Below are 56,226 nucleotides of genomic sequence, written 5' to 3' on the forward strand. Positions count from 1 at the left end.
GCGAGGCGATCCAGACGGAGACCCGGGCGCGCGTCGCACTCGACGCGAACGCCGCGCTCGTCCCCGTCGGCGAGACGGAGTACGGCACGCTGTGGCGATTCGCGGGGGCCGAGGCGGATGCCGCGGCGGCGCGCATCCCGGCTGACGCGGGGGGCTGGCCGGCCGGCCTCATCACCGCGGTGCAGCTCATCGTCATCGGCGGCACCCTCCTGCTCTCCATCCCGACGGGTGCCGGTCGCGAGGCGGATCGGCGGCCGGTGCGTCGTCGTCCGGCCCGGCGCCGACCCCCGAAGTCCGGCGCTGCGGCGACCGCCGTGGCAACGGACGAGGCGCCCGCCGACGAGGCGCCCGCCGACGAGGCGGCCGCCGATGCGGCAGCCCCCGACCAGGCAGCCGCAGATCAGCAGTTCGAACGCGAGGCGGATGACGGGGTCGGGGTCGACGACGTCGAAGGACGAGCGCCTGACGTGATGTCTCCCGATCTCGCCGATGCATCCGGCGCGCCGACGGATACCGACCGCACCCCTCGAGGAGCCGACGATGCGTCTTGACCGCAAGCAGGCCCTGAACCTCGGAGGACGCGCGCTCGCCTTCCTCGGAGCGGCCGCGCTCGCCGTCGGTGCCGTCGGCGCTGCAGCGCTCCTTCCGTGGCCCGACCATCGCATCGCCCCCCCGGCCGTGCTCGTCCAGCCGGCGGAGAGTCGTCAGCAGCGCGTCTGTCCCGGCCCGCTCCTCGCGCTCGGCGAGGATGCCGCGGCCGCGACCACCGCCTCGTCGATCGGCTCGGCCGACATCGTGACCGCAGCAGAGCCGTCCGACGCCGTGCTCGAGGAGACGCCCCTCGCGGCGCCCGAGAATCCCTTCGCGGCCGACGACGGGACGCCCGTCGCGATCGCGGCCGAGCCGGGCACCGTGGATGCCGGCATGCTGGCGGGTGCCCAGTCGCAGGCGGTCGCAACCGAGACCGCGGGCGGCTTCGCGGCCACCGCATGCGGCGAGGCCGTCTCGGACGCCTGGCTGGTCGCCGGCGCCACGACGCTCGGCCGGAGCGGCCTCGTGCTGCTGTCGAATCCGACCGCCGTCGCCGCCACGGTCGACGTGCGCGTGTTCGGGGAGACGGGCCCGGTCGAGGCGCCCTCCGCGCTCGGCGTGATCGTGCTGGCGAGCAGCCAGCGCGTGCTCTCGCTCGCCGGACTCGCCCCCAACGTGGCCTCGCCCGTCGTGCACGTCACGAGCGCCGGGGGAGCGATCGCCGCGAGCCTCGAGCACTCCGTCGTGGTCGGACTGGCTCCGGCGGGCCTCGAGCTCACCGGTCCGACGGCGGCGCCCGCGACCAGCCAGGTGATCCCCGGGTTCGTGGTGCCGCAGACCGGCGGCGTCGAGGCATCCGAGGACCATGCCGACGGCGACGATCATCCGGCGGTGCGGCTGTACGCGCCGGGCGGCGAGGCGGCCGAGGTCTCGATCGCGCTCGTCCCGGAGTCGGGTTCGGGCGGCACGACGATCGAGGCCACGATGGAGGCCGGGCGCGTGCTCGACGTGCCGCTCGGCGTGCTCGACCAGGGCGTGTACACCGTGCGCGTGGAGTCCGACGCCCCGGTCGTCGCGGCGGCCAGGGCGACCGTCGGCGGCACCCAGGGCCAGACGGATGCCGCTGCGCCCTCCGACCTCGCCTGGACCGTCGCGACGGCGCCGCTCCTCGACTCCGCAGTGGTCGCGGTGCCCGACGGGCCGTCGCCCACGCTCTGGCTGGTGAATCCCGAAGCCGAGTCGGTGGACGTGACCGTCACCCTCGACGGCGCCGAGCGCACCGTGTCGGTACCCGGTGCGGGCGGGGCATCCGTGCCGCTCGACGGGGCGACCGCTGCGGTGCTCGACGGCAGCTCCGGCCTGCATGCCACGGTCGCCTTCTCGGGCGACGACGAGCTGGCCTCGTTCGGCGTGCAGCCGCCCGGACCGCTGGACTCACCACTGGAGGTCTACCCGCAGTGAGCCGACCGGCCCGCCCCGCTCAGAGGTGGCGGTACCGGCCAGGCGCGAGCTCCCACGGGTCCTTGTCGAGCAGTTCGGCGACCGCGCGGAAGACGCAGCTCTCGATGAGGAGCTTCTCCTCGCGGTCCTCGCCCTCCTGCAGGCGCAGGAACCGCACGATCGGCAACCGGTAGAAGGTGATGCGCCGTTCGTCGTGCGCGACCTTCCACCGGTCGACGTGATCGCCGTGGATCGCCTCGGCCGGGCCCTGCGCCACCTCGAAGACGACGCCCTCGAGTTCGGGCCAGAGGCCCCGCAGGTACGCGGCCGTCGTCGCGATCGTGAAGTCGAACTCGTCGAGCCGCGTGCGGATGGGCTCCAAGTGCGGTCCGGTGACGGCCGAGCGCATGCCGCGGCCGTGTCGATCCCGGGCGAGCCGCCTGGGGGAGCGAGGCGTGGCGACACGACGGGAACGGGGCATACCTCCATCGTAATGTCCGCGCGGCTCGCTACTCTGGTGGAGCCATGAGACGTTGTTCGCGCACCGCATGCGCCGCCGAGGCGGTCGCGACGCTGACGTTCGACTACGCCGACTCCATGGCGGTGCTCGGCCCGCTGGCCTTCGCGCCCGAGCCGCACGGCTACGACCTGTGCCGCCGGCACGCCGAGCGCACGTCGGCCCCGGTGGGCTGGCAGGTCGTGCGGCACGTGTCACTCGGTGAGGTAGGTTTCAAGGCATGAACCCGGCAGCACCATCCGACGCTCGAGCGCGCCTCGAAGCCATCGTCAAGGCCTACGACGTCCGCGGCATCGTGGGCGAAGGCCTCACGGAGCAGAGCGTCGAGGCGCTCGGTGCCGGCTTCGTCGACGAGGTCGGGGCCGCCGGGGGCCGCATCGTCGTCGGCCACGACATGCGCGACTCGTCGCCGGGGTTCGCGGCGGCGTTCGCCCGCGGCGCGACGCGACGCGGGGCTGACGTCGTCGCCCTCGGGCTGTGCTCCACCGACGAGACCTACTTCGCCTCCGGCTCCATGAACGCGCCCGCCGCCATGTTCACGGCCAGCCACAACCCCGCCGCGTACAACGGCATCAAGTTCTCGCGCGCCGGCGCACAGGGCATCTCCCTCGACACAGGGCTCGCCGCCATCCGCGACCGCGCCGGCGACTACCTCGACGAGGGCATCACGGATGCCGCGACGCCCGGCTCGATCGAGCAGGTCGACGTGCTCGCGGACTACGCCGCCTACCTCCGCTCGCTCGTCGACCTCACGGGCATCCGCCCCCTGAAGGTCGTCGTCGACGCGGGCAACGGCATGGGCGGACTCACGGTGCCCGCAGTCCTCGGCGAGGCGGCAGGGCTCCCGGCGCTCCCGCTCGAGATCGTCCCGCTCTACTTCGAGCTCGACGGCACGTTCCCCAACCACGAGGCCAACCCGCTCGAGCCCGCGAACCTCGTCGACCTGCAGCGGGCGGTCGTCGAGCACGGCGCCGACCTCGGACTCGCGTTCGACGGCGACGCCGATCGCTGCTTCGTCGTCGACGAGCAGGGCGGAGCCGTCGGGCCGTCGGCCGTCGCCGCGATCGTGGCCCTGCGGGAGATCGCCCGCGTCCGCGCGGCCGGCGAAGACGACATCACGGTGCTGCACAACCTCATCACGTCGCGGTTCGTGCCCGAGGCCATCGAGGAGGCGGGGGCCACGGCCGTCCGCACGCGCGTCGGCCACTCGCTCATCAAGGACCGCATGAAGGAGACCGGCGCCGTGTTCGGCGGCGAGCACTCCGCGCACTACTACTTCCGCGACTTCTGGGGCGCCGACAACGGCATGCTCGCGGCGATGCACGTGCTCGCCGAGTTCGGATCGCAGGACGCGCCGCTCTCCCAGCTGGGTGCGCGCTACATGCCGTACGCCCTCTCGGGCGAGATCAACTCCACCGTCGACGACGTCCCGGCCGCCTACACCCGCATCGTCGAGGCGTTCACGGGCCGGGCCGAGTTCGACGAGCTCGACGGTCTCACGGTCGACGGCATCACGCCCGAGAGCGAGCCGTTCTGGTGGTTCAACGTGCGCCCGTCGAACACCGAGCCGCTCCTGCGTCTCAACGTCGAGGGCGGCGACGTGGCGACCATGACGGCCATCCGCGACGAGGTGCTCGCGCTCATCCGCGGCTGACGCCACGGTCGGCTGAGCCTGCGACAATGGTGGGCATGACGACGTCGCCTGTCACCACTGCCCTCCCGTTCAAGGTCGCCGACCTCTCACTGGCCGAAGCCGGCCGACACCAGCTGCGGCTCGCCGAGAACGAGATGCCGGGGCTCATGGCCCTCCGCGACGAGTTCGGAGCCTCCAAGCCCCTCGCCGGCGCGCGTATCGCGGGCAGCCTGCACATGACGGTGCAGACGGCCGTGCTCATCGAGACCCTCGTCGCGCTCGGTGCCCAGGTGCGCTGGGCGAGCTGCAACATCTTCTCCACCCAAGACGAGGCCGCGGCCGCCGTCGTGGTCGGCCCCGACGGCACCGTCGACGACCCCAAGGGCGTCCCCGTGTTCGCGTGGAAGGGCGAGACGCTCGAGGAGTACTGGTGGTGCACCGACCGCATCTTCGACTGGACTGCCGAGGCCGCGGCATCCGGTGCCGACTGGATCGGCCCGAACATGATCCTCGACGACGGGGGTGACGCGACGCTGCTCGTGCACCAGGGCCGTGAGTTCGAGGCGGCCGGCGAAGTGCCCGCGGCGACGGATGACGCGAGCCATGAGTTCCGCGTCGTGCTGGACACGTTGCGCCGCAACCTCGAGGTGAGCGCCGACCGCTGGACCCGCATCGCCGACGAACTCAAGGGCGTCACCGAGGAGACCACGACCGGCGTGCACCGCCTCTACGAGCTGCACGCCAGGGGCGAGCTCCTCTTCCCGGCCATCAACGTCAACGACTCGGTCACGAAGTCGAAGTTCGACAACAAGTACGGCATCCGGCACTCGCTGCCCGACGGCCTGAACCGCGCCACCGACGTGCTCATGGGCGGCAAGGTGGCGTTCGTCGCCGGCTACGGCGACGTGGGCAAGGGGGCTGCCGAGGCGCTCCGCGGTCAGGGCGCCCGCGTCATCGTGAGCGAGATCGACCCGATCAACGCGCTGCAGGCCGCCATGGACGGCTACCAGGTGTCGCGGCTCGAGTCCGTCATCGGCGAGATCGACATCCTCGTGACGGGCACCGGCAACAAGGACGTCGTGCGCCTCGAGCACCTCCTCGGGCTGAAGCACCTCGCGGTGGTCGCGAACGTCGGCCACTTCGACAACGAGATCGACATGGCGGGGCTCGAGTCCCTCGAGGGTGCGGAGCGCATCGAGATCAAGCCGCAGGTGCACGAGTGGCGCCTGCCCACCGGGCGCAGCGTGCTCGTGCTGAGCGAGGGGCGGCTCATGAACCTCGGCAACGCCACGGGGCATCCGTCGTTCGTGATGTCGAACTCGTTCACGAACCAGGTGCTCGCGCAGATCGAGCTCTGGACCCGTCCCGACGCGTACCCCGTGGGTGTCTACGTGCTCCCGAAGCACCTCGATGAGAAGGTCGCCCGCCTGCACCTCGACGCCCTCGGCGTCGAGCTCACCGAGCTCACGCCCGAGCAGGCCGCCTACATCGGCGTTCCGGTCGAAGGGCCCTACAAGGTCGACCACTACCGGTACTGATCACCGAGCGGATGTCGCGAGCGCGCGGCATCCGCTCGCCCGGCGCCCGTGGCGCATCATCGCTCGGGGAACCCGACCCGGGTCGCCGTGAGGGTGGGGGCGAGAGCCGCGAGCCGCGCGTCGGCGAGCTTCAGCGCCGCCAGCTCGCGTTCCCGCCGGAGCGCCACGACCGCAGCCAGGAATCGCTCGGGAGCGGCATCGGGGAGCGGTGACACGAAGGCCGACACCTGCTGCGCGAGCATCGTCGCGACGCGCGCGCGGCTCTCTGGCATGAGGTGGTCGACGTTGGCGAAGAACGACGCCACCCGTCGCGCGAGCGGATCGGGCAGCCGTGCCACATCGGCGGTCGCCGACCAGCCCACCAGCTCGGGCGGCACGCCGAAGGCTGCAGACGGCAGCTTGGGCACCCGCTCGACCTGGGAGTGCGTGCCCGCGAGGATGTCGCCCAGCCGCTTCGACGAGGGGTCGAGGAACCCGACGAGCACCGCGAGCCCGCCGAACGTCAGGTAGATCTCGATCACCCCGGTGAGCGCGCGGATGAACGCATGGCGCAGCCCGATCGCGCCGCCGTCGTCGCGCACCACCCGGAGGCCGAGCGCCACCTTGCCGAGGGAGCGTCCGCGGGTGGCGGTCTCGACGGCGGTGGGGAGCACGACGATGCACACCACGATCGTGGCGATGAGGATCGCGCGGAACGCGGCCTGGTCGAGGGAGAGGCCGGCGAGAGCGAGCAGCACGAGGAGGATGAGGACCACCGAGAGCAGCACGTCGATCGCCGCCCCGCCCGCCCGGATGAGCGCGCTCGCCGGCCTGACGTCGAGGGCGACCGCCTCGCCGGTGACCAGCGCCTCATCGTCGAACCGGGCCGCCCGGATGCGGGAGTCCGTCGCGGAGGCCATGGGTAGTATTCAAGCAGATGGACCTCGACGCGCTCGCCTCCGCCCGCCACGACGACTGGGAGCGGCTCGACGCGCTCTCGCGGTCGTCACGGCTCGACGGTCGAGGCGCCGACGAGCTCATCGAGCGGTACCAGCATGCGGCATCCGATCTCTCGCTCGTGCAGACGACGGCCGGCTCGACGGCCCTCGGAGACCGGCTCTCGGTGATCCTGGCGCGGGCTCGACTCCGATTCACCGGCACCCCGGAGAACCCCCTTCGCCAGTTCACGCGGTTCGCGACGCTCAGCCTGCCCGCTGCCCTGTACCGGCTGCGGTGGATCACCCTCGCGGTCGCGGTGGTCACGTTCGTCGTCGCCGCCCTGTACGCCTGGTGGATCGGCGGCGATCCGCGGGTGCTCGCGACGATCGGCACCGAGGCCGAGCTGCGCCAGGTCGCCGAGGAGGGATTCGTCTCGTACTACTCCGAGAACCCCGCCGCGTCCTTCGCGGGCTCCGTCTGGACGAACAACGCCTGGATCGCGGCGCAATGCGTCGCCTTCGGCATCCTCGGCGTGTGGGTGCCGTGGGTCATCCTGCAGAACGCGCAGAACCTCGGCATCACGGCCGCCGTGATGTTCGCCTACGACGAGGCCGACACCTTCTTCCTGTACATCGCGCCGCACGGGCTGCTCGAGCTCACGTGCGTCTTCGTCGCCGCGGCGGCCGGTCTCCGCATCTTCTGGGCCTGGGTGGCGCCCGGACCGCGGCCGCGCGGGGTGGCGCTCGCCGAGGACGCCCGCTCGCTGTTCACCGTCGCGATCGGCCTCGTGTTCTTCCTCTTCGTGTCCGGGCTCATCGAGGGGTTCGTGACGCCGGCGCCGTGGCCCTGGCCGGTGAAGATCGGCATCGGCGTGCTCGCGCTCGCGGGCTTCCTCGCCTACATGCTCGTGCTCGGCGGTCGCGCCCGGCACGCGGGGGAGACCGGCGACCTCGTCGAGTTCGACGCGGGCGCCAGCCGCATCCTGGCGGGCTGAACGGGGTCAGAGCCGACCGGCGGCCTTCAGCTCGAGGTAGGTGTCGGCGAGGGCCGGCGGCAGTTCCTGCGGGGGAGCGGAGACCGTGATCGCGCCCAGTCGTCGCATCGCGGCGGCGACACGATCGGCATCGAGCCGGGCGCGCTCGGCGGCCGCGGCGACGTACACCTCGTCGAGCGATCCCCGCTCGCGCGCCGCCGCCACGGCCGAGGGGTCGGCCACGGACGCCACGACGACCGTGTGCCGTGCCGTGAGCTGGGGCAGCACGGTGAGCAGCCCGCGTGAGCTGCCCGGGGCATCCGCCGACGTGAGCAGCACGACGAGTGCCCGCTGGCTCGTGACCTGCCGCACGTGGCCTGGGACGGATGCCCAGTCGGCCTCGATCAGCTCCGCCTCGATGCCGGCCATGGTGTCGACCATGCGGGCGAGGAGCGCCGGGCCGGTCGCGCCGTGCACCCGGCCGCGCACTCGCCGGTCCCAGGCCAGGAAGTCGACGCGGTCGCCGGCGTGCGACGCCAGTGCCGCCAGCAGCAACGACGCCTCCCATGCCGTGTCGAGGCGCGGCTCGTCGGCGATGCGGGCGGCCGCCGTGCGCGAGGTGTCGGCCACGATCACGATCCGCCGGTCGCGTTCGGGGCGCCACGTGCGGACCATGAGCCGCATGCCGCCGGGCACCTCGGGGTCGGCATGCCGGGCCGTGGCACGCCAGTCGATCGAGCGCACGTCGTCCCCGCGCACGTACTCGCGGATCGAGTCGAACTCGGTGCCCTGGCCGCGGATGAGGAGCGGCGTGCGGCCGTCGAGCTCGCGCAGGCGCGTCAGCCGCGAGGGCAGGTGGGCGCGCGAGTGGAAGGGCGGCAGCACCCGGATCCGGCCGGGCGAGGCGAGGGTGGCCTGACGGGCCCACAGCCCCAAGGGGCCGGCAGCGCGGATCGTGACCTGCTCGGTGCGTCGGTCGCCGCGACGCCACGGCGTGAGCTGCAGCGACATCCGCCGTCGCTCACCGGGCGGGATGCGCAGCCGCGTGCGGTTGGCGCCCGCGACCCCGGCGGAGGGTTCCCAGCCGTCGCGGACCACGGCACGGAGGAGCCGCGGCCCGACGTGCTGCACCGCGAGCTCCGCCGTGACGGTCTCGCCGAGCCGGACCCGGTCGGGAAGCACCCGGGTCAGGACCACGCGGCGCGGCGAGGCTGCGAGCGACAGGTCGACGAGGCCCGCGCCGAGCGAGACGGCGAGCCAGGCGATGAGCGCCAGCCACGCGGCATCCGCCCCCTGCGTTCCCGCCACCACGACGGGCACGACGCCGAAGGCGACGAGGATGGCGAACCGTCCGGTGACCGCCATGTCAGAGCGGCACCTGCACCTGCTGGACGACCCCGCGGAGGACGGCGTCGACCGAGACGCCCTCGAGTTCCGCCTCGGGCCGCAGCTGCACGCGGTGTCGCCACACGGGGAGCAGCATCGCCTGCACGTGATCGGGAGTGAGCGAGTCGTAGCCGGTGAGCCACGCCCAGGCCTTGGCGGCGGCGAGCAGCGCGGTCGTCGCCCTCGGGCTCACGCCCAGCCGCATCGACGGGCTGCGGCGGGTCGCGCGCGCGAGGTCGACGACGTAGGCGAGCACGTCGTCGGACACCCGAACCCGCGCGGCCGCCGACCGCGCCGCGGCGAGCTCGGCGGCGCCCAGCACGGCCGTCACGCCGGCCGCGCCCAGGTCGTGGGGGTCGAATCCGTCGGCGTGGCGTCGCAGCAGCGACACCTCGGCGTCGCGCTCGGGCACGTCGAGCACGAGCTTCATGAGGAACCGGTCGAGCTGGGCCTCGGGGAGCGCGTAGGTGCCCTCGTACTCGATGGGGTTCTGCGTCGCGGCGACCATGAACGGGTCGGGGAGCGGACGCGTCACCCCGTCGGCCGACACCTGGCGTTCCTCCATCGCCTCGAGTAGCGCCGACTGTGTCTTCGGCGGCGTGCGGTTGATCTCGTCGGCGAGGAGGATGTTCGTGAACACCGGCCCCTCGCGGAAGGCGAAGTCGCCGGTGCGCGGGTCGTAGGCGAGCGATCCGGTGACGTCGCCCGGCATGAGGTCGGGGGTGAACTGCAGCCGGCGCGTGTCGAGGCGCAGGGTGCGGCTCAGGGTGCGCACGAGCAGCGTCTTCGCCACGCCGGGCACGCCCTCGAGCAGCACGTGCCCCCGGGTGAGCAGGGCGATGATGAGGCCGGTGACGGCGCCGTCCTGGCCGACGACGGCCTTGCCGACCTCGGTTCGGACGTCGTTCAGCGCCGCCCGCAACTCCTCGTCGGTGGTCGCGATCGCGTCGGTCATGGTCGCCTTCCTGTCGGGTGGTCGGGGTCATGGTTCGGGTCGGGGTCTGGGTCGTGGTGGTCGCGCGGGCGGTCCTCGACGTGCTGGTGGTCCCGGTGGTGCGGCCGCACCGAGGCGGCCACCTCGTCCTCGAGTCGCGAGAGCTCGGCGGCGAGGTCGACGAGTTCGCGGTCGCCTGACGGCTGCGCGCCGACGAGCAGGCGGGCGACGGATGCCGCGTCGCGGCCGGTCGCGGCAGCGGCGGCATCCGACACCGCATCGGCGGCGGCCGCACGCGGCAGGCGCAGCGTCGTCGCGATGCGCCCGATCGCGGCGAGACGCAGCTGGTCGAGCGCGTGCCCTCGTGCCGCACTCCTGGCGTACAGCCGTGCTCGTCCCTCGCTCGTCTCGCCGGCGCGGACCGTGACGGGCAGGCGCTCGGCCACCAAGGGTCCGAAGCGGCGGCCCTGCCAGACGCCCGCCGCGATCACCACGAGGATCGAGAGCACCAGCACCGGGCTGACCCAGCCGGGCGTGAGCTCGGCCATCGTGGGCGCCTGCGACGGATCGGCGTCGGCGGGTCCCGGCAGGTACCAGGCCACTTCGTCGGTGGCCCCGAGCAGGCCGATCGCGAGGGCGGCGTTGCCGGCCTCGGAGATGTGCTCGTTCGTGAACACCGTCGTGGCGCCGACGAGGGCGATCTCGCCCCCCGACGGGCCCGGCCCCGTCGCCACCGCGAAGCCGTGCTCCGCGTCGCGGAAGCAGCCCGTCCACCCGGCAGAGGTCGCGTCGGCGTCGACGGTGAGCAAGCGCTGCCCATCGGAGAGCTCGCCGGCCTGTCCGGCGGCACGCAGGTCGCAGGCCACGTCATCGACCGTCCCGCTCGCGGCTCCGGCGAGCCGGACGCCCGGCGCGAGCGTCTCGAGGGATCGGAAGGAGGGCTCCGCCACGACCAGGCGATCCGCCGCAGCGGCGAGGCCGTCGAGTCGATCCTCGTCGAGCACGTCGAACTCGTCGTAGAGGAGCACGGTCGCGCCGCTGCGCGCGGCGTCGACGGCCTCGTCGACCGAGTGGGCCTCGGTCACGGTGACGCCGTGCTGTCGGAGCACCTCGACCAGGGCCTTGGAGCCGGCCGGCGCGGCGTTGGCGGCGCCCAACGCGGGCCCCGGCGCGCGGAAGCCGCCCTGGGCGACGAGCATGACGACGGCACCCACCACGAGCACCGCACCGATGACGATCCACGCGCGCCGCCGGCGCAGCGCCTCGCGGAGGGTCGGGGTGACCGCACTCGTCGGCGTGATCGTGGGAGGCGCGACGCTCATCGAGGAGCCGCCATTGCCGCACGGCCGGCATCCGCCGGGGTGGCGGCCGCGAGCGCGAGGTCGAGCTGCACCAGCTCCTCGTACCGTGCCCGGGATCCGGATCGCCCGAGGTAGCGGACCGAGTCGAACTCCGAGGCGGCGGACCGCAGCGACTCCGCGTGGTCGGGGAACGGGGTCGACGCTGCGACGGCCACGCCCCGCGCGGTGGTTCCGGGATGCACGTGCACGAGGTCGCGGTCGACGGCGCCGCGCACGATCGCTCGGTACCGCTCCTCGATGGCGAGTGGCCAGTCGTCCGACTCGGCCGCCGCAGCGGCAGCCGCCCGCAACGCGGTCAGGTCGCGGCGATCGTCGTCGTCGAAGAGCGGCGCGGGCGGCCGCTGCCGTCGGCGGAGGCGCGGCAGGCCGAACACGAGCAGGCCGACCACCACGACGAGCACCACCGCGATGACGAGGAGCAGCACGAGGAGGGGTGCGGGAATGCCGGCTGCGCCTTCGAAGAGGCTCACGAACCAGTCGCGGACCTGCTGCATGGCGAGGTCGAACGGCGTCGGCTGGGCGCTCCGGTACTCGGGTTTCGCGAGCTCGTCCTCGAGCCACCGGCGCGCCTCGGGCGCGTCGGGATCGAGTGGCTCGAACAGGAGGGTCAGGACCACGCGGCCGGAGGTTCGCTTCCACGCGGCGCCGACTCGACCGGCACCCGATACGGGTCTTCGGCCGCCTGCCCCGCCTCGCGAAGCTCGACGTACCGTTCGAGTTCGAGGTCGAGGCCCTCGCGCCGCATCCTGAGGTCGATGTAGATCACGGCGACGAGTGCCGCCTGCACCACCGCCGTGATGGCTCCGATGAGGAGTGAGAGGACGAGCGTGACGATCGTCGTGACCACCGTCACGGCCAGGGCGGCGCCGGTGCCCGACGGATCGATGAGCACGGCCAGGATCGTGCCGACGATCGAGACCGGCTGCACGACGACCTGCGCCGCCACGTTGAGGATGGCGGCCACGAGCACCAGCACGCCGAACGTGCGCCAGTACGCGCCGTCGGTGAGTCGCCACGACCGAGCGACGGCGGCTCGGATGCCGACCTGCTCGAGCACGATGATACTCGGCACGATCGCGAGCTTCACCCCGATCCAGAAGGCCACCACGAGGAGGCCGAGGCCGAGGAGGAGGCCCACGACGATGCCGATCACGAGCCCGACCGGCGACGAGGTCGAGACGGCGGCCAGGACGACCACGCCGGCCACCACGCCGAAGGCGACCAGGAGCGCCGCGGCGACCAGGAGGGTCCACCCGATCAGCGGCCAGATGCGCGCGGCCGCCCGGCGCCACAGCGCACCGAACCCGAGGCGGTCGCCGACCGTGCCCGTTGCCACGTCGACGACCATGACGCCCTGCAGGAATGCGCTCGCGACGATCGAGAGGAGCACGGGCACGAGCGACAGGAGCAGGAAGCCACCGACCGCGCCCGAGAGGATGGCGTCGGCATCGGCGCCGGTCGCGCCCTCGAGCCTCGAGAAGGTCAGCCCGAAGAACGGCACGATCACGGCGGCCGCCGCCGCCGCGGAGACGAGCTGCACGATCAGTCCGCTGCCGAACGTCGGCGCGGGGTTGCGCCGGAGCGTGCGGAACGGCGCCCACATCAGGGTGCCGAACCCGAGCGGTCGCAGGGGCAGGAGCCCGGACTTGGGCGGGGGCACCCATCCGGCTGCCTGCTGCGGCGCGTACCCGGGCGGCGGGGCCGCATACCCGGGCGGAGGGGCCGCGTATCCGGGCGGTGGCCCGTAGCCCTGCTGCGGCGGCGCAGACGGGGGCAGCAGGGGCGCGGACGGGGGCAGCGGAGGAGGAGTCGGCACGCCGGTCGGCGTGGGCGATGGGGCATCCGCACCGGGCCCGTGGACGGGTGCTGCGCCGGGCGCCTGCCAGTCGTGATCGGACACCTGCGTGCGCTCCTTCCGGGGGTGTGCACCATGCTCGCACACTTCGTGCAGGCCGTGGCGGGCCTGGGGATCCCCGCGGGTTCGAGGGCGCGGAGGCCCCTCAGGCGTTCAGCCGCCGTGCAGGCCGCTTCCGGACGACGCACGGGTTCCAGCGACTACAGTGGTTCCACTGCCATCGGTCCGTCCGCGGACCCCGACGGAAACAAACGGATGACCCCACGCGTACTCGTCGTCGACGACGACACGGCCCTCGCGGAGATGATCGGCATCGTGCTGCGCACCGAGGGCTTCGACCCGGTGTTCTGCGCCGACGGCACCGGTGCGCTCGCCGCCTTCCGGGAGACGAAGCCCGACCTCGTCCTGCTCGACCTGATGCTCCCCGGCATGGACGGCATCGAGGTGTGCGGCCGCATCAGGGCGGAGTCGGGCACGCCGATCATCATGCTCACGGCGAAGACCGACACCGCCGACGTCGTCAAGGGCCTCGAGTCGGGGGCGGACGACTACATGGTCAAGCCCTTCAACCCGAAGGAGCTCGTCGCCCGCATCCGCACCCGCCTGCGTCCGGCGCCCGACCCCGTCGTGGAGACGCTGGGCGTGGGCGACCTCACGATCGACGCCGCGGGCCACGAGGTACGGCGAGGCGACCAGCGCATCAACCTCACGCCCCTCGAGTTCGACCTGCTGCTCACGCTCGCCTCGAAGCCCCAGCAGGTGTTCACCCGCGAGATGCTGCTCGAGCAGGTCTGGGGCTACCACTACAAGGCCGACACGCGGCTGGTGAACGTGCACGTGCAGCGGTTGCGCGCGAAGGTCGAGCACGACCCCGACAATCCGCGCATCGTCATGACCGTGCGCGGGGTCGGCTATCGCGCCGGCGCGACCACCTAGGAGCCGCATGGCCGCGGCCGACGCCCAGTCCCCACGCGCCGCCCTCTCGTGGCGCGATGTGCCGCGCCGCCTCTCGGTGCTGTGGCGCCGATCGCTGCAGTTCCGCACCGTCATCATCACGCTCGGACTGTCGGGCCTCGCGATCCTCGTGATCGGCCTGTACATCTCCTTCAGCGTCGCCTCGAACCTGTTCCAGGCGAATCGCGATGCCGTGCTGGAGGCATCGAACAACGCGACCGGCGCGGCCCAGAGCCTGCTGAGCGCGTCGGATGCCTCGGACCGGGCGTCCATGCAGAAATTGGTGGCCGACGCCATCAGCACCGTCTCGAGCGTCTCGGGCAGCAACGACCTCGGCCTCTTCCGGGCTCCCGGTCAGGACGCCGTGACCTTCGCCCCGTCGGACCGGCTGAGCCCGGGGCTCTCCGGGGTCATCACGCCCGAGCTCCGTTCGCAGGTGCAGGATCACCCCGACAGCCAGTACTGGCAGTCGGTCGCCCTGCCCGACGACGAGGGCGGCACGCATCCCGGCATCGTCGTCGGGAGCGACCTCGAGTTGCCGTCCGACGCCGGGCGCTACGAGCTGTACATCGGGTACGACCTCGCCGAGGCGGAGCAGACGCTCGCGTTCATGCAGATCACCGGCATGGTGGGCGCGGCCGCCCTGCTCGCCCTCCTCAGCGCGATCACCCTCGTGGTCGTGCGCGGCGTCATCGAGCCCATCCGGGCGACCGCGGCCACCAGCCGACGGCTCGCCGCCGGCGACCTCGGCGTGCGCATGCCCGAGAGCGGCGAGGACGAGCTCTCGACGCTCGCGGCATCCTTCAACGGCATGGCCGACAGCCTGCAGGCGCGCATCAAGGAACTGGCCGAGCTCTCCGTCATGCAGCAGCGGTTCGTCTCCGACGTGTCGCACGAGCTGCGCACGCCGCTGACGACCATCCGGCTCGCCGGCGACGTGCTCTACGGGCAGCGCGAGGACTTCCCCGGCCCCACCTCGCGCACGGTGGAGCTGTTGCACACCCAGACCGATCGGTTCGAGCGGCTGCTGGCCGATCTCCTCGAGATCAGCCGGTACGACGCCGGATCCGTCACGCTCGCGACCGAGCCGACCAACCTCGTGCACCTCGCGGGCGACGCGATCGAGTCGATGCACCAGCTCGCCCTCGAGCACGGCACCGAGCTCCGCCTCGAGGCACCCGGCGGGCACCTCGACGCCGAGGTCGACCCGCGACGCATCCGACGGATCGTGCGGAACCTGCTCGGCAACGCGATCGAGCACGGCGAGGGTCGCCCCATCGTGGTCGCGGTGGACAGCAACGAGACCGCGATCGCGCTCTCCGTGCGCGACTACGGCATGGGCATGACGGAGGAGGAGGCCGAGCGGGTGTTCGACCGGTTCTGGCGTGCCGATCCCAGCCGCATGAGGACGATCGGCGGCACCGGCCTCGGCCTCGCGATCTCGTTGGAGGACGCGGTCGCCCACGGCGGAACCCTCGACGTGTGGTCGAAGCCCGGCGCGGGCACGGTCTTCCGGCTGACGCTGCCACGGGTGCCGGGTGCCGAGGTGGTCTCGCCGTTGCCGCTCGAACCCGTCGATGCCGGCGCCGCGGGTCCCGCTCCGACCGGGGCCGTGGGCGCCGTGCCGACGCTCGAGACCGGGTCCAGGGAGGTGCACGGTGCGTAACAGGCTCCTCGCGGCGGCATCCGCTGCGCTCATGGCGGCGCTCGCACTCGCCGGCTGCGCCTCCATCCCGAGTTCGGGTCCCGTCCAGCCGGGCGATCCCGTCGTCGCCGAAACCCCGAACGACTTCGACATCCTCGCCGATCCGCCCGCCAAGGGAGCGAGCCAGGCGCAGATCCTCGACGGGTTCCTCAACGCGGCGCAGAGCCCCCGGGAGAACTACCAGATCGCGCGGGAGTACCTCACCGACGCGTTCGCCGACGAGTGGGAACCGGGCGCGGGTGCGACCGTCGACGTGCTCGCCGAACGGGAGGTCGGCGTGGTCGACCCGACGGCGATGCGCGTCGAGGCCACCCCGGCCGCGCTGCTGCGCGACAACGGGCAGTACGAGGAGCCGGCGTCGCGGACGCCCATCCCGTTCGACTACCGGTTCGAGCAGGTCGAGGGGGAGTGGCGCATCTCGAGTGCGCCCCAGGGCATCCTCATCGACCAGGGCGAGTTCACGCAGGTCTTCCGCGACTACACGCTGTACTTCCTCGACCCGACCGGGCGCTACCTGGTGCCCGACGTGCGGTGGTATGCCGGGCGAGACTCGGCGCAGACGACCATCGTGCAGGGACTGCTGGCCGGAGCAGCCGACTGGCTGGCTCCCGGGGTCGTCTCGGCGTTCCCCGAGGGTGTGCAGCTCGAGCCGGCCTCCGTCCCCGTCGACGGCGGCGTGGCGAGCGTGTCGCTCGCGGGCGCGGCGTTCGACGACCTCGGCACCGTGCAGCGCATGCAGGCGCAGCTCGATGCCAGCCTGATCGGCGTGCGCAACATCACGAGGGTCGACCTCACGCTGAACGGCGTCGACCCCGATGTGCCCGAGCCGGCTCGCCGACCGTCGAAGTCGCCGCGCGTCGACCCGCGCACCGTCGTCTTCGACGGCGAGACGTTCGGCTACCTCGCGGCGTCGGGGGAGTCCGTAGAGGCCATCCCCGGCATCTCGGATGCGGTGGCCGCCCTGCTGCCCACCGGCGCCTCCGTGGGGATCGGCGCCGAGTCCGCGGCGGTGCGGTCGGCGGAGGGCGTCTTCCTGGTGCGCGCCGGCGAGGAGACGCAGTTGCTCGACCCTCGCGCGAACCTCGTCGTGCCTGCCATCGACGGCCAGGGCGTGGTGTGGTCGGTGCCCGCGGATCACCCCGACCAGCTCGTGTGGTTCGCGCCAGACGGCACGACCGGCCAGGTCGCCGTGCCCTGGAGCGGCTCGTCGATCGCATCCATCGAGGTGTCGCGCGACTCCACGCGACTCCTGGCGATCCTCGCCGACGGCGGCCGGACCCGGTTCGTCGTCGCGGCCATCGAACGCGGCGACGACGGCCTGCCCTCCGAGCAGGGGCTCGGGCAGCTCGTGCTGAACCTGGCCGATGTGACGGGCGCACCGCTCGACGTGGCGTGGCTCGACTCGAGCACCGTCAGCTCGGTCACCGGCCTCAGCGACGGCGCCACCCGACTGGTGATCCAGGAGCTCGGCGGCATCTCGCGCGAGCGCGGCGGGCCCGAGGCCGGCATCCAGGTCGACGGCGGCAACGCCGATCTCCGAGTCCTCACGGCCGCGGGCGACCTCGACGTGCAGGTCGGCGTCGGCTGGCAGGCGCGCGCGGTCGGCATCCGCTTCGTCGCGTCGCAGCTGCCCTGACCGTCTCGTCCTCCCGAGGGCGCTGGGACCGGCGGCCGTCGTGCGCGGCGCCGACTGGTGACACCGCGCCGCCGGTGGCGTCGATGCTGAGGGCGTGGCCGCCGACTCGCTCCGCCGCGTGCAGGTGCTCGCCCGCGACGCGCTGCTCGACGCGATCGCCCTCCTCGTGCCGGTGTCGTGCGCCGGATGCGGCGCCCTCGACCGCTCGGTCTGCGCAGACTGCGTCGATGCGCTCCGGCCGAGCCCTAAGGTCGTGACCCGCGACGGCATCTCGGCGTGGGCGGCGCTCGACTACGGCGGCGTGGTGGCGCGGGTGGTCACCGCCTACAAGGACTCCTCCCGAACGGATGCCGCAGCGCCGCTCGCCCGCGCGCTGCACGCTGCCCTCGCCGAGGGCGTCGCGGCTCGGCCCGCGGGCGGCACCCTCGAGGTGTGCACCGTGCCCTCCACAGCGGCCGCCATGCGCGCCCGCGGGTATGCGCCCGTCGACGCGCTGCTCGCCCGCTGCGGCATCCGCCCGTCGCCCGTGCTCCGCCTCGCGCGCGATCGCCGCGACCAGGCCGGCCTCGACGCCGAGGCGCGCCGGGCCAACGCCCACGGGGCCCTCGAGGCCCGGCGTCGCCTCGATGAACGCCGGTTCGTACTGGTCGACGATGTGCTCACCACGGGCGCGACGATCGCCGAAGCCGCCCGTGCCGTGAACGTCGCAGGCGGCGCGATCGACGCCGTGGTCGTGCTCGCGCAGACCCCGCTGCGCAGATCCGGGCTTGGTTCCGAATCTCGGCAAGCTCTCCGTGACATCGGGAGCCCGGACGACTACGGTGGCAGGACAGGCGTGGTCGATCCACCCTTCAGATCCGGGTGACACGCCGGTGAATGGAGGTCGTCATGGAACTGAACATCGTTGGACGAAACCTGGGGGTCACCGATCGGTTCCGCGCCTACGCGGCCGAGAAATCGGAGAAGGTCACCCATCTCGCCGAACGAGCCATCTCCCTCGACGTGAAGCTGAGCCGTCACAATGAGAAGAACGGCAACACCGGACCGGATCGCGTCGAGCTCACCCTCGTTGGCAAGGGACCTGTGGTGCGGGCCGAAGCAGACGGTTCGGACAAGTACGCCGCGTTCGACGTCGCCCTCGGGCGATTGCTCGAGCGCATCCGCCGCGCCAAGGACCGCCGCAAGGTCCATCGCGGCCAGCGCAGGCCGACCTCGCTTCGCGAGGCGACCGACGTCGGGTTCGCCGAGGTCGGCGTGCAGGCCGCCGCGCCCGAGGTGCTCGAACAGGTGCGCACGGGCAGCATCCCGGTCATCGACGACGGCCAGGCGGCATCGTCGATCGAGGAGGACGAGGTCTACTGCCCGGTGGTCATCCGCCGCAAGGTCTTCGCCTCCACGCCGATGACCGTCGACGACGCGCTCTACTTCATGGAGCTCGTCGGACATGACTTCTACCTCTTCGTCGACGCCGAGTCGGGACGGCCCAGCGTGGTCTACCGTCGCAAGGGCTGGGACTACGGTCTCATCGGCCTCGACGGGGCGGATGCACCGGTCGACGAATCCGCGCCGGAGCTGCAGCGCGTCACGGTCTGACGCCACGACGATCCACGCACCCGCGCCGGGTGCGGGCCCACCAGCCCGCACCCGGCCCGCTTGCCGCCGTCGCCCAGCCTGCTGGCCGCTAGCATGGCTATGATGGCCGTCTGCACGGCGGCATCGGGCGTGCCCGGGCGTTCCACTCGAGAACATGCCATCCAAGGGACGTGGCGCCCGACGACTACAGGAGAACATTCGTGGCTTCGATTCTGGAAAAGGTCCTCCGCGTCGGCGAGGGCCGAACCCTCAGGCGGCTGGAGAACTACGCTGCGGCGATCAACTCCCTCGAAGACGACTTCCAGGCCCTCAGCGACGAGGAACTGAAGCACGAGACGGTGGAGCTGCGCGAGCGCTATGCGAACGGCGAGTCGCTCGACGACCTGCTGCCCGAGGCCTTCGCCGCCGTCCGCGAGGCGAGCCGTCGCACGCTCGGCCTCCGGCACTTCGACGTGCAGCTCATGGGAGGCGCCGCCCTCCACCTCGGCAACATCGCCGAGATGAAGACCGGTGAGGGCAAGACCCTCGTCGCCACCACGGCCGCCTACCTCAACGCGCTCACGAGCCGGGGCGTGCACGTCATCACCGTCAACGACTTCCTCGCGAGCTACCAGTCCGAGCTCATGGGGCGCGTCTTCCGCGCCCTCGGCATGACGACCGGATGCATCGTGGCCGGCCAGACCCCCGCGGTGCGCCGTGAGCAGTACGCGGCCGACATCACGTACGGCACGAACAACGAGTTCGGGTTCGACTACCTGCGCGACAACATGGCGTGGCAGTCGAGCGACATGGTGCAGCGGGGCCACTACTTCGCCATCGTCGACGAGGTGGACTCGATCCTCATCGACGAGGCGCGCACGCCGCTCATCATCTCCGGCCCGGCATCGGGCGAGGCGAACCGCTGGTTCAACGAGTTCGCGAACCTCGCCAAGCGGCTCGTGCCCGACGAGGACTACGAGGTCGACGAGAAGAAGCGCACCGTCGGCGTGCTCGAGCCCGGCATCGAGAAGGTCGAGGACTACCTCGGCATCGACAACCTCTACGAATCCGCGAACACCCCGCTCATCTCCTTCCTGAACAACTCGATCAAGGCGAAGGCCCTCTTCAAGCGCGACAAGGACTACGTCGTCATGAACGGCGAGGTGCTCATCGTCGACGAGCACACCGGCCGCATCCTCGTGGGCCGTCGCTACAACGAGGGCATCCACCAGGCGATCGAGGCCAAGGAGGGCGTGCAGGTCAAGGCCGAGAACCAGACCCTCGCGACCGTCACGCTGCAGAACTACTTCCGCCTCTACACGAAGCTCTCGGGCATGACCGGCACCGCCGAGACCGAGGCCGCCGAGTTCATGTCGACCTACAAGCTCGGCGTCGTGCCCATCCCCACGAACAAGCCGATGGTTCGCATCGATCAGCCCGACCTCGTCTACAAGAACGAGGAGGCGAAGTTCGCGCAGGTCGTCGAGGACATCGTCGAGCGCCACGGCAAGGGCCAGCCCGTGCTGGTCGGCACCACGAGCGTCGAGAAGAGCGAGTACCTCTCGAGGCTGCTGGCCAAGAAGGGCGTTCGCCACGAGGTGCTGAATGCCAAGAACCACGCCCGTGAGGCGGCGATCGTCGCGCAGGCGGGCCGGCACGGCGCGGTCACGGTCGCGACGAACATGGCCGGTCGAGGCACCGACGTCATGCTCGGCGGCAATGCCGAGTTCCTGGCCGTGCAGCAGATGCACGAGCGCGGGCTCAGCCCCGTCGAGACGCCCGAGGAGTACGAGGCTGCATGGGACGAGGTGTTCCAGAAGGTCAAGGCCGAGGTCGCGATCGAGGCCGAGAAGGTGCTCGCCGCGGGCGGGCTCTACGTCCTCGGCACCGAGCGCCACGAGTCACGGCGCATCGACAACCAGCTCCGCGGTCGCTCCGGCCGTCAGGGCGACCCCGGCGAGAGCCGCTTCTACCTGTCGCTGACCGACGACCTGATGCGGCTCTTCAACGCGGGTGCCGCCGAGAGCCTCATGTCGCGCGGCGTCCCCGACGACGTCGCCATCGAGTCGAAGGTCGTCAGCCGCGCCATCCGCTCGGCACAGTCGCAGGTCGAGGCGCGCAACGCCGAGATCCGCAAGAACGTGCTCAAGTACGACGATGTGCTGAATCGCCAGCGTGAGGCGATCTACAGCGACCGCCGCCACATCCTCGAGGGCGACGACCTGCACGAGCGCACCCAGACGTTCCTCGAGAACGTGATCGACGAGGTGCTCGACGCCCACACCGCAGAGGGCAACCCCGACGAGTGGGACTTCGACGCGCTGTGGACCGAGCTGAAGACCCTCTACCCGATCGGCATCACGATCGACGAGGTCGTGGCCGAGGCGGGCGAGAAGGGCCGCGTCAACCGGGACTTCATCCGACGCGAGATCCTCTCCGACGCGAAGCTCGCCTACCAGCGCCGTGAAGAGCAGCTGGGCAGCCCGGCGATGCGGGAGCTCGAGCGTCGCGTGGTGCTCTCCGTGATCGACCGTCGCTGGCGCGACCACCTCTACGAGATGGATTACCTCAAGGACGGCATCGGCCTGCGCGCGATGGCCCAGCGCGACCCGCTCGTCGAGTACCAGCGCGAGGGCTACGCGATGTTCCAGCAGATGATGGGATCCATCCGCGAGGAGACCGTCGGCTTCCTCTTCAACCTCGAGGTCGAGGTGGCGCCCCAGCCCGGCGTCGGCGGGGCGACGATCGAGGCCAAGGGCCTCGGGCGCCAGGGCGCGTCCGACGACAAGCTGAGCTACTCCGCGCCGAGCGACTCGGGCGGCGTCGAGGTGCGCAACCAGCGCGGTCAGGTGCAGCAGGCGGCGACCCAGCGCGCGCGCCGTGCCGTGGCGCAGGCACAGGCGCCCGCCGCGGAGGTGGAAGCGTCGCGAGGCGCGTTCGGCCAGCGCACCGGCGGCGCAGACGCCGAACCGCAGAACCGCTCGGAGCGTCGCGCCCAGGAGCGAAAGGGACGCTGAGGCACGAGAACGAGCGGGATCCGTTGGGCCGTTCGGCCGATCGGGTCCCGCTCGTTCGTGCGGCTGATTCCGCGTCGCTCGTCAGAGCACGCTGATGGCGCTCGCGCGCCAGCGCTGGTCCATGCCCTCGAGTCGGATGGCGACCGCTCGCGCCCTGGCCTTCTGGTGCACCATGACCACGGCCTCGAGCACGCCGTCTGCGGGCTCGCAGAGGTGCACCGTTCCCACCGTGAACGCCGGCCGCTGGGGAGCCTGCCCCTTGACGCGTCGTGCGCGCGCGGCGAGCACGACGCGCTTCGAGAGGTTGCGGTAGACGTCGTCGGTCACCCAGCGGGCGAGCTGGTCGAGGTCGCGCGCGCCGGCGAGCACCTCGATGACGCAATGGGTCAGGCTGCGCAGCAGCGGCTCGGGATCGGGGAGTTCACTGCGACGTGCCGGCTGACGACCGAAGAACTCGTCGTCATCGAGGAACTGCGGGGCAGAACCTCGCATCGGTGCGTGGCCGGCGGCAGGGCGTGCGGTCATCTCGGCTCCATTGAGGGGATGGCGGCGACCTTCGGCCACCGGTTGGATCACCCCCGATCGGGGGACGTCGGGGAATCCTAGAGTGAACCGTATGCATCCGCGCCGACACGTGTCAAGCATTTCGGGCGCCTGTGGAGAACGATCCGATCACGGTGTGCCGGAGGGTAGCGTGCCTGCATGCGATGGGACCTGCTGTTCGACGACCTCGAGTCGCAGCTCGACCATGAGCAGCGCGAGGAGGAACGCGCCCTCGCACTCGAGGAGGAACGGCTGCGCCTCGGGAGGCTGACGCTTCGCGATCGACTCGCCGCGATGGCGAAGGAGGCCGGAGACGACCCCTCCGCGTGCATCAGGGTCGAACTCCGCGGCGGTGAGGTGCACGATCTCCGCCCGCTCGCGTTCGGGCGGGACTGGATGAGTGCAGGCCTGCACGGCCCTGCACTCGCGGGGCGCCAGTGCATCGTGCCCCTCGGCGCGATCGCGGCCGTCCTGCCCGGCCGGACACAGGTCGAGGCCAGTCTTCGCCCCGTCCCAGAGTCGGCCGCGCGCCTGGCCGAGCGGATCGGGCTCCCGTTCGTCCTTCGCGACCTGTGCCGCAGGCGGCTGCCGGTGCAGCTTGCGACCGACGACGGCCGCGTGCACGGCACCGTCGACCGCGTGGCGCGGGATCACCTCGATCTCGCGGTGCACGAGCCGGGAACCGTGCGACGGGAGCGGGAGGTGCGGGGCATCCGGATCGTCCCGTTGGACCGGATCGTCCTCGTCTCGTTCGGCTGACCATCCGGCCGGGTCGGTCGACCGGGCGGGTCAGCCGACCTGGCAGATCTGTCGACCTGGCAGGTCTGTCGACCGGCGGTTCAGTCGACCGGGCGGAGGCGGGCGGTCCGCGCGCCCGAGAGCTCGGTCACGTTCGCGAACTCGCCCTGGTTCCAGAGGGAGTGCCGGCGCGTCGCCTCGTACTGGTCGTCGATCCACAGCTCGAGTTGCGTGCGCTCTACCCGCCATGGCCCCGACGTGCCGACCCGGATGGCCGGCAACTCGCCCGAGCGGATGAGTTCGTCGACCGTCGCGACATCGACCGCCAGCAGCTCAGCCGCGTCGGCGACCGTCAGGAAGCGGCCGATCTCGTCGCCTGAACCGGGTGTGGTCATGAGACCAGTATCGACCTGTCGTCGGATGCGATGGGCAGGTGTGGATAACTTCGCAGGGTCCTCCCGGGTTCGGGTGACGATGGATGCCGGCGTTCGCGCCGACCGCTCTGCACCCACACCCCTGGAAGGACGCCGATGGCTCGTCGACCCGCCCGCTCGGAGCGCGGCGCCCTCCGCCTCGACCCGCGCCTCGTCATCGGGATCGTGCTCGTCGCGGCCTCCACGACGGGCGTGTGGGCACTCGTGAACGGCCTCGACGACGCCATCGAGGTCTACTCCGTTCGCGACACGGTCACCGCGGGCACGCGTCTGGACGCCGATGACCTCGTCGTCGAATCGGTGCGGCTCGGTTCGACAGCCGACCGGTACCTCGCGCCCGACGCGGTCGGCGACGGCGGGCTCGTGGCCACTCGCACGATCGAAGCCGGCGAGCTGGTGCCGCGTTCCGCCGTCGACGAGGTCGACCGCACCGGCCTCGCGACGGTCGTGGTCCCGAGTCGCGGCACGCTCCCGAGCGAGCTCCGCGTCGGTTCCACCGTCGACGTCTGGTCGGCACGCGAGATCGAACGCGGCGCGTACGAACCCCCGGCCGTGCTCGTCGCGGGCGCCGAGGTCGCCGGAATCCAGGAGGCTGGCGGCATGGTGGATTCAGGCGCCGCCTCGGTCGAGCTCGTGATCCCGCGGGAGAAGGTCGCGGCGCTGCTCGAGGCGCTCGCCGCCGAGGATGCGATCGACCTCGTACCGGCGCGGGTGAGCGAGCCCCGATGACCAGGCTGGCGCTCGCGCTCGACCCGGCGACCGAAGACCGCCTCCTCGCCGACGTGGTGGAGCACGGCCACACCGTCGTGGCACGGCTGGTCGGGTGGCGAGACGTGGTCGACAGCCTCGACGTGCTGGCGCCGGACGTGGTGCTCGTCGGCGCCGGCCGGGTCACGCTCAGCGCCGAGCTGCTCGACGCGTGCGACGAACGGGGCATCCGCGTCATCGCACTCGCCGGCGGCGACGGCGAGCGATCGAATGCCACGCAGCTCGGCCTGCACGAGGTGGTCGATCGGTCGGCGACGTGGAGCGAGATCGAGATTCTCGTCCGAGGCGGCGTTCCCGTGCCGTCGCGCGTCGGCGAGGCGGCGAGCGGCGCGGCCCGCCGATCGGCAGAGGTCATCGCCGTCTGGGGTCCGGCAGGCGCGCCGGGTCGAACCACGCTCGCCGTGAACGTGGCCGCCGAGATCGCCGCCGCCGGCCACACGGTCGCACTCGTCGACGCCGATCCCTACGGCGGCGCCGTCGCACCATCGCTGGGCCTGCTCGACGAGGCGCCCGGGTTCGCCTCGGCGTGCCGCCTGGCGGGCGGGGACGCGCTCGACCGCGCAGAGCTCGAGCGCATCGTGCAGCGATACTCGGCGCCGCGTGCCTCGTTCGACGTGTTCACCGGCCTCGTGGGGCCGAGTCGCTGGCCCGAGCTCGCACACGATCGCGTGACGGCGGCGATCCAGGCCATTGCCGCGCAGGTCGAATACGTCGTCATCGACACCGGATTCAGCCTCGAGCGCGACGAGGAGCTCACGAGCGACCAGTTCGCGCCGCGCCGCAATGCCGCGACCTTCGCATGCCTGGCGGCCGCCGACCGGGTCATCGCGGTCGGGCTCGCCGACCCGGTCGGGCTGTCGAGGCTGCTGCGCGGCCACGGCGAGCTCGTCGAGCTCGTCGACGCCGACCGAGTCGACGTCGTCGTGAACCGCGTGCGGGCCGCGGCGCTGGGCATCGACGCGCACGCCCAGGTGCGGCAGACGCTCCGGCGGTTCGCCGCCATCGCGGAGGCGACGCTCCTTCCGCACGACGGCCGTTCGACGGATGCCGCCATCCTCACGGCGCGCACGCTGCGCGATGCCGCACCACGCAGCCCGTTGCGCGCCGCGCTGCGCGAGTACGTGCTCGATCACGTCCTCCCCGTGCCCGAGCCCGTCCGGCGGCGCGGCTTCGCGCTCGCTCCGATGCGCCGTACCGCGGCCGGCTGACGTCGAGCCGCAGCCGGCGGACGTCTCGCGGCGGCATCCTGAACCGCGCACTACGCTGGGTCTGTGTCGACCCTCAGTGAACTCGTCCTCGCCCAGGGCCGCAGCAGTCAGGCCGATGTCGACTGGCTGCACATGCTCGTCGGCGACCTCCAGCTGCTCGCCGACCTCGCCTTCGCCGACATCGTGCTCTGGGTGCCGTCGGGCGACGACGACTTCGTCGCGGTGGCCCACGCCCGCCCATCGAGCGCCGCGACGCTCTTCTACCGCGACTTCGTCGGCCAGCAGATCAAGCCGCAGTGGCGAGAGCTCGTGACGGGCGCGTTCGAGTCGGGACGGATCACCGATTCCTCCGCACCCGACTGGTACGAGGAGATGCCCACACGGGTGCGTGCCGTGCCGGTCATGCGGCGGCTCTCGGCAACCGGCACCCACCTGGCGCCCGAGCCGGTCGCAGTGATCACGCGACACACGAACCTCGGAGCCACGCGGGCGGCCAGCCGGCAGGAACTCACGTTCAACGAGTGCGCCGAGGAGCTCTTCCAGATGATCGCGTCGGGCGACTTCCCCGACCTCGGTGCCCCGACGGGGCCACGTCGCGGCGCTCCCCGGGCGTCGGACGGACTCATCCGCCTCGACCTCGACGGCGTGACGACCTTCGCGAGTCCCAATGCCCTGTCGGCCTTCAACCGCATGGGCTTCGAGGACGAGCTCGAGGGCGAGTCGCTCGCCGAGGTCACGACGCGCCTGCTGAGCGGAAAGCTCGTGGTCGACGAGTCCCTTCCCCTGGTGGTCACCGGCCGGGCGCCGTGGCGCACCGACGTGGAGTCGCGGGGCGTGACCGTGTCGCTGCGGGCCATCCCGATCCGGCATCGGGGTGAGCGCATCGGGGCGATCGTGCTGAGTCGCGACGTGACCGAGCTGCGCCACCAGGAGCAGGAGCTCATCACCAAGGACGCGACCATCCGCGAGATCCACCACCGCGTCAAGAACAACCTGCAGACCGTCGCGTCGCTGCTGCGCATCCAGGCTCGTCGCACGCACTCGGACGAGGCGCGCGACGCGCTGACGCAGGCAATGCGTCGAGTGGGGGCGATCGCCGTCGTGCACGACACCCTCTCCGAGGGCCTCACGCAGAACGTGAACTTCGACGAGGTGTTCGACCGGGCGCTGCTGCTCGTCGCCGAGGTCGCCTCCGCGCACAACACCACGGCGCACCCCAAGCGCTCGGGGTCGTTCGGCGTGCTGCCGAGCGAGTACGCCACGCCGCTCGCGCTGGCCCTCACGGAGCTGGTCACGAACGCCGTGGAGCACGGACTCGCCGGTCAGGAGGGTGACGTCGAGATCACCGCCGACCGTTCGCCGACGACGCTCACCGTCCAGGTGCGCGACACGGGCTCGGGACTCCCCGAGGGGAAGGTCGGCGAGGGTCTCGGCACCCAGATCGTGCGCACCCTGATCCAGGGCGAGCTCGGCGGGACCATCGACTGGCACACGGTGATGGGTCGCGGCACCGAGGTCACGATCGACGTGCCGTTGCGCTGGATCACGCCGGCATAGCGGTCGAGCCGCGGCCGGGTGGCGACGGCGCGCCCCGGTGGGGCGCTGCCCTCAGGAGGCGCGGCGGGCGCGCGCGGCGCGGCGCTTGAGGGCGCGGCGCTCGTCTTCGCTGAGACCGCCCCAGACGCCCGAGTCCTGGCCGGTCTCGAGGGCGTACTGCAGGCAGATCTCGGTGACGGTGCAGCGGCCGCAGACGGCCTTCGCCTTCTCGATCTGGTCGACGGCGGGACCGGTGTTGCCGACCGGGAAAAAGAGTTCCGGGTCTGCGGTGAGGCAGGCGGCCTTGTCGCGCCAATCCATGGAGATGCTCCTTGCGTGTACTTCGATCGCAGACGCGCACGATTGCGCCAGCCGTGTTCGGCTTTGTGCTGCAGGGGGAAAGCCGAATATCGGGAAGTAGGATCATGACTGATCGGCTCACGTCCCTGTGAGCATCAATTCGGCCTCATAAATGGTCGCATAGCGGAGAGATCGAATCAATAGCCGTGTTTGGGATAACGCTGTGAATCAGGACGGCCCCGAGCCGAACATGCCGCGCGAGGCATCCGGCTCCGGAGGAGTGCGAGCGGCGCTCGTCACCGTCACGGGACTGCTCTTCCTGGAGGCGGCCGCGCTCGTCGCCGTGGTGGTCTGGCTCGTGGTCGACCTGCTGGCGCTCGAACCGTCGTCGTACGCCACGGCCATCGCGCTCATCGTGCTCGTGGTGATCGGCGCGATCTGGGTCACCGCGGTGGCGGTGGCCTCCATCCGGCGGGCGCCCTGGTCGCGTGCCGCTGCGATCGTGTGGCAGGTGCTGCAGGTGTCGATCGCCGTCGGCGCGTTCCAGGGGCTCTTCGCGCGACCGGATGTCGGTTGGCTGCTGCTCGTGCCCGCGATCACGGTGATCGGGCTCCTGTTGTGGGCGCCGGTGCGGATCGCGTACACGCGTCCGGGCGACGTGGACCGGGCGCCCGACGGCGCCTGACGCTCAGCCGTCGAGGCCGAGCTCGCGACGCACGCGGGCGACGTGCCCGGTGGCCTTGACGTTGTACCAGGCGCGCTCGATGCGTCCGTCCTCGCCGATCACGAAGGTCGACCGGATGGACCCCACCACGGTCTTGCCGTAGAGGAGCTTCTCGCCCCACACGCCGTAGGCCTGCTGCACCGCGAGATCCTCGTCGGAGAGCAGGGTGTAGTTCAGCCCGTCCCGTTCGGCGAACCGCTTGAGCTTCGCGACATCGTCCTTCGAGACGCCGACCACGCGCACGCCGGCGCCCTTGAAGGAGTTGAGGTTGTCGCGGAAGTCGCAGGCCTCGGTGGTGCAACCGGGCGTCATGGCCTCGGGGTAGAAGTACAGGAGCACCCGGGAGCCGCGCAGCGACGAGAGCGTCACGGGCGAGCCGTCCTGGTCGTCGAGGGTGAAGTCTGGAGCGAGGTCGCCGGGGGCGAGACGTGCGTCGGTCATCCGTCCATCGTAGGCACGTCGGCCGGCGCGACGCTCAGGCGAAGGTCGTGAGCAGCCGCTGCAGCGAGTCGACCCGGGCTCGGCCCGTCTCGCCGAGCTCGCCCGCCTCGACGGCCTCGTTGATGGCGCAGTCGGGCGCATCGGGCAGGTGCGTGCACCCGCGAGGGCAGTTCTCGGCGATGCGCGCGAGATCGGTGAAGGCGCCCAGGATGTTGGCGGGGTTCACGTGCCCGAGGCCGAAGGAGCGCACGCCGGGGGTGTCGATCGCCCACCCGGTGCCGGCCTCGCCCTCGATCCGCAGCGACACCGTCGACGACGAGGTGTGGCGTCCGCGTCCGGTGACCTCGTTCACCCGACCGATCGCGCGGTGGGCACTGGGAACCAGCGCGTTCACGAGGGTCGACTTGCCCACGCCCGAATGGCCCACGAACACCGTGCGATGCCCGACGAGTGCGCGGGTGATCTCGTCGAGCGGCATCCGGTCGGTGCTCGAGCGGAAGACGGGGAGGTCGAGCCCCGCGAAGTTCTCGAGGAACTCCGAGGGGTCGGCGAGGTCGGTCTTGGTGATGACGAGCAGCGGCTGGATGCCGGCGTCGAACGCGGCCACGAGGTAGCGGTCGACGAGGCGGATGCGCGGCTCGGGATTGGCCGCGGCCACGACGATGAGCATCTGGTCGGCGTTCGCGACGATGATCCGCTCGACCTCGTCGGTGTCGTCGGCACTGCGCCTGAGCAGCGTGGAGCGCTCGCCGATCCGGACGATGCGGGCGAGCGTGCCCTCCTCGCCGGTGGTGTCGCCGACGAGGTCGACGTGGTCGCCGGTGACGACGGACTTGCGGCGGAGTTCGCTCGCGCGCGCGGCGGTGATCTCGCGCTCGTCGGGTCCGCCCTCGTCGATGAGGACGGCGTAGCGGCCACGGTCGACGCCGAGCACGACGCCCGGGACGGCGTTCGCGTGCTCCGGCCGGTTCTTGCTCCTGGGCCGGCTGCCGCGGCGGTTGGGCCGCACCCGCACGTCGGACTCGTCGAACTCGGGCTCGTCCTCGTCTGCGTCGTCGGCGTCCCACCAGGTCATGCGAGCATCTGCTCCCACAGCGCGGTGAACTGGGGCAGGGTCTTCGAGGTCGAGCCGATGTCGTCGACCACGACGCCCGGCACGGCGAGGCCCACGATGGCGCCGGTGGTGGCCATGCGGTGGTCGGCGTAGGCGCGCCAGGGCCCGCCGGTGAGGGGCGCCGGCTCGATGCGCAGTCCGTCGTCGAGTTCGGTCACCGCACCGCCGAGGCCGTTGAGCTCTGCGGTCAGCGCGGCGAGCCGATCCGTCTCGTGGTGGCGGATGTGCCCGATGCCGGTGAAGGTGCTCGGGCCGTCGGCGAACGCCGCGAGGGCCACGAGGTTCGGCACGAGCTCGCCGGCCTCAGAGAGGTCGAGGTCGACGCCACGGATGCCGCGGCCTCCGTCGGCTCCGGGTTCGGGTGCGCGCACGGTGAGGCGATCGGCGTCGAGCGCGATCCGGGCACCGAACCGGGGCAGCAGCTGCGCGAGCTGTGCCCCGACCTGGGTCGTCTCCGCCGGCCATCCGGTGATGGTCACGTGCCCGCCCGCGACGAGCGCCGCGATGAGGAACGGCGCCGCGTTGGAGAGGTCGGGCTCGATGGCCACGTCGATGGCGCGGATCGGCCCCGGCTCCACCAGCCATCGGCCCGGTTCGGGGCTCGTGACCTCGACGCCGCGCGCCCGCAGGGTGTCGATGGTCATCTCGATGTGGGGGAGGCTCGGCAGGCGCTCGCCGACATGGCGCAGGTCGAGGCCCTCGTCGAAGCGGGCCGCGGCGAGCAGGAGGCCCGAGACGAACTGGCTCGACGCCGACGCGTCGATCTCCAGCACGCCGCCGGTCACGCGTCCGGTGCCGTGCACCGTGAACGGGAGGCTGCCGCGGCCGTCGTCGTCGAGGTCGACGCCGAGGTCGCGGAGGCCGTGGATCGATCCACCCATCGGACGGCGTCGCGCTCCCTCGTCGCCGTCGAACGTGGTGGGTCCGAGGGCCAGCGCGGCCACGGGTGGCAGGAACCGCATGACCGTGCCGGCCAGGCCGCAATCGATGGTCGTCGAGCCCAGGAGTTCGTCGGCGGGGATGACCCGCACGTCGTCGCCGAATCCGCCGGTGCCCGGCATCCGCTCGAATCTCGTGCCGAGGGCCTGCAGGCCCTCGAGCATCAGCTCGCTGTCGCGCGACCACAGCGGCGCATGCAGGGTCGACGGGCCGTCGGCGAGTGCGGCGAGGACGAGCTCGCGGTTGGTGAGTGACTTGGACCCGGGAAGGGCCACGACGGACTCGAGCGGAGCGGTGGCGACGGGCGCAGCCCAGCCGTCGTCGGGCTCGGTCTGCCTGGCCTCGCCGTACGGATCGAACTCGGGTGCGGAATACCTCGAAATCTGCATCGGTTATCAACAGTAGCGTCCGAGACGCGGAAGGAGATGGTGCGCGTGTCGCTTGCGGTGATGGAACGCCCAGTGGTCGCCACGGCCGACGATCTAGGATGGCCGGTGATGACTGCCGACGAGATCGACCCCACGACGAACGACGGCGCGCCCGACGAGGCCCGCCCGCTCGGTGAGCTCTTCGAGGAGCAGGCGCTGCCGTTCATCGACCAGCTCTACGCCGCCGCGCTCCGCATGACGAAGAACCCCGCCGACGCGCAGGACCTCGTGCAGGAGACGTTCGTCAAGGCCTTCGCCGCGTTCGGCCAGTTCACCCAGGGCACCAACCTCAAGGCGTGGCTGTACCGGATCCTCACGAACACCTTCATCAACAGCTACCGCAAGAAGCAGCGCGAGCCCTACCAGGGCACGATCGACGACCTCGAGGACTGGCAGCTCGGCGGCGCCGAGTCGACGACGGCACGTTCGAGCCGCTCGGCCGAGGCCGAGGCGATCGACCACCTGCCCGACAGTGCCGTGAAGGACGCCCTGCAGGCGCTCCCCGAAGACTTCCGCCTCGCCGTCTACTTCGCCGACGTGGAGGGCTTCTCCTACCAGGAGATCGCCGACATGATGAACACCCCCATCGGGACCGTGATGAGCCGCCTGCACCGTGGCAGGCGGCTGCTCCGCGAGTCCCTCGCCGACTACGCACGCGAGCAGGGCTTCGCGGCGGGTGCGGCGCCTCAACCGACGAGGAGACAGAGCATGCCGAGGAGCACGAGATGACCGACTGCGGCTGCGAGAAGGCACGAGCCGAACTCGAGGAGTACCTGCACCACGAACTCCGACGCGAGGACGCCGCGGACATCCGCGAGCACGTGGAGCACTGCGCCGACTGCCAGGCCGAGCTCCGGGTGGGCGTCGCGATCACCGAGGTCGTGCAGCGCGCCTGCAAGGAGAGCGCTCCCGAGGAGCTGCGCGCCGTGGTGCTCACCAGGATCCGCGCCTACCAGGCCGGACACGGCGCGCTCGTCGAGTAGACCCACCGGTTCCGTCTTTCGGACGACGCGCTGGGGACTGACCGGCCCGTAGCGTCGGTCAGGATGGAACCTGCAGACCGCTCAGACCCCCGCCCCTCACGCGTCCCCACGTGGCTCCGCGTCCTCATCCCGACCGTCCTCATCCTGCTCTGGTTCGGCGCGTTCGGCGCCGGTGGAGCCTCCTTCGGCGCGCTGAGCGACGTCGTGGAGAACGAGCAGTCGCAGTTCCTGCCCGCCGAGGCCGAGTCCACCCGGGTGCAGGACCTGCAGGCCGAGTTCCGCTCCGCGGACGTGATCCCTGCCATCGTGGTCTACGCACGCGACGGCGGCCTCACCGACGAGGACACGGCCGCCATCGAGGACGATGCGGCCGCGTTCGCCGAGGTCGAGGGCGTCGTCGACGACGGCGTGTCGCCGCCCGTCTTCTCGGAGGACGGCGCCGCCGCCGAGGTCTTCGTGCAGGTGGATGCCGGTGCGGAGGTCGACGTGGCGGTCGACGCGCTGCGGGCGCAGGTGGACGAGACGGCGGGCGACGGGCTCGAGGTGGCGGTCACCGGCCCGGCCGGCTTCACCACCGACCTCAAGGCGGCGTTCGCGGGCATCGACGGGTTGCTCCTCATCGTCGCATTCGCCGCCGTGTTCCTGATCCTCGTCATCGTCTACCGCTCGCCACTGCTGCCCGTCATCGTGCTCGGAACCAGCCTGACCGCGCTGTGCGGCTCGGTGCTCGCGGTCGTCGCACTGGCCCGCGCCGACATCCTCGTGCTCAACGGGCAGACGCAGGGCATCCTCTTCATCCTCGTGATCGGGGCGGCGACCGACTACTCCCTGCTGTACATCGCCCGCTATCGCGAGGCGCTGCACACGCATCAGGGCAAGTGGGATGCCACGTGGGCCGCCCTGCGCGGATCGTGGGAGCCCATCCTCGCCTCGGGCGGCACCGTGATCGCCGGACTCCTGATGCTCCTCGCGAGCGAGCTGACCTCGAACAAGATCCTCGGCCCGGTGTCGGCGATCGGCATCCTCTTCGCCCTGGCCACGTCGCTCACGCTGCTGCCGGCGCTCATGCTCTGGGCCGGGCGTGCCGCGTTCTGGCCAGTGCGCCCGAAGTTCAGCGTCCACGTCGAGGCCGATGACGTCGTCGGACGCCGTGGCATCTGGCCGCGGGTCGCGCGCCTCATCGCGCGGCGACCCCGCGTGACGTGGGTGGTGTCCACGCTCGTGCTGGCGGTGCTCGCCCTCGGGATGACGCAGCTCAAGGCCGACGGCGTGCCGTCGAGCGAGTTCGTGCTGGGGGAGTCGCAGGCCCGAGACGGGCAGGCGCTGCTCGGCGAGCACTTCCCGGGCGGCTCCGGTACCCCGGCCGTGGTCATCGCGAGCGAGGACCAGCTGCAGGACGTCGCCGACGTGCTCCTCGCCACCGACGGGGTCGACGCGGTGACGGTCGTGTCGGAGGACTCCCCGAGCGGCTCGCTGCCCGTCACCGAGGACGGTATCCAACCGCTCGGTCCTCCAGGAACCCCCGCCGGCGAGCCGACCGTGATCGACGGTCGCGTGCAGCTCGACGCGACCTTGGAGGACGCGGCCGACTCCGACGCCGCCGAGGCCGTGGTCGCCGACCTCCGGGCCCAGTTCGAGGAGGTCTCCACGGCTGACGCCCCGGTGCTCGTCGGTGGCACCACGGCGGTCGCCCTCGACACGAAGGACGCGTCGATCCGCGACCGGAACCTCATCATCCCGCTCGTGCTCGCCGTGATCCTCGTCATCCTGATGCTGCTGCTGCGGTCGATCGTCGCGCCGCTCCTGCTGATCGGCACGGTCGTGCTCTCGTTCGCCGCCGCGCTCGGCGTCTCCGCGGTCGTGTTCAACGGGGTGTTCGGATTCCCCGGCGCCGACCCCGTCGTCCCGCTGTTCGGCTTCGTCTTCCTCGTCGCCCTCGGCGTCGACTACAACATCTTCCTGATGACGAGGGTGCGCGAGGAGAGCGTGCGGCACGGCACGCGCGAGGGCGTGCTGCGCGGACTGGTCGTGACGGGCGGGGTGATCACGTCGGCCGGCCTGGTGCTCGCGGCGACGTTCGCAGCGCTCGGCGTGCTGCCGATCCTCTTCCTCGCCCAGATCTCGTTCATCGTCGCCTTCGGGGTGCTCCTCGACACGTTCCTCGTGCGCTCGCTCCTCGTGCCCGCCCTGGCGTACGACATCGGCCGGGCGATCTGGTGGCCGTCCAAGCTGTGGCGCTCGCCCGTCGACCTGGGCATGACGCGAGAGGCGGCGGCGGCCGTCGTGGGCGCGGCGCCTGAGAGCGCCGCCGACGCGCTCCGTGATTCGCCGGTGGAGTCGACCGAGGAAGCGCACGAGCCGGCGCACCGGGCCTGAGGCCGGCGCACCCGGGACGACGAAGAGCGGATGCCACGCGGCATCCGCTCTTCGTTCGCGTGCGTGCGACGGGCTACAGCGTGAGCGCCCGGCGCACGAGGTCGGCCTGCTCGGCGGCGTGGCGCTTGGCCGAGCCGGTGGCCGGCGAGGCCGCGGCGGCACGGGCGACGACCGCGACGGGACGCGGGCCCAGCTTGTTCGTCTCGATGATGAAGTACGGCCAGGCGCCCTGGTTCTCGGGCTCGTCCTGCGCCCACATGAGCTCGGCGTTCGGGTAGCTGTCGGCGACCGTCTTGAGCTCGTCCTTCGGCAGCGGGTAGAGCTGCTCGAGGCGCACGACCGCGATCTCGGGGTTCGGGTGCTTCTCGAGCTCGGAGATGAGGTCGTAGTAGATCTTGCCCGAGACGAACACGACCCGCTTGACGGCGGCCTTGTCGTCGATGCGGGCGTCGTCGATGACCGGCTCGAACCGGCCGCTCGTGAAGTCGGCCACCTCGCTCGTCGCGCCGCGGAGGCGCAGCATGGCCTTGGGCGTGAAGACCACGAGCGGCCGACGCGGACGCGCGTACGCCTGGCGACGCAGCAGGTGGAAGTACGACGCGGGCGTCGACGGACGCGCCACGGTCATGTTGTCTTCCGCGCAGAGCTGCAGGTACCGCTCGATGCGGGCGCTCGAGTGGTCGGGCCCCTGGCCCTCGTAGCCGTGGGGGAGGAGGAGCACGACGCTCGAGCGCTGGCCCCACTTCTGCTCGGCCGAGGAGATGAACTCGTCGATGATGATCTGGGCGCCGTTCGCGAAGTCGCCGAACTGGGCCTCCCACATCACGAGCGCGTCGGCCCGCTCGACCGAGTAGCCGTACTCGAATCCCATCGCCGCGTACTCGCTCAGCAGCGAGTCGTAGATCCAGAACTTGGCCTGGTTGTCGGAGAGGTTCTGCAGCGGCAGCCACTCCTGGCCGTTCATGCGGTCGTGCAGCACGGCATGGCGCTGCACGAACGTGCCGCGGCGGGCGTCCTGGCCGGCGAGGCGCACGGGAGTGCCCTCGAGCAGCAGGGAGCCGAGGGCGAGCAGCTCGCCGAAGCCCCAGTCGATCTTGCCGTTGCGGCTCATGTCGTAGCGCTTGGTGAGCAGCTGCTGGATCTTCGGATGCACCGTGAAGCCGGCGGGCTTGTTGTCGAACGCGTCGCCGATGGCGTGCACGACCTCGGTCGCGACGCCGGTGGTCTCGAGCTCGCCCGAGACGACCTCGTCGGCACGCGTCGACTCCGTGGCGCCGATGATCGGGATCGCGCCGGTCTGCGCGGCGTGCGTCTCGGCGAAGGCCCGCTCGAGGCGGTCCTGGAAGTCGCGGTGCGCCTCCTCGTACTCCTCCTCGGTGATGTCACCACGTCCGACGAGCGCCTCGGTGTAGAGCTTGCGCACCGAGCGCTTCGCCTCGATGAGGTTGTACATGAGGGGCTGGGTCATCGAGGGGTCGTCGCCCTCGTTGTGGCCGCGGCGGCGGTAGCAGACGAGGTCGATGACGACGTCGCGCTTGAACTCCTGCCGGTAGCGGAAGGCCAGTTCGGCCACCCGCACGACCGCCTCGGGGTCGTCGCCGTTCACATGGAAGATCGGGGCCTGGATGGTCTTCGCGACATCCGTCGAGTAGATCGACGAGCGCGCGTCGCCCGGCACCGTGGTGAAGCCCACCTGGTTGTTGATGTTCACGTGGATGGTGCCGCCCGTGCGGTAGCCGCGCAGCTGCGACATCTGCATCGTCTCGACGACGATGCCCTGGCCGGCCATGGCCGCGTCGCCGTGGATGAGGATCGGCAGGGTCGAGAAGGTGCCGATGGGCTTGCGGTCCTGCTTGGCCCGCACGATGCCCTCGAGCACGCCGTCGACCGCCTCGAGGTGCGACGGGTTCGCCGCGAGGGAGACGGGGATCTGGTGGCCGTCGTCGGCGGTGAACGTGCCCTCGGTGCCGAGGTGGTACTTCACGTCGCCCGAGCCGGAGAAGACCTTGGCGTCCATGTTGCCCTCGAACTCCCGGAACACCTGGCCATAGGTCTTGCCGCCGATGTTCGTGAGCACGTTGAGCCGGCCGCGGTGCGCCATGCCGATGGCGACCTCGTCGAGGCCGTCCTTCGCGGCGCCCTGCAGGATCTCGTCGAGCAGGGCGATGACGGACTCGCCGCCCTCGAGGCTGAACCGCTTCTGGCCGACGTACTTGGTCTGCAGGAACGTCTCGAACGCCTCGGCCTCGTTGAGCTTGCCCAGGATGCGCATCTGCTCGTCGTGGGTCGGCTTCTCGTACTTGCGCTCGACCTCGTTCTGGATCCAGCGTCGCTGCACGGGGTCCTGGATGTGCATGTACTCGATGCCGATCGTGCGGCAGTACGAGTCGCGGAGCACGCCGAGGATGTCGCGGAGGAGCGCGGTGCGCTTCTCGCCGAACCCGCCCGTGACGAACTCACGGTCGAGGTCCCAGAAGGTGAGGCCGTGGCTCGCGATGTCGAGGTCGGGGTGGGATCGCTGGACGTACTCCAGCGGGTCGATGTCGGCCATGAGGTGGCCGCGCACGCGGAACGCGTTGATGAGCTCCTGCACCCGGGCGGTCTTGTCGATCGCGCTGGCGATGTCGACCGAGATGTCGGGTGCCCAGCGGATGGGCTCGTAGGGCAGGCGGAGCGCGGCGAAGATGTTCTCGTAGAAGTCGCGCTGCCCGATGAGCAGTTCGTGCACCTTCTTCAGGAACTCGCCCGAGCCGGCGCCCTGGATGACGCGGTGGTCGTAGGTCGACGTGAGGGTGATGGTCTTGCCGATGGCGAGGTTCGCGAGGGTCTTCTCGGAGGAGCCCTGGAACTCGGCCGGGTACTCGAGGGCGCCGGCGCCGATGATGCAGCCCTGGCCCTTCATGAGCCGGGGCACCGAGTGCACGGTGCCGATCCCGCCCGGGTTCGTGAGCGAGATCGTGGCGCCCTTGAAGTCGTCAGCGGTCAGCTTGTTCTGCCGCGCACGCTGGACCAGGTCTTCGTAGGCGTTCAGGAACTCGTTGAACGTCATGGTCTCGGCGCGCTTGATGGCGGGCACGAGCAGCGCCCGGGTGCCGTCGGGCTTGGGGATGTCGATGGCGATGCCGAGGCCGATGTGGGCGGGCTTCACCAACGAGGGCTTGCCGTCGACCTCGGCGTACGAGACGTTCTGGCTCGGGAACTCCTTCAGCGCCTGGATGAGTGCCCAGCCGATGAGGTGCGTGAACGACACCTTGCCGCCGCGGCTGCGGCGGAGGTGGTTGTTGATCACGATGCGGTTGTCGATCATGAGCTTCGCCGGCACGGTGCGCACGCTCGTCGCGGTCGGCACGGTGAGGCTCTGGTCCATGTTCGCGGCGAGGGTCTTCGGCAGGCCGCGCAGCGGGACGACCTCGTCCTCGCGGGGCGCACCGGCGATGACGGGCTGCGGGCTCGTGATCGGCACGTCGGCCGGCACGGGCGCCGTGCGGGGGGCCACCGAGGTGGTGCGCGCCTCGGGCGCCTGGCCGATGATCGGCGACGGGGCGGTGACCGGGGCGGATGCCGCGGGCTGGGCCGGGGCAGCGGCGGGCGCCTCGGCAACGGGGGCGGATGCCGCGGGTGCGGGAGCTGCCGGCGCGGGCGCCTCGGGCGCGGGGGCGGATGCCGCGGGCGCGGCGGCCTCGGACGTCGTGGTCGACGGGGCGGCGGAGGCCTCGGAGGACGTGGGACTCGCGGCATCCGGCTGCCCGTTCAGGCCACCCTCGACCGCACCGGTGCGCACCTGACGGTAGTGCTCGAGGACCGGCCACCAGGTCTTGTCGACGGAATCGGGGTCGGCGAGGTACTTCTCGTACATCTCGTCGACGAGCCACTCATTGGCTCCGTATTCGCCCGCCGTCGTCTCTTCGGATCCCGACCCGGTCAATTGGCTCGACACAGCCTCTCGCCCACTCTCTCCATTGATGCTGGATTTCTCTGCCGGCGATCGGCCCGTGCGCGCACGCACACCGTGCCCGATCACCCACACAAGCCTAAACCCCTCTGCGAAGGTCGGGCGCCGCCCTTGCGGCGGTAGCGTGGGGCGCATGGAGTTCTACCGGACGGCCCCGAGCCACGACCTGACCTACTCGGATGTGTTCCTCGTTCCCAGCCGATCCGGAGTCACCAGCCGGCTCGACGTCTCGCTCGCTCCCGACGACGGCTCGGGCGCCAGCGTGCCCATCGTGTCCGCCAACATGAACTCCATCACCGGCCCCCGGCTGGCCGTCACGCTCGCCCGCCGGGGCGGCCTCGGCGTGTTGCCGCAGGACCTGCACCTGCAGGACCTCGCCGAGGCGATCCGCTGGGTGAAGGCCCAGTCGCCCCGGTTCGACACGCCCCACGCGTTCTCGCCCGACGACACCGTCGCGGACGCGCTGGCGGTGCTCCCGCCCGTCGCCGGCCACGGCATCGTGCTGCAGGACGCTCAAGACCAGTACGTCGGATCCATCGCCGCCGAACGCCTCGCGACGGCGCTCGGCGATGCGCGGCTCGGCGACCTCGTGCACGGCGGCCTCGCCTCGCTCGACGCCGACGACGTGGACTCGCCTCGCCGGGCGTTCGACCTCATGGCCGACGCTGGGCTCGAGTTCGCCCCGGTGCTCGAGCACGGACGCGTCGTCGGCACGCTGAGCCGGCGCAGCGCCCTGCGCGGCACCATCTACGAGCCGAACGTCGACGCGTCGGGACGCCTCCGGGTTGCCGCGGCGGTCGGCATCAACGGCGACGTCGCCGCCAAGGCCCGCGCCCTCGTGGCCGCCGGCGTCGACATGCTCGTGATCGACACGGCGCACGGGCACCAGGAGGGCATGGTCCGGGCGATCGGCATCGTGCGCGAGCTCGACCTGGGGGTGCCGATCGTCGCGGGCAACATCGTCACCGCCGACGCCGTGGCCGACCTCGTCGAGGCGGGCGCCGACGTACTGAAGGTCGGCGTGGGTCCCGGCGCGATGTGCACGACCCGCATGATGACGGCGGTCGGACGTCCGCAGTTCTCCGCGGTGCTCGAGACGTCGCAGGCCGCCCGTGAGCTGGGCAAGGCGGTCTGGGCGGACGGCGGCGTGCGGTACCCGCGCGACGTCGCGCTCGCGCTGGCCGCCGGCGCGGCATCCGTCATGATCGGCTCGTGGTTCGCGGGCACGATCGAGGCGCCCGGAACGCTCAAGCGAGACGGGTCGGGCCGCCTGTACAAGGAGAGCTGGGGGATGGCGTCGACGAAGGCGGTGCGCGAGCGGTTCGACCGGCTCTCGCCGTACGACCTCGCGCGCAAGGAGCTCTTCGCCGAGGGCATCTCGTCGTCGTCGATCTACCTCGACCCGCTTCGCCCGTCCCTCGAGGACCTGCTCGACATGATCACGTCGGGCGTGCGCAGCTCGTTCACCTACGCGGGGGCGCGCTCGATCGCGGAGTTCCGCGAGCGCGCGCTCGTGGGCATCCAGTCGGCGGCGGGCTACGAGGAGGGCAAGGCGCTGCCGGTCAGTTGGTAGCGCCGGCCTGTGGAGGGATGCGGCGGCCCGAGAGGGTCTCACGTAGCCTCCCGCAATGGCTCATCCGTTCGAGGTGCTCGCCGACCCGGTACGAAGACGGCTCGTCGAGGTGCTCGCGGTCGGCTCGCACCGTGCCGGCGAACTCTGCGATGTGGTCACGTCGGAGTGCCGCGTCTCCCGGAGCGCGGTGTCGCACCAGCTCCGAACCCTGCGCGATGTCGGGGCGGTGGTCTCGGAGGTCGACGCCGTGCAGCCGCGGTCGCGTCGATACCGACTGAATGAGGAGTTCCTCCTCGCACTGGGCGACGAGGTGCGTGCGCTGTGCGACCTGTGGAGCCACCGCTACGGCTCGGCGGAGACCGGTGCTCGCGGATGGCCGGCGACGCCGACCCGTGCGCCCGGTGCGCCCCGCGAACGTCGGTTCGGTGCCGCCGCGGCGAGGCGTGCGGAAGCGGATGCCGCCGCCTGGTGCACAGGCATCACCCCCGCGGCAGGTCCGACGGGTTGGACGTCCGCCCGGTCGGAGTAGGGGCCCACCGCTCCCGAACGTCATGCATCGTCTGGTTCTGGGGCATCGTCCGTCCCGCTGATGTGAGGGGTGCCTCATATGAGGGATGCCTCACATGAGCGAGCGGACCGCTGTCGCGGCATCCGCTCGACGTCGCGTCCCATCCGGAGGTGTGACGGGTGTGTGACGGCTCGGCCGGCGGCGGACGGCCGCCGATATACTGGACGGCACAATGGACGATCCTCCCTCTGCGAAAACGCCCGGCCATAGACCCTCGCCCGTGACCGAACGGGGAGGTGCGGATGTCTGAGTGGATTCTCCTCGGCATCGGACTCCTCCTCACGATCGGCACGGGCTTGTTCGTTGCGAGCGAGTTCGCGCTCGTCAACCTCGATCGCGCGGAGCTCGAAGCCCGGCGCGAACGCGGCGAGACCCGCCTCGGCCTGACGATCTCGGCGCTGAAGATCACCTCGACCCACCTGTCGAGCGCGCAGCTGGGCATCACGCTCACCACGCTCCTCACCGGGTACACGATGGAGCCCGCCATCAGCAGCCTCCTCGCGGGGCCGCTGACCGCGCTCGGACTGCCCGAGGGGATGGTGCGGCCCATCGGCGCCACCACGGCCATCGTCATCGCCACGCTGCTGTCGATGGTGCTGGGCGAGCTCGTGCCGAAGAACTTCGCGCTCGCCCTGCCCCGCCAGACCGCGGTGCTCGTGATGCCGTTCCAGAGCGCCTTCACCTGGGTGTTCCGGCCGGCGGTCGCGCTCCTCAACGGCAGCGCCAACGCCCTGCTGCGAAGCGTCGGCATCGAGCCCAAGGAGGAGCTGTCGGGCGCCCGCTCGGCCGAGGAGCTGTCCTCCCTCGTGCGCCGCTCAGCGAGCGCCGGCCTGCTCGAGCAGGACACCGCGACGCTGCTCGGCCGCACCCTGCGGTTCGCCGACCACGATGCATCCGACGTCATGACCCCCCGCCCGCGCGTCGCCGCCGTGCAGCGGCACGACCCCGCCGAGGCCGTGCTGGAGCTCGCCCGGCAGACCGGCTACTCCCGATTCCCCGTGTTCGACGAGAACCTCGACGACATCGTCGGCCTCGTGCACGTGAAGCAGGCCGTCGCCGTCCCGCGCGAGCGGCGCTCCGAGGTTCCCGCCTCCGCGCTGCAGTCCGAGGCGCTGCGCGTGCCCGAGACGATGAAGCTCGACATGCTGCTCGGTGAGCTCCGTGCGCGCGGCTTCCAGATGGCCGTCGTAGTCGACGAGTACGGCGGCACGGCGGGCGTCGCCACGCTCGAGGACCTCGTCGAGGAGCTCGTGGGCGAGGTCGCCGACGAGCACGACCGCACCCGTGCGGGCATCGTGCGCCGCGGCGACGTCATCAGCTTCCCCGGGATCCTCAGGCCCGACGAGCTGCTCGAGCGCACCGGCATCCGAGTGCCCGAGAACGGCGACTACGAGACCGTCGCCGGCTACGTCATCGCCGAGCTCGGCCGGCTCCCGTCGGTGGACGACGAGGTGCCCGTCGAGGAGGGCACGCTCGTGGTGCAACGGCTCGACGGCCGCCGGATCGACCGGGTGCGGTTCGTGCCGACGCCCGCGCCCGTGGCCGAGGGCGCCGACGCCGAGGGGGTGGCCCGATGAGCGACTGGATCGGCATCGTCTGGCTGTTCGTCCTCCTGATCGCCAACGCGTTCTTCGTCGGCGCCGAGTTCGCCGTGATCTCGGCGCGCCGGTCGCAGATCGAGCCGCTCGCCGAACAGGGCAGCCGGAGCGCGAAGACCGCTCTCTGGGCCATGGAGCACGCGACCCTCATGCTCGCGATGAGCCAGCTCGGGATCACGATCTGCTCGCTCCTGATCCTGAACGTCTCCGAGCCCGCCATCCACCACCTCTTGGAGGCGCCGCTGCACCTGACCGGCTGGTCGGAGGCGGTCGTGTCGACGGTGGCGTTCGTCATCACGCTGGTGCTCGTGTCGTACCTGCACGTCGTCTTCGGCGAGATGGTGCCGAAGAACCTGTCGTTCTCGGTGCCCGACCGGGCCGTGCTGCTGCTCGCGCCGCCGCTCGTCCTCCTCGCCCGCTTCTTCCGGCCCATCATCGTGGCGCTGAACGCGACCGCGAACGGCGTGCTGCGGCTCTTCGGAGTCGAGCCGAAGAGCGAGGCGAACTCCACCTTCACGCTCGAGGAGGTGCAGACGATCGTCGACCAGTCGCGCCGCGAGGGCGTGCTCGACGACGCGAGCGGCACCCTGACCGCGGCGTTCGAGTTCACCACCAAGCGCGTGCACGACGTCGCCCTGCCGATGTCGGCCCTCGTGAGCCTGCCCCCGACGGCCACGCCCGGCGACGTGGAGCGGGCCGTCGCCCGTCACGGCTTCTCGCGTTACGTGATCGTCGGCGACGACGGCGAACCCGACGGCTACGTGCACCTCAAGGACGTCATCGACCTCGACGACGACGAGTTCGACGATCCGCTGCCCGCGAAACGCGTGCGCCGGCTCGTGTCGATCTACGACGGCACCGACCTCGAGGACGCCCTGGCGACCATGCGCCGCCTCGGCACGCACGTCGCCCGCGCGTTCGACGAGGACGGTACCACGACGGGCGTGATCTTCCTGGAGGACATCATCGAGGAGCTCGTCGGCGAGGTGCAGGACGCGACGCGTCGCGGCTGACCGAGGCCCGGATCGGGCCTTCGGCGTTCCCCGGGTCGGCGTAGACTGACGCCGACCCGAGGATCCGAGGAAACATCATGTTCGAGAAGCTCATGGCCACCGCTGTGCTCCCTGCATCCGACATCGACCGCGCCAAGAAGTGGTGGCACGACGTGCTCGGCCGCGACCCCGTGTATGAGGACGGCGAAGGAGAGGCCCTCTTCTACGACGTGGGCGGCACCGTGGTGATGGTCTATCGCACCGACTTCGCGGGCACCGCGAAGAACACCGCGTTCAACCTCATGACCGACGACCTCGACCGCGACATGACCGAGCTGCGGACGCACGGGGTCGTCTTCCACGACTACGACCTGCCCGGCCTGAAGACCGAGGACGGCGTCGCCGTGCTCGGCGACGAGCGGAGCGCCTGGTTCAGCGACAGCGAGGACAACATCTTCGCCATCGGCCAGGTGTCGGCCGAGATGATGCAGATGGCGATGAAGATGCGCTCGGCCGCCGGATCGTCCTGACCTGCCCGCTCGTCACCACTCGCCGTCGTTCACCTCGGGCCGCGCCCGCAGGTACTGCGGCGGCCACATCGACGTGTCGGCCCCGAGCTCGTGCGCGGCGCGCAGCGCGAAGTGCGGATCGCGCATCATCGCCTTGCCGAACATCACGGCATCGACCTCACCGGATGCCACGAGCCGCTCGGCCTCGTCGGGCATGGTGATGCGCCCCACCGCCGACACGGGAACGCCGGCATGGTCGCCGACGTACTCGGCGAGGTGCGCCTGGTAGCCGGGCGCGACGGGGATGGGCGCATGCACGAGACCGCCGGTGGAGACGTCGAAGAAGTCGGCTCCGGCCTCCTCGGCCCAGCGGGCGACCGTCGCGGTCTGCGCCTCGTCCCAGCCGCCCTCGGTCCAGTCGGTCGCGGAGAACCGCACGAAGAGCGGCATCCGCTCGCCGATCTCGGCACGCACGGCCCGCACGAGCTCGAGCAGCAGGCGGGCCCGGTTCTGAAGGCTGCCGCCCCACCGATCGTCGCGGAAGTTGGAGAGCGGTGAGAGGAACTGGTGCACGAGGTACCCGTGCGCGGCGTGGACCTCGACCACGTCGAACCCCGCGGCCACGGCTCGACGCGCGGCCATGCGGAAGTCCTCGATCACGCCCAGGACGCCGGCATCGTCGAGTGCCTCGGGCTCCCGCAGCCCGTCGAACGCGACGGCGGACGCCGAGACGGTCGGCCAGCCGCCCTCGTCGATGGGCTGCGAGCCATTGCGGCGCGTGAACTCGGGCCACACCGACGCCTTGCGGCCCGCGTGGGCCAGCTGGATGCCGGATGCCGCGCCCTGCGAGCGGATGAACCGGGTGATGCGACTCCACGCCTCGGCCTGCTCGTCGTTCCAGAGGCCGGTGTCGTGGTCGGAGATGCGGCCCTCGGGGCTGACTGCCGTGGCCTCGGCGACGACGAGCCCGGCCCCACCCGCGGCCATCGCCCCGAGGTGCACGAGGTGCCAGTCGTGCGGCACGCCGTCGCGCTCGGTGACCGAGTACTGGCAGAGCGGCGGCACCCACACCCGGTTGCGGATCGTGAGGTCGCGGATCGTGATCGGTCGGAACAGCGCCGGGCCCGACGCGGCCCCGGGATCGGCGCTCACGCGGCCAGCTCCCGCAGCCACGCCTCGAGCGCGGCGGCGTCGGTGAATACGTGCCCGTCGCCGCCGACGGCGCGGGCGCCCTCGACGTTCTCGGACTTGTTGTCGATGAAGACCAGCTCCCCTGGCGCGATGCCGAGCTCGTCGATGACGTGCTCGTAGATCTCGGCGTGGGGCTTCACCATGCCGAGCTCGCCGCTCACGAAGACGCGCTCGAAGAGCGGCGCGAACGAGCCCGCCCGCAGCCAGCCGGAGAAGTCGGCACCGGCGTTCGAGAGGAGCGCGAGGCGCGTGCCGCCGTCGGCGAGTGCGTGCAGCACCTGGAGCGTGCCGCCGTCGACGCTGAGCCACCCACGGTGATCGATCGCCCAGAGCTCGTGCACGTCGAGGTCGTTCCAGTCGGCACCGACCTCGGCCGCGACCGCCGACCAGTACTCGGCGATCGACGCCGTGCCCTGGTCGAGCGCCTCACGATGCGCCCAGTATGCGGGCCAGAACCGGTCGGCGTCGACGCCGGCACGGGCGACGAGCGCGGCGCGGTCGGCGTCGCTCGGCGGACGGGAGATGACCTCGCCGTAGTCGAACACGACGACACGAGGCGCGAGGCTGATCGGGGCGGGGACTGTCGGCGGCATCCACCCCAACCTATCGTTGGTGGATGACCACCGGGTGGCAGGAGTGGACGGCCGAAGACGCGGCCGGATGGATCGCGGCGCCGGCGCCCGACGACGACAAGTACTCGCGCGGTGTGCTGGGCGTCGTCACCGGGTCACCCGAGTTCCCGGGAGCCGCGGTGCTCGGGGTGGAGGCGGCCCACCGCGCGGGCGTCGGGATGGTGCGCTACATCGGGCACCGGGTGCCCGCCCGCGCCGTCCTCGACCGCAGGCCGGAGACCGTCACCGCCCCGGGCCGCGTGCAGGCCTGGCTCATCGGTTCGGGGATCGACCAGAACCGCCGCTCGTTCGTGCTGCTCGGCGATCTCACGCACGCGCTCGCCGCGCACGTGCCCGTCGTGGTCGACGCCGGCGCGCTCGACCTCGTCGGCACCCACACCGCGCCCACCGTGATCACCCCGCACGCCGGCGAGCTCGCACGCCTCCTCACGTCCCGCGAGATTCCCGCGAGCGTCGAGGAGGTGCGGTCGGCCCCCGGGGAATGGGCGGAGCGCGCGGCCGCGGAGCTCCGCGTCGCCGTGCTCCTCAAGGGCGCCGTGACGCACGTGTGCGATCCCGACGGCGGCCGGTACACCGTCACCGCGCCCACGCACTGGCTCGCGACCGCCGGCAGCGGCGACGTGCTCGGCGGCATCCTCGGGGCGCTCGTCGCGACCCACCACGAGCAGATCGCGACGGATGCCACGGTGCTGACCGCGCTCGCCGCCACCGCGTCGTGGGTGCACGGCGAGGCGGCACGGCGCGCGTCCGCCGCGGTCGAGGGCGGCCCCGTGACCGCCCTCGACATCGCCGAGGCGGTGCCGTCGGTGATCGGCTCGCTCCTCGCGGGCTGAGCGGGTCAGGCGTCGGGCAGGAACCTGGCGAGGAACTCCTGCGTGCGTTCCTCGCGCGGCGCCGCGAAGAACTCCCGAGCCGGGCGGTCCTCGATGATCAGCCCGCCGTCGAGGAACACCACGCGGTCGGCCACGTCGCGTGCGAACGCCATCTCATGGGTCGCCATCACGATCGTCGTGCCCGACTCGGCGAGCGAGCGGACGAGCGCGAGCACCTCGCCGACGAGCTCGGGATCGAGGGCGCTCGTGACCTCGTCGAGGAGCAGGAGCTGCGGCGACGTCGCGATGGCCCGCACGATCGCGACGCGCTGCTGCTGCCCGCCCGAGAGGCGGTCGGGGTAGGCGCGCGCCAGCTCCCCGAGCCCGATGGCGGCGAGCAGCTCGAGCGCCCGCGCCTCGGCCGCGGCCCGCGGCATCCGGTGCACCAGACGCGAGGCGAGCGTGACGTTGTCGAGCACGCTGAGGTGGGGGAACAGGTTGTAGTGCTGGAAGACCACGCCGATGCGTGCGCGCACGCGGTCGGCGTCGACCCGCGGGTCGCTCACGTCATCGCCATCGAGGAGCACGACGCCGTCGTCGATGGGCTCCGTGAGGTTGATCGTGCGGAGCAGCGTCGACTTGCCGGATCCGCTGGCGCCGACGAGGGCGACCACCTCGTGGGCGGCGACGTCGAGGTCGATGCCCCGGAGCACGACGCGGTCGCCGTAGGCGCGACGGATGCCACGCAGGCGCAGGACCGGCGTCGTCACAACACGCTCCCGGCCTGCTCACGCGTCCGCATGCGGGCGCTGAGCCAGTCGGTCAGCCGGATCGTCGGCCACGCGAGCAGCACGAACAGGAGGCCGGCCACGACGTACGGCGTGAAGTTGAAGTAGTGCGCGGTCTCGATCTGCGCGGCGCGCACCGCGTCGACCGCGCCGAGCACCGAGATGAGGCCCACGTCCTTCTGCATCGCCACGAAGTCGTTCATGAGCGCGGGAGTGACGCGTCGCACCGCCTGCGGCAGCACCACGCGACGCATGGCCTGGGCATGGCTCAGTCCCAGCGACCTCGCCGCGAGGCGCTGGGACGGATGCACCGACTCGATGCCCGCTCGGAACACCTCGGCCACGTAGGCCGAGTAGGTGAGGATGAGCGCGATCGTGCCCCAGAACGCGGCCGGCATGCGCTGGAAGAAGTCGAGGCCCGGCACGCCGTAGCCGACGAGGTAGAGCACGATGATGAGCGGCATGCCGCGGAAGAGGTCGGTGTACCCCGCCGCGAGCGCGCGCACCGGGAAGAACACCGGGCCGCGGAGGGTGCGCAGCGTGGCCAGCAGCAGCGCGACGACCAGCACCCCGGCACTCGCGACCACGAGCACCTGGATGTTGAGCCAGAGGCCCTCGAGGATGCGCGGCAGCGATGCGAGGGCGACCTGCGGATCGAAGAACGTCTCCTGCACGCGCGCCCACCCGGGCGATCCGGCGAGGGTGAGCACGAGTGCGACGGCGAGCACGACCGTCGAGACGACGCCGACCAGGATCGATCGGCGCGTCTGGCGGCGGCGGAACGTGCGTCGTCCGAGCTCGAGCTCGCTCGGCTGCCACGAGGCGTCGACCGCGGATGCCGCGGCATCCGTCATTCGAGCTCGGGGGCTGCGTCGTCGCCGCCGAGCCATTCGGCGGCGAGCTCGTCGAGCGTGCCGTCGGCGCGGAGCGCGTCGACCGCCGCGGTGACGTCGGCGGTGAGCGGCGAGTCCTTCTCGAGGACGAAGCCGAACTCGTCGCCGCCGGTCGTCGCGGGCAGCTGCCCGACGATCGTGCCGCCCTCGAGCTCGACGCCCGTCAGGTAGAAGGCCGTCGGCAGGTCGACGACGATGGCGTCGACCTGGCCGTTCTGCAGGGCGAGCTTGGCGTCGTCGTTGGTGTTGAACACCTGTGCGCCGGCGGTCGGGGCGATGACCTGCTCGACCGCGTCGAGGCTCGTCGTGCCGGTCTGGGCGCCGATGAGCAGCCCCTGCAGGTCGGCGATCGAGGTGGCGGATGCCGCGGGGGAGTCCTCGACGGTGATGACCACCTGCGTCGTCTCGTAGTACGGCGACGAGAAGTCGACGGACTCGGCGCGCTCGGGCGTGATCGAGAACTGCTGGAGGTTGACGTCGAAGTCCTTCGGCCCCGGCGCGATGGCCTGGTCGAACGTGGTGCGCACCCAGACGACGTCGTCCTTCGCGAAGCCGAGCTCCTCGGCGACCGCGTACGCGACCGCCGCCTCGAAGCCCTGGCCCGACTCGGGCGCGTCGTCCTGCACCCACGGGTAGTACGCCGGCTCGCCGGTGCCGACGGTGAACTTGCCCTCGGTGACGTAGTCGCCCGCGGCCTCGGTCGCGCCGCCGCCTCCACTGGCGCAGGCGGCGAGCAGCAGGCTGGCGGATGCCGCGACGGCGAGGGCGGCGAGGGGGCGTCGGCTCATGTGGTCCTCCGTGGGGGTGGACCTCGATCATCCCAAATCCGGCGACCCGTGGCGCACGCGTGGCGCACTGTGACGCTCCGCTAGGCTCGTCGCCATGACCGTCGGGGAGGTGCGCGCCGCGCCCACGCGCCGCCGCAGCCGGGTCCGACGGTTCCTCTCCGGCCGTGCCGCGCTCTGGATCGCGTTCCTGCTCGTGCACGCGCTGCTCGCCGGCCTCAACCTGTGGGCCCAGGGCGGCCCCCTGTACGACGTCACGGGCGTGTACCACCGCTGGGCCGACCTCGCCGCCGACGGCATCGTGCGCATGGGCATCGACGCCCCCTGGGTGTACCCGATCCTCGCCTTCGCACCCATGACGCTGTCCCTCGCCTTCGGGTCCGAATGGTACGGGCAGACGTGGCTGGCGATGGTCGTGCTCCTCGACGCCGCGGCGTTCTCGGTGCTGCTCGGCACGCGCAGACTGTCGCGAACCCGCCGCATCGCGGCGTGGTGGTGGACCGGATTCCTCCTGCTCCTCGGCCCCATCGCGATGGGCCGCATCGACGCGATCACGGTTCCCCTGGCGCTGACGGGCCTGCTGTGGGCGGCCGGACGGCCGCGCGTCTCGGCGGCCCTGCTGACCATCGGCGCGTGGGTGAAGGTGTGGCCGGCCGCGCTCCTCGTCGCGCTCGTCGTCGCCTCGCGCAAGCGGTGGGACGTCGGAACGGTCGCGGTCGCCCTGAGCGCCGGGATCCTCGGGGTGAGCCTCTTGGCCGGGTCGGGGCTCAACGCGCTGGGCTTCGTCGCCGAGCAGGCCGGGCGCGGACTCCAGGTCGAGGCGCCGCTCGCCGTCGCCTGGCTGTGGCAGATCGTGGCGGGGTCGAAGAACGTCGAGGTCGTGTACGACCGCGACATCCTCACCTTCCAGATCTCGGGTCCGGGCGCGGATGCCGCGGCCGCCCTCACGACGCCGCTGATGGCCGTGGGCGTGGCCGTCGTGCTGCTCCTGGGCATCCGCGCGGTGCGCCGCGGCGCCGCGTTCGGACGCGTGTTCCCGCCGCTCGCGCTGTCGTTCGTCGTGGTGCTGCTGCTCGCGAACAAGGTGGGGTCGCCGCAGTTCATCACGTGGCTCGCCGCGCCCGTCGTGCTGGGGCTCGTGCTGCGGCCGCGGCGATTCCTGGTGCCTGCCGCGCTCGCGGCCGGCATCGCCCTGCTCACGCAGGTCATCTACCCCTACTGGTACGGCTGGCTGCTCGCCGCACATCCGGGGTTCGTCCTGGTGCTGACGGTGAAGGTGCTGCTGATGGCGGCACTGCTCGTGTGGGGCATCCGCGCGCTGTGGCAGGCTGGAACCACCTGGGATCGGCGCGAGCCCGCACCGGCCGCCTGAACCGGAGGAGGAATCATGCTGGTCGCATTCTCCGTCGCCCCGAGCGGCGGAACGGAGGGGCCCGAGGGGTCCGTCCACGACGCGGTCGCGGCGGCCGTCAGTATCGTGCGCGAGTCCGGGCTGCCCAACCGCACGACCTCGATGTTCACCGAGCTCGAGGGGGAGTGGGACGAGGTCTTCGACGTCATCCGTCGCGCGACCGAAGCCGTCGGCGCGTTCGGCCCGCGCGTCTCGCTCGTGCTCAAGGCCGACATCCGCCCCGGCCGCACCGGCGAGATCGACGCGAAGGTCGAACGGCTCGAGCGGGCGCTCGACGAGTCGTGAGCGCCTGAGCCCGACCGCCCGGTTGCCGGGTATCGAATCGATTCGATCCGTGCGAGAATCAATGGGTGACCCACTTCCATGACGGGCCGACGACGTTGTCGCCGGCCCGTATCCGTTTCGCGCTGCTGGCCCTCGCCCTCGGCGGCTTCGGCATCGGCTGCACCGAGTTCGTCGCAATGGGCCTCCTGCCCGACATCGCGAAGGACCTCCTGCCCGGGCTCTACGCGCAGTCCCCCGAGGACGCCAACGCCCGGGCCGGATGGATCATCTCCGCCTATGCGCTCGGCGTCGTCGTGGGCGCGCCGACGATCGCCGCGGCCGCCGCGCGCTGGCCCCGCAAGCGCCTGCTGCTCGCCCTGGTCACCGCCTTCACGCTCGGTACCATCGGGTCTGCCGTGCTGCCGACGTTCGAGCTCGTGCTCGTCGCCCGCTTCATCGCCGCCGTGCCGCACGGCGCCTACTTCGGCATCGCGTCGCTCGTGGCCGCGAGCCTCATGGGCCCCGGGAAGCGGGCCCGTGGCGTCGCCCTGGTGCTCTCGGGCCTCACGATCGCGAACGTCATCGGCGTCCCCGCGATCACGTGGCTCGGACAGGCCGCCGGCTGGCGCATCGCCTACCTCGCGGTCGCGGGCATCTTCGCGCTCACCTTCCTGGCGGTCCTGCTGGCCGTGCCGTGGCAGGCCGGCGACCCCGGTGCGACGATGCAGCGCGAACTGCGTGCGTTCAGCCGCGCCCAGGTCTGGTTCGCGCTCGGCATCGGCGCGATCGGCTTCGGCGGCCTGTTCGCCGTCTACACGTACGTCGCCCCGCTCGCCACCGACGTCACGGGCCTCGCACCCGCCATGGTGCCCGTCGTGCTCATCATGTTCGGCATCGGCATGACCACGGGCAACCTCGCCGGAGGGCGACTCGCCGACTGGAGCGTGCGTCGCAGCATGTACCTCTTCTTCGGCATCCTGGCGGCCGCCCTGGTGCTCCTCGGCTTCACCGCCGCGAACCCCGTCGGACTGTTCACCGGCGTCTTCCTCGTCGGCGCGGCCTCGGCCGCCCTGTCGCCGACGATCCAGGCCCGGCTCATGGACGTGGCTCGGGACAGCCAGTCGATCGCCGCCGCGCTCAACCACTCGGCCCTGAACATCGGCAACAGCGTGGGCGCCCTGCTGGGCGGACTCGCCATCGCGGCGGGCCTCGGCTACGTCGCGCCGGTCTGGATCGGGCTCCTGCTCACCATCGCCGGGGTCGCGCTCGCCATCGCCTCGTTCTCACTCGATCGCGTCCGAGGCCGGCGCGGGGTCGTCGTGCCCTACGCCACGGGCGCCGTCGAAGTCGTCGAGTAGCGCGCCGCTCAGTCGGACTGCAGGAGGATGCCGTCGAGGATGGCCCGCTTGCGCAGCGCCACCTTCGTGCCCACGTCGAAGCCGGCGATGCGGTACTTCTCGCGGATGCGCTTGAGGTAGCTCTTCGCGGTCTCCTCGGAGATGCCGAGCTGGAACGCCACGGCCTTGACCGGCTGGCCCGCGCCGTAGAGCGCCATCACGCGCCGCTCCTGCGCGGAGAGCTTGGGCACCGCGCCGTCGTCGGCGAGGGTGAGCTCGAGCTCGGGCGTGAGGTAGGAGCCGCCGGTGCGGGCCGCGCGGATCGCCTCGATGATGTTCTCGACCGGCTCGGACTTGACGAGGTACCCGAGGGCACCGGAGCCCAGCGCCTCGCGAACCACGGCGGGCTCGGAATAGGTGCTCATCAGCATGGTCTGCACGCCCGCGGACTTCAGCATCGACAGCTTCAGCGAGATCGGGATGTTGTCGCGCAGGTCGAGGTCGAGCAGCACGACGTCGACGGGGAACTGCGGGTGTGCCAGCAGCTCCGACCAGGAGGGGACGGCGGCGACGAGGTCGATGTCGGGAGCGGCGCCGCGGATCCACTCCGAGAGCGCCCCGAGCAGCATGCGGTGGTCGTCGACGATCGCCAGCCGGATCGGTGCGTCCGTGTCTGCCATTCAGCTTCCCCTCGATCGTGCGGCCCCGCGGGCCGGTGTCCCGCCGTGGCGGGTGCTGTGCGCCACGCGGCAGGGGACGTCGACCGTGAAGCCGTCCGTCCGTGTCACCACGTTGTGCTCTCCGACACTACCGATAGCGTCCCACGTCGCGGGGTCGACGCGGCGTCGTGCGACGCCCGACACGTCGATCGACAGGTCGAATGCGACATCCGGTGACGCCTCGTCGGCCGTCTCGCGGCAGGCGAGGTGCACGCGGACCGGGGCGTTCGCCCCCTTCGGATGCTCGGCGACGAGCAGCCAGAGCGCCAGCAGGAGGCCGTCGCGCTGCGACTGCGTGAGGAGTCCCGCGGAGCCGACCGGGTCGTCGACGGTGACCTGCCCGTTGAGGTAGGCCGACTCGGTGACGGCGTGGCGCAGCCACGTGTCGGTGCGGCCCTCGATGAGGCGCACGCGCAGCCGCGCGGCGAGCGTGCCGGCCTGCTCGGCCGCGTCGTCGGGAAGCGGGATCGCGATCCGGCCCGAGCCGACGTCGTCGAGCAGGGTCTCGGCGTCGAAGTCGAGCTGGGCGAGCTCCTCGGACGCGCGCATGCCCACCGCCGAGCGGGACGTGGCCACGGTGGACTGCACGAGTGAGAGGTCGAGTTCGCGCCCGACGAGCCGGCGGAACCCGTCGGTGGCGAGCGCCACGAGGACGAGCGGGAAGACGGCCGTCGCGGCGACGGCGACGCCCGTCACCACGTCACGGCCCGAGGTGCCGACCTGCACGAGGGCCTCGACCGCGAGCACGACCGCGATGACGGTTCCGACGATGAGGGGCACGCGCGTGCCCCGGATCGCGGCGACGGGCATCAGCACGGCGCCGGCGGCGGCCGCGGCGGTCGGGGTGATGCCGAGGCCGATCAGTCCCGCGGTCGCCGAGACGTCGAGCCAGACCGGCACCACGAGGCCGGCGAGCAGCACGATGTAGAGCCAGTCGGGGAGCGTGCGGGTCGCGAGCCGCGACACCACGCCGACGGCGACGATCGCGGCGAGGGCGATCCACGCCGCCCAGGGGCTCGGCCCCGGCGGGAAGTACGGTGCGAGCGCCACCGTGTGCAGGAGGTGCGCCAGGATGATGAACCCCGCAGCGATCGTGACCCCCGTGGCGAGCCGGCGGCCGCCGTGGCTCTCCCGCACGTCGCCGGCGGCGCGCACGGCGCGCGCGGAACGTGCCGGGCGACGGAACGTGTGCTCGCGGCGCGGCGACTCGGACATCGACTCGGTCACGGCTTCGGCACCTCGAGCATCACGGTGGTGCCCGAACCGGGCGACGAGAAGATGCGCGCGCGGCCGCCGACCGTGCCGAGGCGGCCCACGACCGACTCGGCGTAGCCCAGGCGCGCGCCGTCGACGGTCTCGGGCTCGAACCCGTGCCCGGCGTCGGTGACCATCGCGCGCACGGTGTGGTCGTCGTCGGTGACCGTCACGTCCGCCTCGTTGACCCCCGAGTGCCTGCGGACGTTCTCGAGGCACTCGCCGAGCGCGCCGAGCAGCGCGTCCAGGGTCTCCCTGGGCAGGGCGAGCTGTCCGGCCCCGTGCCAGTTGACGTCGAGTCCCATGCGCGCGAAGCGCTGGCGCACCGACTCGAACGTCGTGCTCAGCACGTCGGCGTCGGTCGACTCGGGGGAGAAGATCGCGGTCGATCCGGCGTCGAGCGGCGCCCCGAGTCGCAGTTGGCGCAGCAGCCGGGCATCGTCGCCCGCCTGCTGCCGCAGCGCCGACTTGCCGACCCCGACGCCCGAGTGGGCGAGCAGCGACAGCGTCGCGAGCACCGTGTCGTGGAGCACGCGCGCATCCTGCCGCTGCTGGGCCTCGAGCTCGCTGGCGAGGCGCTCCGCCTCGTGCGCGCGGCCCACCTCCTCGATCCGTACCGTCGCGTCGGCGATGGCGCGGTCGATCCACGCGCCGAGGGTGGTGCACGCGCCCCAGCCGGCCGCCGTGACGATGGCGACGGCGCGCAGGTCGTGGCCCCACCCCGCGACGATCCACAGCGCGGCCAGCACGGCCCCGGCCAACCCGGCGACGATCAGGCCGCCGCGGCGTCGCACGACGATGGGCAGGGCGACGGATGCCGCGGCGACCCCGCACATCGCGGCCATCGCGGTGGTCGTGGGTGCGTCGAGCACCGACGCCGAGCCGAGCACGACGACGAACGCGATGGCGCCCGCCACGATGCCGATCGCCGGCAGCATCGCCCCCCGAGCCGTGGACAGGCCGACGAGCACGGCGACCAGCATGCAGATCACCGATCCGAGGGCCAGCTCGGCGGGCGTCGCGACGCCCGGGATCAGCAGGCAGGCGAGGGCGCACGCGGTGCCGACGAACCCGGCGACGCGTGCGAGACGTCGCAGGAGCCGGTCGCGTTCCTTGTGGATGCGCTTCACGCCACCCCCTCGCAGGATCGGGCACTCATGACCGAGGGACGCCGACATTCGAACTGTAGCGGAGTCGGCGCGGATGCCGCCTCTTCTCCGCGATGCGGACCCGGCGCCGTTCAGGCGGCGAGCAGCCGGCGCAGGGCGTCGCCGACCACTCCGTGCTCGATGAGGAACGCGTCGTGCCCGTATTCGGAGTGCACGAGCACCGGTCGGTCGCCGTGCACGCTGTGCCGCAACCCCGCCGCGATCTCCTCCTGGCCCTCGAGCGTGAAGTAGCGGTCGCTGTCGATGCCCAGCACGAGGCTCTTCGCGCGGATGCCGGCGAGTGCCGCGGCCACCCCGCCCCGGCCACGGCCGAGGTCGTGCGAGTTCATCGCCTCGGTGAGCACCAGGTAGCTGTTGGCGTCGAAGCGCCTCGTGAACTTGTTGCCGTGGAAGTCGAGGTAGGACTCGACGGCGAATCGGCCGCCGCCGCCCAGCGGGTCGAGGTCGGACTGCCAGCTCCGCTCGAAGCGGAGGTTGAGCTCGGCGGCGGTGCGGTAGTTGAGCATCGCCATGCGCCGAGCCAGCGAGAGGCCCCGCGTCGGGCCCTCGCCGTCGGGGGCGTCGTAGTAGTCGCCGCCGCGGAACGCCGGATCGGTGCGGATCGCCTCGATCTGCACCGAGTTCAGCGCGACCTGGTCGGCGGTGGCGGCGGCGGGAGCGGCGAGCACGGCGATGCGCTCGACCGCCTGGGGCGCCATGACCGCCCATTCGAGCACGTGCATCGCGCCCATGGAGCCGCCCACGACGGCGGCGAACCGCTCGATGCCGATGGCTCCGGCGAAGGCGACCTGCGCGCGCACCTGGTCGCGGATCGTGAGGAAGGGGAACCGGGTCGCCCACTCCGCGCCGTCGGGCGCGAGGGAGGCCGGGCCCGTCGAGCCCTGGCAGCCGCCGAGCACGTTCGGGGCGACCACGAAGTAGCGGTCGGTGTCGATCGCGAGCCCGGGCCCCACGACGCCGGGCCACCAGCCGGCGCTCGGATGGGCGGGGCCGGCCGGACCCACGACATGGCTGTCGCCGGTGAGCGCATGCAGCACGAGCACGGCGTTGTCGCGCTCGGGCGAGAGCCTGCCCCAGGTCTCGTAGGCGATGCGCACGCCGGGCAGCGCGCCGCCGGCGTCGAGGGGGACGTCGCCGATGCCGACGAACCGTCGGTCGCCGACCGGGTCGCCCTCGCGCCAGGCGCCGGTAGCCGGCGCTCGCCCCTGCAGCGCCTGCGCGCGCGCCTCCGACACGATGCCCGCGGGCACCGCGTCGGCGGTGGTCTGCCAGTCCAT

52 protein-coding genes (1 of these 52 cut by a window edge) are annotated in these 56,226 nt (G+C 71.8%); 29 read left to right on the plus strand and 23 right to left on the minus strand.

All coding sequences use genetic code 11. The features are described from left to right. Both AC1DZA_RS04435 and AC1DZA_RS04440 read left to right on the plus strand, forming a co-directional pair. Positions 1–551 carry the end of a glycosyltransferase gene (locus AC1DZA_RS04435; protein WP_476771864.1) on the plus strand. 2,530 nt of this gene lie to the left of the window's left edge, so 551 of the gene's 3,081 nt are visible here — the last part of the coding sequence; its start codon lies beyond the left edge, outside the window; it ends in the stop codon at positions 549–551. Then, a complete protein-coding gene (locus AC1DZA_RS04440; RefSeq protein ID WP_476771865.1) occupies positions 541–1,992 on the plus strand; it encodes a DUF5719 family protein in 1,452 nt (483 codons plus the stop codon). The genes AC1DZA_RS04435 and AC1DZA_RS04440 overlap by 11 nt, the downstream gene beginning before the upstream one ends. Positions 1,993–2,011: 19 nt before the next feature. Here AC1DZA_RS04440 and AC1DZA_RS04445 read toward each other — a convergent pair whose 3' ends face one another. Beyond that, a complete protein-coding gene (locus AC1DZA_RS04445) occupies positions 2,012–2,452 on the minus strand; it encodes a hypothetical protein (protein WP_159605182.1) in 441 nt (146 codons plus the stop codon). A 44-nt stretch (positions 2,453–2,496) separates the two neighbouring features. On the opposite strand from AC1DZA_RS04445, the gene AC1DZA_RS04450 reads away from it, so the two are divergent. Genes AC1DZA_RS04450 through ahcY form a run of 3 tightly spaced genes read left to right on the plus strand, consistent with a single transcriptional unit; the run spans position 2,497 to position 5,659 of the window. Next, the gene (locus tag AC1DZA_RS04450; protein ID WP_309973170.1) at positions 2,497–2,712 is read left to right on the plus strand and encodes a DUF3499 family protein; all 216 of its coding nucleotides are present in this window, start codon (positions 2,497–2,499) and stop codon (positions 2,710–2,712) included. Further along, complete coding sequence (locus AC1DZA_RS04455; protein WP_476771866.1) at positions 2,709–4,142, plus strand: phosphomannomutase/phosphoglucomutase; 1,434 nt, start codon at positions 2,709–2,711, stop codon at positions 4,140–4,142. The genes AC1DZA_RS04450 and AC1DZA_RS04455 overlap by 4 nt, the downstream gene beginning before the upstream one ends. 35 nt (positions 4,143–4,177) lie before the next feature. Continuing rightward, on the plus strand, positions 4,178–5,659 hold the full coding sequence (gene ahcY, locus AC1DZA_RS04460; RefSeq protein ID WP_476771867.1) for an adenosylhomocysteinase: 1,482 nt from the start codon (positions 4,178–4,180) through the stop codon (positions 5,657–5,659). A 56-nt stretch (positions 5,660–5,715) separates the two neighbouring features. Here ahcY and AC1DZA_RS04465 read toward each other — a convergent pair whose 3' ends face one another. Beyond that, positions 5,716–6,558, minus strand: coding sequence for an RDD family protein (locus AC1DZA_RS04465; RefSeq protein ID WP_476771868.1), 843 nt, complete (start codon positions 6,556–6,558; stop codon positions 5,716–5,718). A 17-nt stretch (positions 6,559–6,575) separates the two neighbouring features. Between AC1DZA_RS04465 and AC1DZA_RS04470 the strand changes: the two genes are divergently transcribed. Then, complete coding sequence (locus AC1DZA_RS04470; protein ID WP_476771869.1) at positions 6,576–7,571, plus strand: stage II sporulation protein M; 996 nt, start codon at positions 6,576–6,578, stop codon at positions 7,569–7,571. A gap of 6 nt (positions 7,572–7,577) precedes the next feature. Here AC1DZA_RS04470 and AC1DZA_RS04475 read toward each other — a convergent pair whose 3' ends face one another. From AC1DZA_RS04475 to AC1DZA_RS04495, 5 genes are read right to left on the minus strand one after another with little or no spacing between them, the layout of a single operon-like run. Beyond that, complete coding sequence (locus AC1DZA_RS04475; protein ID WP_476771870.1) at positions 7,578–8,915, minus strand: DUF58 domain-containing protein; 1,338 nt, start codon at positions 8,913–8,915, stop codon at positions 7,578–7,580. Position 8,916: 1 nt separating this feature from the next. After that, positions 8,917–9,891 (minus strand): AAA family ATPase, encoded by a 975-nt coding sequence (locus AC1DZA_RS04480; RefSeq protein WP_476771871.1) that lies wholly within the window; start codon positions 9,889–9,891, stop codon positions 8,917–8,919. Further along, positions 9,888–11,192 carry a DUF4350 domain-containing protein gene (locus tag AC1DZA_RS04485; RefSeq protein WP_476771872.1) on the minus strand — a complete coding sequence of 435 codons (1,305 nt, stop codon included), beginning with the start codon at positions 11,190–11,192 and terminating at the stop codon, positions 9,888–9,890. The genes AC1DZA_RS04480 and AC1DZA_RS04485 overlap by 4 nt, the downstream gene beginning before the upstream one ends. Beyond that, the gene (locus tag AC1DZA_RS04490; protein ID WP_476771873.1) at positions 11,189–11,848 is read right to left on the minus strand and encodes a DUF4129 domain-containing protein; all 660 of its coding nucleotides are present in this window, start codon (positions 11,846–11,848) and stop codon (positions 11,189–11,191) included. Before AC1DZA_RS04490 ends, AC1DZA_RS04485 begins: the two co-directional genes overlap by 4 nt. Then, the gene (locus AC1DZA_RS04495) at positions 11,839–13,131 is read right to left on the minus strand and encodes a hypothetical protein (RefSeq protein WP_476771874.1); all 1,293 of its coding nucleotides are present in this window, start codon (positions 13,129–13,131) and stop codon (positions 11,839–11,841) included. Before AC1DZA_RS04495 ends, AC1DZA_RS04490 begins: the two co-directional genes overlap by 10 nt. Positions 13,132–13,341: 210 nt before the next feature. Between AC1DZA_RS04495 and mtrA the strand changes: the two genes are divergently transcribed. From mtrA to secA, 6 genes are all read left to right on the plus strand, one after another. Further along, a complete protein-coding gene (mtrA, locus tag AC1DZA_RS04500) occupies positions 13,342–14,022 on the plus strand; it encodes an MtrAB system response regulator MtrA (protein WP_309973152.1) in 681 nt (226 codons plus the stop codon). Between the two features lie 7 nt (positions 14,023–14,029). Next, positions 14,030–15,706 carry an MtrAB system histidine kinase MtrB gene (gene mtrB, locus AC1DZA_RS04505; protein WP_476771875.1) on the plus strand — a complete coding sequence of 559 codons (1,677 nt, stop codon included), beginning with the start codon at positions 14,030–14,032 and terminating at the stop codon, positions 15,704–15,706. Beyond that, on the plus strand, positions 15,699–17,381 hold the full coding sequence (locus tag AC1DZA_RS04510) for an LpqB family beta-propeller domain-containing protein (RefSeq protein ID WP_476771876.1): 1,683 nt from the start codon (positions 15,699–15,701) through the stop codon (positions 17,379–17,381). The genes mtrB and AC1DZA_RS04510 overlap by 8 nt, the downstream gene beginning before the upstream one ends. Positions 17,382–17,475: 94 nt before the next feature. Further along, entirely contained in the window at positions 17,476–18,246 is a 771-nt protein-coding gene (locus tag AC1DZA_RS04515) for a ComF family protein (RefSeq protein WP_476771877.1), read from the plus strand. A 23-nt stretch (positions 18,247–18,269) separates the two neighbouring features. After that, positions 18,270–18,974, plus strand: a complete 705-nt coding sequence (gene hpf / locus AC1DZA_RS04520) for a ribosome hibernation-promoting factor, HPF/YfiA family (protein ID WP_476771878.1) — start codon at positions 18,270–18,272, stop codon at positions 18,972–18,974. Positions 18,975–19,174: 200 nt separating this feature from the next. Beyond that, entirely contained in the window at positions 19,175–21,970 is a 2,796-nt protein-coding gene (gene secA / locus AC1DZA_RS04525; protein WP_476771879.1) for a preprotein translocase subunit SecA, read from the plus strand. Between the two features lie 81 nt (positions 21,971–22,051). Here secA and AC1DZA_RS04530 read toward each other — a convergent pair whose 3' ends face one another. After that, the gene (locus tag AC1DZA_RS04530) at positions 22,052–22,495 is read right to left on the minus strand and encodes an Rv3235 family protein (RefSeq protein WP_476763571.1); all 444 of its coding nucleotides are present in this window, start codon (positions 22,493–22,495) and stop codon (positions 22,052–22,054) included. A 177-nt stretch (positions 22,496–22,672) separates the two neighbouring features. Here AC1DZA_RS04530 and AC1DZA_RS04535 point away from each other — a divergent pair, with 177 nt between their 5' ends. Next, on the plus strand, positions 22,673–23,272 hold the full coding sequence (locus AC1DZA_RS04535) for a hypothetical protein (RefSeq protein WP_476771880.1): 600 nt from the start codon (positions 22,673–22,675) through the stop codon (positions 23,270–23,272). Between the two features lie 80 nt (positions 23,273–23,352). Here AC1DZA_RS04535 and AC1DZA_RS04540 read toward each other — a convergent pair whose 3' ends face one another. Beyond that, positions 23,353–23,646, minus strand: coding sequence for a helix-turn-helix domain-containing protein (locus tag AC1DZA_RS04540; protein ID WP_309973136.1), 294 nt, complete (start codon positions 23,644–23,646; stop codon positions 23,353–23,355). A gap of 135 nt (positions 23,647–23,781) precedes the next feature. Here AC1DZA_RS04540 and AC1DZA_RS04545 point away from each other — a divergent pair, with 135 nt between their 5' ends. The 3 genes from AC1DZA_RS04545 to AC1DZA_RS04555 all read left to right on the plus strand — a co-directional run bounded on the left by AC1DZA_RS04545 (position 23,782) and on the right by AC1DZA_RS04555 (position 27,218). After that, positions 23,782–24,414, plus strand: coding sequence for a hypothetical protein (locus tag AC1DZA_RS04545; protein ID WP_476771881.1), 633 nt, complete (start codon positions 23,782–23,784; stop codon positions 24,412–24,414). Continuing rightward, complete coding sequence (locus AC1DZA_RS04550) at positions 24,411–25,661, plus strand: CpaE/TadZ family protein (RefSeq protein ID WP_476771882.1); 1,251 nt, start codon at positions 24,411–24,413, stop codon at positions 25,659–25,661. The genes AC1DZA_RS04545 and AC1DZA_RS04550 overlap by 4 nt, the downstream gene beginning before the upstream one ends. 63 nt (positions 25,662–25,724) lie before the next feature. Then, complete coding sequence (locus AC1DZA_RS04555; RefSeq protein ID WP_309973131.1) at positions 25,725–27,218, plus strand: sensor histidine kinase; 1,494 nt, start codon at positions 25,725–25,727, stop codon at positions 27,216–27,218. A 51-nt stretch (positions 27,219–27,269) separates the two neighbouring features. On the opposite strand, the gene AC1DZA_RS04560 is transcribed toward AC1DZA_RS04555, so the two are convergent. After that, entirely contained in the window at positions 27,270–27,518 is a 249-nt protein-coding gene (locus tag AC1DZA_RS04560; protein ID WP_022881603.1) for a WhiB family transcriptional regulator, read from the minus strand. Between the two features lie 202 nt (positions 27,519–27,720). On the opposite strand from AC1DZA_RS04560, the gene AC1DZA_RS04565 reads away from it, so the two are divergent. Then, positions 27,721–28,182, plus strand: coding sequence for a hypothetical protein (locus AC1DZA_RS04565; RefSeq protein ID WP_476762241.1), 462 nt, complete (start codon positions 27,721–27,723; stop codon positions 28,180–28,182). A 3-nt stretch (positions 28,183–28,185) separates the two neighbouring features. Here AC1DZA_RS04565 and bcp read toward each other — a convergent pair whose 3' ends face one another. Genes bcp through aroA form a run of 3 tightly spaced genes read right to left on the minus strand, consistent with a single transcriptional unit; the run spans position 28,186 to position 31,104 of the window. Then, positions 28,186–28,662 carry a thioredoxin-dependent thiol peroxidase gene (bcp, locus tag AC1DZA_RS04570; RefSeq protein WP_476762240.1) on the minus strand — a complete coding sequence of 159 codons (477 nt, stop codon included), beginning with the start codon at positions 28,660–28,662 and terminating at the stop codon, positions 28,186–28,188. 34 nt (positions 28,663–28,696) lie between these two features. Next, positions 28,697–29,737 (minus strand): ribosome small subunit-dependent GTPase A, encoded by a 1,041-nt coding sequence (gene rsgA, locus AC1DZA_RS04575; protein ID WP_476771883.1) that lies wholly within the window; start codon positions 29,735–29,737, stop codon positions 28,697–28,699. Further along, the gene (aroA, locus tag AC1DZA_RS04580) at positions 29,734–31,104 is read right to left on the minus strand and encodes a 3-phosphoshikimate 1-carboxyvinyltransferase (RefSeq protein WP_476771884.1); all 1,371 of its coding nucleotides are present in this window, start codon (positions 31,102–31,104) and stop codon (positions 29,734–29,736) included. Before aroA ends, rsgA begins: the two co-directional genes overlap by 4 nt. A gap of 60 nt (positions 31,105–31,164) precedes the next feature. Between aroA and AC1DZA_RS04585 the strand changes: the two genes are divergently transcribed. The 3 genes from AC1DZA_RS04585 (at position 31,165) to AC1DZA_RS04595 (ending at position 34,502) form a co-directional block, all read left to right on the plus strand. Beyond that, a complete protein-coding gene (locus AC1DZA_RS04585) occupies positions 31,165–31,872 on the plus strand; it encodes a sigma-70 family RNA polymerase sigma factor (protein WP_476771885.1) in 708 nt (235 codons plus the stop codon). Beyond that, on the plus strand, positions 31,869–32,126 hold the full coding sequence (gene rsrA / locus AC1DZA_RS04590; protein WP_159603199.1) for a mycothiol system anti-sigma-R factor: 258 nt from the start codon (positions 31,869–31,871) through the stop codon (positions 32,124–32,126). The genes AC1DZA_RS04585 and rsrA overlap by 4 nt, the downstream gene beginning before the upstream one ends. A gap of 63 nt (positions 32,127–32,189) precedes the next feature. Then, the gene (locus AC1DZA_RS04595; RefSeq protein WP_476771886.1) at positions 32,190–34,502 is read left to right on the plus strand and encodes an MMPL family transporter; all 2,313 of its coding nucleotides are present in this window, start codon (positions 32,190–32,192) and stop codon (positions 34,500–34,502) included. A gap of 73 nt (positions 34,503–34,575) precedes the next feature. Here AC1DZA_RS04595 and AC1DZA_RS04600 read toward each other — a convergent pair whose 3' ends face one another. After that, positions 34,576–38,439 (minus strand): multifunctional oxoglutarate decarboxylase/oxoglutarate dehydrogenase thiamine pyrophosphate-binding subunit/dihydrolipoyllysine-residue succinyltransferase subunit, encoded by a 3,864-nt coding sequence (locus tag AC1DZA_RS04600; protein ID WP_476771887.1) that lies wholly within the window; start codon positions 38,437–38,439, stop codon positions 34,576–34,578. 148 nt (positions 38,440–38,587) lie between these two features. On the opposite strand from AC1DZA_RS04600, the gene guaB1 reads away from it, so the two are divergent. From guaB1 to AC1DZA_RS04625, 5 genes are all read left to right on the plus strand, one after another. After that, entirely contained in the window at positions 38,588–40,027 is a 1,440-nt protein-coding gene (gene guaB1, locus AC1DZA_RS04605; RefSeq protein WP_476771888.1) for a GMP reductase, read from the plus strand. A 55-nt stretch (positions 40,028–40,082) separates the two neighbouring features. Next, positions 40,083–40,556: an ArsR/SmtB family transcription factor gene (locus AC1DZA_RS04610; RefSeq protein WP_476771889.1), complete on the plus strand. Its 474-nt coding sequence runs from the start codon at positions 40,083–40,085 to the stop codon at positions 40,554–40,556. Between the two features lie 281 nt (positions 40,557–40,837). Next, positions 40,838–42,172, plus strand: coding sequence for a hemolysin family protein (locus AC1DZA_RS04615; protein WP_476762932.1), 1,335 nt, complete (start codon positions 40,838–40,840; stop codon positions 42,170–42,172). Continuing rightward, a complete protein-coding gene (locus AC1DZA_RS04620) occupies positions 42,169–43,206 on the plus strand; it encodes a hemolysin family protein (RefSeq protein ID WP_476762931.1) in 1,038 nt (345 codons plus the stop codon). The genes AC1DZA_RS04615 and AC1DZA_RS04620 overlap by 4 nt, the downstream gene beginning before the upstream one ends. Before the next feature lie 77 nt (positions 43,207–43,283). Further along, positions 43,284–43,715, plus strand: coding sequence for a VOC family protein (locus AC1DZA_RS04625; protein WP_476762930.1), 432 nt, complete (start codon positions 43,284–43,286; stop codon positions 43,713–43,715). Between the two features lie 12 nt (positions 43,716–43,727). Here the strand turns inward: AC1DZA_RS04625 and AC1DZA_RS04630 are convergent, their stop codons facing one another. Beyond that, positions 43,728–44,846 (minus strand): NADH:flavin oxidoreductase/NADH oxidase, encoded by a 1,119-nt coding sequence (locus tag AC1DZA_RS04630; RefSeq protein WP_476762929.1) that lies wholly within the window; start codon positions 44,844–44,846, stop codon positions 43,728–43,730. After that, entirely contained in the window at positions 44,843–45,478 is a 636-nt protein-coding gene (locus AC1DZA_RS04635; protein WP_476771890.1) for an HAD family hydrolase, read from the minus strand. The genes AC1DZA_RS04630 and AC1DZA_RS04635 overlap by 4 nt, the downstream gene beginning before the upstream one ends. Before the next feature lie 23 nt (positions 45,479–45,501). Here AC1DZA_RS04635 and AC1DZA_RS04640 point away from each other — a divergent pair, with 23 nt between their 5' ends. Further along, the gene (locus tag AC1DZA_RS04640) at positions 45,502–46,350 is read left to right on the plus strand and encodes an ADP-dependent NAD(P)H-hydrate dehydratase (protein ID WP_476771891.1); all 849 of its coding nucleotides are present in this window, start codon (positions 45,502–45,504) and stop codon (positions 46,348–46,350) included. Positions 46,351–46,355: 5 nt separating this feature from the next. On the opposite strand, the gene AC1DZA_RS04645 is transcribed toward AC1DZA_RS04640, so the two are convergent. From AC1DZA_RS04645 to AC1DZA_RS04655, 3 genes are read right to left on the minus strand one after another with little or no spacing between them, the layout of a single operon-like run. Continuing rightward, positions 46,356–47,099, minus strand: a complete 744-nt coding sequence (locus AC1DZA_RS04645) for an amino acid ABC transporter ATP-binding protein (protein ID WP_476771892.1) — start codon at positions 47,097–47,099, stop codon at positions 46,356–46,358. After that, on the minus strand, positions 47,096–47,971 hold the full coding sequence (locus AC1DZA_RS04650; protein WP_476763376.1) for an amino acid ABC transporter permease: 876 nt from the start codon (positions 47,969–47,971) through the stop codon (positions 47,096–47,098). Before AC1DZA_RS04650 ends, AC1DZA_RS04645 begins: the two co-directional genes overlap by 4 nt. After that, entirely contained in the window at positions 47,968–48,798 is an 831-nt protein-coding gene (locus tag AC1DZA_RS04655) for an ABC transporter substrate-binding protein (RefSeq protein ID WP_476771893.1), read from the minus strand. The genes AC1DZA_RS04650 and AC1DZA_RS04655 overlap by 4 nt, the downstream gene beginning before the upstream one ends. Positions 48,799–48,892: 94 nt before the next feature. Between AC1DZA_RS04655 and AC1DZA_RS04660 the strand changes: the two genes are divergently transcribed. The 3 genes from AC1DZA_RS04660 (at position 48,893) to AC1DZA_RS04670 (ending at position 51,828) form a co-directional block, all read left to right on the plus strand. After that, on the plus strand, positions 48,893–50,167 hold the full coding sequence (locus AC1DZA_RS04660; RefSeq protein WP_476771894.1) for a glycosyltransferase 87 family protein: 1,275 nt from the start codon (positions 48,893–48,895) through the stop codon (positions 50,165–50,167). Positions 50,168–50,182: 15 nt separating this feature from the next. Next, entirely contained in the window at positions 50,183–50,491 is a 309-nt protein-coding gene (locus tag AC1DZA_RS04665; protein WP_476771895.1) for a thiamine-binding protein, read from the plus strand. 65 nt (positions 50,492–50,556) lie between these two features. Then, entirely contained in the window at positions 50,557–51,828 is a 1,272-nt protein-coding gene (locus tag AC1DZA_RS04670; RefSeq protein WP_476771896.1) for an MFS transporter, read from the plus strand. An 8-nt stretch (positions 51,829–51,836) separates the two neighbouring features. On the opposite strand, the gene AC1DZA_RS04675 is transcribed toward AC1DZA_RS04670, so the two are convergent. The 4 genes from AC1DZA_RS04675 to metX form a co-directional block, all read right to left on the minus strand. After that, complete coding sequence (locus AC1DZA_RS04675) at positions 51,837–52,487, minus strand: response regulator transcription factor (protein ID WP_309973089.1); 651 nt, start codon at positions 52,485–52,487, stop codon at positions 51,837–51,839. Next, the gene (locus AC1DZA_RS04680; RefSeq protein WP_476771897.1) at positions 52,488–53,753 is read right to left on the minus strand and encodes a hypothetical protein; all 1,266 of its coding nucleotides are present in this window, start codon (positions 53,751–53,753) and stop codon (positions 52,488–52,490) included. It abuts the gene before it with no gap. Then, positions 53,750–54,910, minus strand: coding sequence for a sensor histidine kinase (locus tag AC1DZA_RS04685; RefSeq protein ID WP_476771898.1), 1,161 nt, complete (start codon positions 54,908–54,910; stop codon positions 53,750–53,752). Before AC1DZA_RS04685 ends, AC1DZA_RS04680 begins: the two co-directional genes overlap by 4 nt. A gap of 110 nt (positions 54,911–55,020) precedes the next feature. Next, the gene (gene metX, locus AC1DZA_RS04690; RefSeq protein WP_476763043.1) at positions 55,021–56,226 is read right to left on the minus strand and encodes a homoserine O-acetyltransferase MetX; all 1,206 of its coding nucleotides are present in this window, start codon (positions 56,224–56,226) and stop codon (positions 55,021–55,023) included.

This window comes from Agromyces sp. P2_B3 (assembly GCF_056404815.1).

Bases quoted from the DNA above. Each gene is read 5' to 3' on its own strand.
- AC1DZA_RS04440 (WP_476771865.1), top strand. From the start codon at position 541: ATGCGTCTTGACCGCAAGCAGGCCCTGAACCTCGGAGGACGCGCGCTC.
- AC1DZA_RS04445 (WP_159605182.1), bottom strand. From the start codon at position 2,452: ATGCCCCGTTCCCGTCGTGTCGCCACGCCTCGCTCCCCCAGGCGGCTC.
- AC1DZA_RS04450 (WP_309973170.1), top strand. From the start codon at position 2,497: ATGAGACGTTGTTCGCGCACCGCATGCGCCGCCGAGGCGGTCGCGACG.
- AC1DZA_RS04455 (WP_476771866.1), top strand. From the start codon at position 2,709: ATGAACCCGGCAGCACCATCCGACGCTCGAGCGCGCCTCGAAGCCATC.
- ahcY (WP_476771867.1), top strand. From the start codon at position 4,178: ATGACGACGTCGCCTGTCACCACTGCCCTCCCGTTCAAGGTCGCCGAC.
- AC1DZA_RS04465 (WP_476771868.1), bottom strand. From the start codon at position 6,558: ATGGCCTCCGCGACGGACTCCCGCATCCGGGCGGCCCGGTTCGACGAT.
- AC1DZA_RS04470 (WP_476771869.1), top strand. From the start codon at position 6,576: ATGGACCTCGACGCGCTCGCCTCCGCCCGCCACGACGACTGGGAGCGG.
- AC1DZA_RS04475 (WP_476771870.1), bottom strand. From the start codon at position 8,915: ATGGCGGTCACCGGACGGTTCGCCATCCTCGTCGCCTTCGGCGTCGTG.
- AC1DZA_RS04480 (WP_476771871.1), bottom strand. From the start codon at position 9,891: ATGACCGACGCGATCGCGACCACCGACGAGGAGTTGCGGGCGGCGCTG.
- AC1DZA_RS04485 (WP_476771872.1), bottom strand. From the start codon at position 11,192: ATGAGCGTCGCGCCTCCCACGATCACGCCGACGAGTGCGGTCACCCCG.
- mtrA (WP_309973152.1), top strand. From the start codon at position 13,342: ATGACCCCACGCGTACTCGTCGTCGACGACGACACGGCCCTCGCGGAG.
- mtrB (WP_476771875.1), top strand. From the start codon at position 14,030: ATGGCCGCGGCCGACGCCCAGTCCCCACGCGCCGCCCTCTCGTGGCGC.
- hpf (WP_476771878.1), top strand. From the start codon at position 18,270: ATGGAACTGAACATCGTTGGACGAAACCTGGGGGTCACCGATCGGTTC.
- AC1DZA_RS04530 (WP_476763571.1), bottom strand. From the start codon at position 22,495: ATGACCGCACGCCCTGCCGCCGGCCACGCACCGATGCGAGGTTCTGCC.
- AC1DZA_RS04535 (WP_476771880.1), top strand. From the start codon at position 22,673: ATGCGATGGGACCTGCTGTTCGACGACCTCGAGTCGCAGCTCGACCAT.
- AC1DZA_RS04540 (WP_309973136.1), bottom strand. From the start codon at position 23,646: ATGACCACACCCGGTTCAGGCGACGAGATCGGCCGCTTCCTGACGGTC.
- AC1DZA_RS04545 (WP_476771881.1), top strand. From the start codon at position 23,782: ATGGCTCGTCGACCCGCCCGCTCGGAGCGCGGCGCCCTCCGCCTCGAC.
- AC1DZA_RS04550 (WP_476771882.1), top strand. From the start codon at position 24,411: ATGACCAGGCTGGCGCTCGCGCTCGACCCGGCGACCGAAGACCGCCTC.
- AC1DZA_RS04560 (WP_022881603.1), bottom strand. From the start codon at position 27,518: ATGGATTGGCGCGACAAGGCCGCCTGCCTCACCGCAGACCCGGAACTC.
- bcp (WP_476762240.1), bottom strand. From the start codon at position 28,662: ATGACCGACGCACGTCTCGCCCCCGGCGACCTCGCTCCAGACTTCACC.
- rsgA (WP_476771883.1), bottom strand. From the start codon at position 29,737: ATGACCTGGTGGGACGCCGACGACGCAGACGAGGACGAGCCCGAGTTC.
- aroA (WP_476771884.1), bottom strand. From the start codon at position 31,104: ATGCAGATTTCGAGGTATTCCGCACCCGAGTTCGATCCGTACGGCGAG.
- AC1DZA_RS04585 (WP_476771885.1), top strand. From the start codon at position 31,165: ATGGAACGCCCAGTGGTCGCCACGGCCGACGATCTAGGATGGCCGGTG.
- rsrA (WP_159603199.1), top strand. From the start codon at position 31,869: ATGACCGACTGCGGCTGCGAGAAGGCACGAGCCGAACTCGAGGAGTAC.
- AC1DZA_RS04595 (WP_476771886.1), top strand. From the start codon at position 32,190: ATGGAACCTGCAGACCGCTCAGACCCCCGCCCCTCACGCGTCCCCACG.
- guaB1 (WP_476771888.1), top strand. From the start codon at position 38,588: ATGGAGTTCTACCGGACGGCCCCGAGCCACGACCTGACCTACTCGGAT.
- AC1DZA_RS04610 (WP_476771889.1), top strand. From the start codon at position 40,083: ATGGCTCATCCGTTCGAGGTGCTCGCCGACCCGGTACGAAGACGGCTC.
- AC1DZA_RS04615 (WP_476762932.1), top strand. From the start codon at position 40,838: ATGTCTGAGTGGATTCTCCTCGGCATCGGACTCCTCCTCACGATCGGC.
- AC1DZA_RS04620 (WP_476762931.1), top strand. From the start codon at position 42,169: ATGAGCGACTGGATCGGCATCGTCTGGCTGTTCGTCCTCCTGATCGCC.
- AC1DZA_RS04625 (WP_476762930.1), top strand. From the start codon at position 43,284: ATGTTCGAGAAGCTCATGGCCACCGCTGTGCTCCCTGCATCCGACATC.
- AC1DZA_RS04635 (WP_476771890.1), bottom strand. From the start codon at position 45,478: ATGCCGCCGACAGTCCCCGCCCCGATCAGCCTCGCGCCTCGTGTCGTC.
- AC1DZA_RS04640 (WP_476771891.1), top strand. From the start codon at position 45,502: ATGACCACCGGGTGGCAGGAGTGGACGGCCGAAGACGCGGCCGGATGG.
- AC1DZA_RS04650 (WP_476763376.1), bottom strand. From the start codon at position 47,971: ATGACGGATGCCGCGGCATCCGCGGTCGACGCCTCGTGGCAGCCGAGC.
- AC1DZA_RS04655 (WP_476771893.1), bottom strand. From the start codon at position 48,798: ATGAGCCGACGCCCCCTCGCCGCCCTCGCCGTCGCGGCATCCGCCAGC.
- AC1DZA_RS04660 (WP_476771894.1), top strand. From the start codon at position 48,893: ATGACCGTCGGGGAGGTGCGCGCCGCGCCCACGCGCCGCCGCAGCCGG.
- AC1DZA_RS04665 (WP_476771895.1), top strand. From the start codon at position 50,183: ATGCTGGTCGCATTCTCCGTCGCCCCGAGCGGCGGAACGGAGGGGCCC.
- AC1DZA_RS04675 (WP_309973089.1), bottom strand. From the start codon at position 52,487: ATGGCAGACACGGACGCACCGATCCGGCTGGCGATCGTCGACGACCAC.
- metX (WP_476763043.1), bottom strand. From the start codon at position 56,226: ATGGACTGGCAGACCACCGCCGACGCGGTGCCCGCGGGCATCGTGTCG.